Source organism: Streptomyces sp. NPDC021115, assembly GCF_044333065.1.
Lineage (GTDB): Bacteria > Actinomycetota > Actinomycetes > Streptomycetales > Streptomycetaceae > Streptomyces.
Genome location: NZ_JBIRQF010000002.1, coordinates 112,493 through 169,440, shown reverse-complemented (window position 1 = coordinate 169,440; position 56,948 = coordinate 112,493). Strand labels below are relative to the sequence as shown.

Sequence of the window (56,948 nt, the reverse complement as noted above, 5' to 3'; positions counted from 1 at the left end):
CTCCAGGAGGCTGGCCAGCACATGGCCCTGGCCGCCGCCGATGTCGGCGACCTCCTTGACGCCGTCGAGGTCGACGAAGGCCGCGACCTCGGCCGCCGACTGCCTGCTGGAGGTGGTCATCGCCCGGTCGAAGACCTCGGCCGACTCGGGGGCGTCCTCGTGCAGATAGGTGAAGAAGTCCTTGCCGTACAGCTCGTTGAAGACGATGTCGCCGGAGCGCACCGCCCGGTCGAGCCGCGGCCAGGCCTCCCAGGTCCACGGCTCGGTGCACCACAGCGAGATGTACCGCAGGCTGCGCGGGGCGTCCTCGCGCAGCAGCCGGGACATGGCGGTGTGGACGAAGCGGCCGTCGTCGGTCTCGGCGAAGATCCCGCAGCAGGCCAGGGCACGCAGCAGGCGGCACAGCGGATCGGGTTCGGCGTCCACGGTGGCGGCGAGTTCGCCGACGGAGGTGGGCTCCTCCCCCAGCGCGTCGGCGACGCGCAGCCGGGCGGCGGCGCGTACGGCGGCGGCCCGGGCGGCGCCGAAGGCGATCTCCCGCAGCTGCATGGCGGCCGCCTGGGACGCGGCGGCGCCTTCCGGCGCCGTACCGGGGGGCGGGGTGGCGGTGGTGGTCATGGCGTCCCCCTCAGCACCGGCCGGCGGGCACCGACAGCGTGCAGACGTTGCCGGTGAAGGTGTTGCCGGGACCCTTGTCCCGGTCGGCCACATCGGCGGGCTTGTTGCCGGTCAGCACATTGCGGCTGATGGCGTTCTTGCTGTTCGCGATGCCGACGACGCTCTTGAACAGCACGATCCCGCCGGACATGGGCGAGGTGCCGACGTTGTCGTGCACCTGATTGCCGGTCACCCGGGTGGTCTCGGCGCCGGTGAGCACGATGCCCGCGCCCTGGATGAACGGCAGCCGGGCGTTGGGCGCGCAGTAGGCGTTGTTGGCCTGGACGGCGTTGTGCGCCACCGTCAGGTCCCCGGCGCGGGGCTTGGACTCGTCGCCCACGACGAACACCCCGCCGCAGTTGCCGCTGACGATGTTCTGCTCGACGGTCAGGTTGCGCAGGCGGCGTACGACGACGCCGATGCGGTTGCCGGTCAGCCGGTTATCGGCGACCCGGGTGCCCTTGGTGTCGGTGGCGCCGCCCTCCTCGTCGACGGTATTGGCGAGGAAGATGCCCGATTCCTTGTTGTTGCGGGAGAGGTTGCGGACGAAGACCCCGCGGGTGGACAGCTGCTGCCCGATGCCCTGCTGCCCGTTCTTCTCGGCGAGGACGCCGCGTACCTCCATCCGGACGGTACGGGTGCCCCAGATGCCGTTCTTGGGGAAGCCGGTGACGGTCAGCGAGCGGATCCGGACATTGCTGACGGGGCGTTGGGCCGTACCGGTGACGCAGAGTCCGTGTCCGGCCTTGCCGCAGGCGTTGGCCGACGCCTTGGCGGGCGCGGTGAGGACCGTCGTCCGGCCCACGCCGCGCAGGGTGATCCCGCTCTTGGTGATCTGCACGTTCTCCTGGTAGACACCGGCCCGCAGCTGGATGGTGTCGCCCGGCCTGGCCGCCTTCACCGCGGCCTGGATGGACTGGCCGGGCTTGACGGTGTGCACGGTGGGGGCCGGAGCGGCGTGGGCGCCCGGCAGCTGGGTGAGTTCGATCGCGAGGGCGGCCGTGAGGCCCGCCAGGTAGCGAAGCTTTCGTGTGCGCATGAACAGGAAGTTATGAGCGACTTTCCCCACTCGCCACTTATGCCCCTCCTTGCCGCCTACGCCCCGTCAGCTACTCCAGCACCCGCGAACCGCCCACCGGCAGGTCCCACAGCTCCTCGCGGGGACGGCCCGTCGCCTCGAAGGCGGCACGGACCCGGTGCAGCGGCTCCAGCGGGGGTTCGGCGGAGAGCAGGAACGTCGACCAGTGCATGGGGACCAGCGCCCGAGCCCCGAGGTCCAGATACGCCCGTACGGCCTCCTCGGGGTCGATGTGCACCGGGTGGAGCATCCAGCGCGGGTCGTACGCGCCGATCGGCAGCAGCGCCAGATCGATGCCCGGGTAGCGGCGGCCGATCTCCCGGAACCAGTAGCCGTAGCCGGTGTCACCCGCGAAGTACACCCGCTGTCCTTCGGGCGCGGTGACGACCCATCCGCCCCACAGCGAGCGGCAGGTGTCGGTCAGGGTGCGCTTGCTCCAGTGGTGCGCGGGGACGAAGTCGAAGCGGACCGGGCCGCCCTCGCCCGGCAGTTCGGCCGCCTCCCACCAGTCCAGCTCGGTCACCCGGGTGAACCGGCGCGCCCGGAACCATCCGGCGAGACCGGCCGGGACGAACAGCGGCGTGGCCCGGGGCAGCCGCTTGAGGGTGGGGGCGTCGAGGTGGTCGTAGTGGTTGTGGCTGATGACCACCGCGTCGACCGGCGGCAGATCCTCCCAGCGCACCCCGGGCGGGGTGACCCGGGCCGGGGTGCCGAGGATGCGGCGGGCCCAGACCGGGTCGGTGAGCACGGTCAGCCCGCCGATCCGCAGCACCCAACTCGCGTGCCCCGCCCAGGTCAGCGCCGTCTGCGCGGGGCCGGTCGGCGGCAGCGGGCCGGGCGCGAAGGGCAGGTCAGGGATCTGGCGCAGCGTCTCCACCGGCGGCCGCAGCCGCCCCTCGCGGGCCAGCCGGGCGAGCGCGCGCACCCCGGGCAGCGGGTAGGTGAGCCGGTCGATGAACGACCGCGGCCAGACCCGGACCTCGCCGAGCGGCCGCGGGGCGGGCAGCGGCGGGGCCTCGGCGGACGGGGCCAACGCCTCCACGGACGGAGACGGGGACGACGGCGGCGGGGACGGCCACGGGGCGCGGGGCGAGCGCGGCGGGAGGGGCGACCGGGAGGTGCCGCGGCCCTCGCCCGCTTCGGTGGGTTCGGCCTGGTCGGTCATGGGGTGCGCTCCCTCCACGCTCGGCCGGTCATGGCGCCTCCGCCCGGACGAGGTCGCGGAAGGCCGCCTCGAAGGCGCCCAACTCCTCGGCCACATGCGGAAGTTCCAGCGGATCCGGGGCGGCCAGCGCGGCGAGCCGCAGCTCGTCCGACGCCCCCAGCAGTGGCAGCGTCGCCAGCCGGACCCGCAGGGTGTGCGGCGGGTCACCGAACCGGTGGCCACCGGCCACCGCCGGGCCGAGCCGCGCGGCCAGCTCGCGCTCCAGCTCCACCGAATCGGTGAGGGAGCGGGCGGCCAGCACCCCGCGCAGCTCGTCGAGGTCCGCGTACAGCTGGCGCCCGGCCTGCGGCGGGCGGCACAGCGCGCCGACGGCGGTCAGCGCCCGGTACGCCGCGGCCGCCACCGCCCCGTGCGCCCGGGCGGCGGCGGCCATCCGGCCGCGGACCGGCTCGGGCTCGGCGAGCGCGTACCCGGCGGCCACCGAGACGGGCGCGGACAGCCCGCCCCGTACGGCGGTGAGCGTGGACAGCACCCGGGCGCGCAGCTCGGCGCCGCGCTCGGTGGCCGGGAACCTGGCCATCGCGGCGGGCCAGCCGACCGGGGTGAGGGCGCCCGCGAGGTCGGTGAGCACGACGACGTGCTCGGGTGCCATCTCGGCGGGGCTCAGCAGCACCGTGCCGCGCGGATGGTGCACGGTGTCCCGCCAGGTCTCGTCGCTGACGATCAGCAGCCCCTCGGCCACCGCCGCCTCGCACACCTCGTGCAGCAGCTCGGGCGGGGCCACGGTGCCGGTCGGATCGTCGGCCACGGACAGCAGCAGGATGCGCGGCACCCCGCCCTCGGCCCGCACCCGGCGGACGGTCTCCAGCAGCGCGAACGGATCGGGCAGCCCGCCGCACTCGGCCGGGACCGGGGCGTGGTGGCCGCGCCGGTCCACCAGCCGCACCAGCGGCTCGTACCAGGCGGCGCAGGGGCGGGGCAGCAGGACGTCGCCGCCGGGGGCCGAGGCGAGCAGCCCGAGCAGCAGCGGCTCGGCGCCGGGGGCGGCCACGACGTGCGCGGGGTCGGTCCACAGCCCGCGCCGCGACCAGTAGCCGCAGGCGGCCGCGCGCAGCTCGGCGGAGCCGCCGACCGGCTCGGGGGCGATCCGGTCCGCGGCCGCCGCGAAGCACGCGGCCAGCTCCGGGAGGACCGGCAGCCCGCCGTCGTCCCGCTCGGCCGGGGCCGGTGCGGTCCACTGCCGTTGCATGCGTCCACACCCTTCGTGTGTGTGCCGACGCTGTCCACCTTCGCAGATCCGCGGTGGCGGCGGCGTGCGGCGACACCCGGCCGGCGGGCGCTGTCAGGAGGGGTCGTCCTGGTCCAGGGCGATCAGGCGGCGCTCCAGGCCGCGGCCGCGGGTCCGTACGACCGTCTCGGCCACGTTGACCAGCTTGCGGTTCGTCCGCTGCGAGGTGCGGCGCAGCAGCTCGAAGGCGCGGTCGGCGTCGCAGCCCAGCACGTACATCACGATCCCGCACGCCTGGTCCACCACCGGGCGCGACCGCAGCGCCGCGTCCAGCTGGTCCACCTGGACGAGGGCGGCGCGGTAGAGGCGGTCCCGGGCCAGCGACTCGGTGGTCAGGTCGCCCAGCAGCTCGGTGGCGTCCTGGGCCGCCTTCTCCAGGGGCCCGGGCCGCAGGCCGTAGACGGAGATCGTCACCGTCAGCCCGTCGCATTCGAACGGCAGCGTCGTACTGGACCGCACCCCCGCGTCCAGCGCCCGGGCCCGGTAGCGCGGCCAGCGCAGATCGTGCAGCAGATCGTCGGCGCCCGCCGGACGGCCGGTGTCCAGGGCGGCCAGGATCGGGCCCTCCCCCGACATCATCTGCACCGACACCAGCGCCGACAGATCGGGGTGGGTGGCGGCGATCGTCCGGTCGTCCTCCGCGTCGGCGGACGCGTCCTGGGGAAGGAGCGCCGTGGCGGTCGCCCCGCAGCTGGCCGGGGTGCACGAGGCGGCCTGTTCCGCCAGCTCCGCGAGCCCCCGGCCGAGCGAGGGGGTGTCGGGCTGGCACTGCGAGCGGCTGTACGGGCGTTCGGGCATCGCCGGCTCCGGTCCTTTCTTTCGGTAGAGGTCGCAGTGGTCCCTTTCGGTCGGCTTCCCGCTGCCTTGCGCGGAAAACAACACCGGGCGGGTGCTCCGCGGCCGGTCCCGCTACGGTGTGCGCATGTCCCAGGCGCAGGATTTCGGTGCGGAACTCACGGATTTCCGCAGACGCGTTGATGAACTGCGAACGGCGAGGGCGCTTCCCTCGCAGGAGCGGCGGTCCTTGCTGGACGCCGCTCTTTTCGAGCTCCAGCACGCGGTCGACGTGCTGTGGCCGCGGTACGAGGAGCTGGCCGCGGCGAGCCGCGTCCCCCCGGGGAGCCGGGGCGACTCCCAGGAGCAGCAGCTGCTGCGCGCCCTGTTCCAGCGCCTGCCGATTCCCGTCGTCCTGCTGGACCGGGAGTCCGTCGTCCGTCGCATGAACTTCGCCGCGACCCAGCTGTTCAACACCCGCGCCGGGTACGCCACCGGCCGCCCGCTGACGTCGTCGCTGCGCCGCGACGGGCAGGCCGCGCTGCGGTCGCAGGTCGCGGCGGTGGCGCGCGGCGAGGGCGGGCGGAGCCTGACCGTGCACCTGCCGCAGCCGGGTCCTGACGGCGCCCTGCGGGTGACGCTGGCGGCGCTGCGGCCGCCGGGCGAACCGCAGCCCGCGGTGCTGGCCGCCTTCCAGCCGGACCGCGGCACCCCGGTGGCCACCTCCTCCGCCACCCTCGCGGCGCCGAGGAGCGCCGGGGCCGGCGGAACCGCCGGGCGGGACGCGCTGGACGCGGCGGGGGCCGCCCAGCCGGACCTGGCCGAGGTGACGCGCAACGCCGAACTGCTGGACCTCGTCGACGACATGGCGACCGCGCTGTTACGGGTGACCCTCGCGGGCGGCGGCCCCGAGGAGGTGCTGGGGCGGGCGGCGGAGCTGCTGCACGGGCGGTTCGCCGACTGGGTGATCGCCGACCTGGCCGGGGACGACGCCGGGGACGGCACCGGGGGCGGCATCGGCGCACCGCGCCGGATGGTGGCGCTCGGCCCGCCGGAGGCGGCCGGGGAGCGGACGGCGTCGCTGGCCGGGCAGGACCCGGCCGGATGCCCGCTGGTGGCCGACGCGCTGGACGACGGGGTGTCGGCCCTGCGGGTGAGCCCGCCCGACGGATTCGCCTTCGGCCGGGACGCCACCGGCGCGCCCGTGCTCGTGCGGGAGGAGGTCACCTCGCTGCTCTGCATCCCGCTGCGGGTCTCGCCCACGGCCCCGGTCCTCGGCGCGCTCACCCTGTTCCGTACGGGCGGGCGGAGCGCCTTCGAGATGGCGGAGGCGGGGGCGGCGGACCGCGTCTCCCGCCACATCGCCCTGGCCCTCAGCCGCCCCCGGGTCCGGGGGGCCTGAGGCACCGGCGCTACGCCGCTTCCGCGTCGACTTCCTGGCCCAGGCGCTCGCAGGTTCGGCTGATCAGCCGGGAGACATGCATCTGGGAGATGCCCATCCGGTCGGCGATGCGGCCCTGTGTCTCATCGCAGAAGAACCGCAGGTACAGGATGCGCCGTTCGCGTTCGGGCAGGGCGGCGAGGCGCGGCTTGAGCGCCTCGCGCTGGACGACGCGGTCGTAGGAGGGCTCCGGTGCGCCGAGGGTGTCGACGAGCGCGTACCCGTCGTCGGCACCGCGCAGTTCGGCGTCCAGGGAGAGCGTGCTGTAGCTCTCCAGCGCCTCCATGCCCGCCCGGACGTCCTCCTCGCTCAGCCCGGTGTGCTCGGCGACATCGGCGACGGCGGGCGTGCGGCCGTCCGGGGTGCGGCTCAGCTCCTGGACCGCCGTACGGACCCGGTTGCGCAGCTCCTGGACCCGGCGCGGGACGTGGAGGCCCCACAGATGGTCCCGGAAGTGGCGCTTGACCTCGCCGACCACGGTCGGCACGGCGTAGCTCTCGAAGGCGGTGCCGCGCTCCGGGTCGTAGCGGTTGACGGCCTTGACCAGGCCGAGCATGGCGACCTGGCGAAGGTCCTCGGCGGACTCGCCGCGGTTGCGGAACTGCCCGGCCAGCCGTTCGGCCATCGGCATCCAGGCGCGGACGACGTCCTGGCGCAGGGATTCCTTGGCCGGACCGTCCGGCAGGGTGGCGATGCGGTGGAAGTCGGCGGTGGTGTCGGGGGCGTCGTCGTGCGGGTGCCGGGGCTGCCGGTGATGTGCCTGCTGGGGGTGGGTGTGCGGGGGGTGTGCTCGAACGGCCGTCATGCGGACGTGCCTCCCTTGGACTATGGTGAGTCACCGTGGGAGCAAACCGGACAAATGGTGCGACCGCTCAGGACACGCCTGTCGCAGTCTGGCTGCTCCTGTGGCGTGCCTCCGGTCCGAAGCACTAGGGAGCGCGTGCCCGTACGAGGCCCTGCCAAACAACGATCCTTCCGTGTTTTCTTCGCTGCGCGCCGGTTACCCGAGCCATCGCACTTCGCGCTCGAGGAGGGTCCGATGACCGAGTACGGCTACTTTCTGGCCGCCGAGGAACACGGCCCCGCCGAGCTGGTCGAGCAGGCACGGATGGCGGAACAGGCGGGATTCACCTCGCTGTGGATCTCCGACCACTACCACCCCTGGAACACGGCACAGGGCCAGAGTTCGTTCGTCTGGTCCGTGATCGGCGCCCTGGCCCAGGCCACCTCGCTGCCCGTGCAGACCGCCGTGACCTGCCCGACGTTCCGCATGCACCCCGCCGTCGTCGCCCACGCGGCGGCCACCAGCGCCGTCCTGCTGGAGGGCCGCTTCCGGCTGGGCGTGGGCAGCGGTGAGGCCCTGAACGAACACATACTGGGCGACCGCTGGCCCCCCGCCCCGCTCCGGCTGGAGATGCTGGAGGAGGCCGTGATGGTGATGCGCCAGCTGTTCGAGGGGCGCCGGGTCAACCACCACGGCAAGCACTACACGGTGGAGAACGCCCGGCTGTTCACGGTCCCCGACGAGCCCGTGCCCATCGACATCGCCGCGTCGGGGGAGGCCGCCTGCGCGCTGGCCGGACGGGTCGGCGACGGCTTCATCACGATGTCCCCCGACGCGGAGCTGGTGGAGCGGTTCCGGCGCGGCAGCGGCGCGAGCGGCAACCACAAGCCCGTACGCGGCGGCCTGAAGGTGTGCTGGGGCCCGGACGCCGACGAGGCGCTGCGCACCGCACACCGGCTGTGGGCGGTCGAGACGCTGCCCGGCCAGCTGCTGACGACGCTGCCCACCCCGGCCCACTTCGAGCAGGCCGCCGAACTCCTGCCGCCCGAGCGGACGGCGGACAAGGTGACCTGCGGCGACGACGTCGACGCCCATATCGGCGCGCTGTCCGCCTACGCCGAGGCCGGGTTCGACACCGTCTACGTCAACCAGATCGGCCCCGATCAGCGCGGCTTCTTCGACTTCTACCGCACCAAGGTGCTGCCGCAGCTGGCCGGTTGAGCGCGTCCGTCCGTCAGCGGTTCGTCCGTCAGCGATTCCGAGCACCCCACAGGAGTGAGTGACCGACATGACCATGAAAGTCGCCGACTACGTCCTCGCCCGGCTGCGCGAGTGGGGCGTCGAGCATGTCTACGGCTACCCGGGCGACGGCATCAACGGCTTGCTCGCCGCCTGGGGGCGGGCGGAGAACGAACCCCGGTTCATCCAGGCCCGGCACGAGGAGATGGCCGCGTTCGAGGCCGTCGGCTACGCCAAGTTCAGCGGGCGCCTCGGCGTCTGCGCGGCGACCTCGGGACCGGGCGCCATCCACCTGCTGAACGGGCTGTACGACGCCAAGCTGGACCACGTCCCGGTGGTCGCGCTTGTCGGCCAGACCCACCGCAGCGCGATGGGCGGCTCGTACCAGCAGGAAGTCGACCTGCACAGCCTCTACAAGGACGTCGCCTCCGACTTCCTGGAGACCGTGACCGTCCCCGAGCAGCTGCCGAACGTGCTGGACCGGGCCATCCGCACCGCCTACGCCCGGCGCGCCCCCACCGCCGTGATCATCCCGGCGGACGTGCAGGAGCTGGACTACACCCCGCCCACCCACGAGTTCAAGATGGTGCCCTCCAGTCTGGACCGCAGCGGCTGGTCCGCGGTGCCCTCCAGCAGCGCACTGGAGCGCGCCGCCGAGGTACTGAACGCGGGCGAGCGGGTCGCGATCCTGGTCGGCCAGGGCGCCGCCGGGGCGCGCGCCGAGGTGCGGCAGGTGGCCGACACGCTCGGCGCGGGCATCGCCAAGGCGCTCCTCGGTCTTGACGTGCTGAGCGACGACCTGCCGTACGTCACCGGGCCCATCGGGCTGCTGGGCACCCGCCCCTCGTACGAGCTGATGCGCGACTGCGACACCCTGCTGACGATCGGCTCCAGCTTCCCGTACACCCAGTTCCTGCCGGAGTTCGGCAAGGTCCGCGGGGTGCAGGTCGACCTCGATCCGCACATGATCGGGATGCGCTACCCGTACGAGGTGAACCTGGTGGGGGACGCGCGCGAGACGCTGCTGCGGCTGCTGCCGATGCTGCGCCGCAAGGAGTCCCGCGACTGGCAGGACGAGATCATGGCGGGCGTACGGCGCTGGGACGAGGTGATGGAGCAGCGGGCCGAGGTGTCCGCCGACCCCATCAACCCCGAGTACGTGGCCCACTGCCTCAACCCGCTGCTCCCCGACGACGCGATCCTCACCTGCGACTCCGGCTCCGTCGCCAACTGGTACGCCCGCCATGTGCGGATGCGCGGCCGGATGCGCGGCTCCCTGTCCGGCACCCTGGCCACCATGGGCAGCGGCGTGCCGTACGCGATCGGCGCCAAGTTCGCGCATCCGGAGCGGCCCGTGGTGGCGCTCGTCGGGGACGGCGCGATGCAGATGAACGGCCTGGCGGAGCTGATCACCGCGGCCAAGTACCGCCACGCGTGGGACGATCCGCGGCTGGTCATCGCCGTCTGGAACAACCAGGACCTCAACCAGGTGACCTGGGAGATGCGGGCGATGGGCGGCGCGCCGCAGTTCCTGCCCTCGCAGGAGCTCCCCGACGTGTCCTACGCGCGGTTCGCCGAATCGCTCGGTCTGAAGGGCATCCGGGTGGAGAAGCCGGGCGACGTCGAGCACGCGTGGCGCGAGGCGCTGAGCGCGGACGGCCCGGTGTGCGTCGAGTTCCTGACCGACCCGGCCGTGCCGCCGATCCCGCCGCACGCGACCTGGGAGCAGATGGAGGCCACGCTCGAATCGATGGTCAAGGGCGACCCGGACCGCACCGGCATGGTGCGCCAGGGGCTGAAGGCGAAGGTGCAGGAGTTCCTGCCGCACCGCTCGCACAAGAACCACGGCCAGGGCAAGAAGGCCGACGGCGACGCCACATGAGCCCGGATACGTCGTGAAGATCGAGCGGCTGGACGTCACGGCAGCGCGCTCGCGTTGTCGGGCAAACTGCCGGTTGTGCGTTGCGAGAACCAAGCACGTACGACGTGCTGAGCGAGAACCAAGCTGGCACGAGCACCTCCAAGCTTTGCCGTACCAACCCGGGCAGGTTCCGTCCCGGCTGGTGTTGATCGTGCAAAACCCGCTGGTCCGCCGGACCGGCAGGCAACGTGAGCCAGGAATCCCCCTTCATCTGGGGGAGGGTTCAACACGTACCACGACACCCGCGCCGCCCGCGCCCCGCCCGGGGCTCGGGGGCCAGGGCCTGGCCACCCAGCTGACCGGCTGGGTGCACGGCCAGGGCATCGAACGCGTCAAGATCAAGATCGGCGAGGCATGGGGGCCGGGCCCTCGGTCGCGACCTGGCCCGGGTGCGCCACGCGCGCGACGCGATCGGCCCGCACGCCGAGCTGTATGTCGACGCGGGCGGCGCCTACAACCGCAAGCAGGCGGTGCGCATGGGCCACGCCCTCGCCGAACAAGGGGTCGGCTGGTTCGAGGAGCCGGTCTCCTCCGACGACCTGGACGGCCTGCGGGTCGTGCGCGACCTGGTGGTCTGCGATGTCACGGCGGGCGAGTACGGCTACACGCTGCCGTACTTCGCGCGCCTGGCCCCCGTCGTGGACTGCCTCCAGGCCGACGTCACCCGCTGCGGCGGGCTCACCGTCTGGCTCCGCGCCGCAGCGCTCGCCGAGGCCATGGGTCTGGAGATCTCCGCGCACTGCCCCCCGCGCGCCCACGCGGCCGTGGCCGCGTGCGTACCGAATCTGCGCCACCTCGAATGGTTCCACGACCACGCGCGCATCGAGTCCACCCTCTTCACCGGCGCCCTCGACCCCACCGGCGGCTCGGTGCGGCCCGGTGCGAGCGGCGCGCCGGGGCACGGGATGTCTTTCCGCCATGAGACGGCGACGCCTTACCGGGTGCTGTGAACGGTTTCGACGCCGCCCTGCTGGCTACCCACCAGGCGGACGACGTCCGGAGAACACGCATGACATCAGAGAGGACGTGAACGCACATGATGGTCGCCTTCCTCGTCGCCCCCGAAGGCGTTGAGCAGATCGAACTCACCGATCCCTGGCAGGCGGTCCGCGACGCCGGCGGCACGCCCCGACTGGTGTCCACCACATCCGGCCGCATCCAGGCGTTCCACCACCTCGACAAGGCGGACACCTTCGAGGTCGACCAGACGGTGAAGGACGCGGCCGTCGAGGAGTACGACGGCCTGGTGCTGCCCGGCGGGGTCGCCAACCCCGACTTCCTGCGCCTGGACAAGCGGGCCGTCGCCTTCATCAAGGGCTTCTTCGACGCGGGCAAGCCGGTCGCCGCCATCTGCCACGCGCCCTGGACGCTGGTCGAGGCCGACGTCGTCCGCGGCCGCACCCTCACCTCGTGGCCCAGCCTGCGCACCGACATCACCAACGCGGGCGGTGTCTGGGTGGACGAGCAGGTCAAGATCTGCGACGGCGGGCCCAATGCCCTGATCACCAGCCGTAAGCCGGACGACCTCAAGGCGTTCAACGAGGCGTTCCTGGAGGAGTTCGCGAAGGGAGCGGCGCGATGACTGACCAGCCGGACCGCAAGGAGCGGCAGCGCGAGGCGCATCTTGCCGCCGACCCCGTCGAGGGGCCGCTGACCACCGACCAGGGGGTGGCGGTCGACCACACCGACGACTCGCTCTCGGCGAGCGAGCGCGGCCCCACGCTGATGGAGGACTTCCACTTCCGCGAGAAGCTCACCCACTTCGACCATGAGCGGATCCCGGAGCGGGTGGTGCACGCGCGCGGCGCGGGCGCGTACGGGTACTTCGAACCGTACGAGTCCTGCGCGGAGTTCACCAAGGCCGCCTTCCTCCAGGACCCCTCGGTCCGCACCCCCGTCTTCGTACGGTTCTCCACCGTGCAGGGGCCGCGCGGCTCGGCCGACACCGTGCGCGACGTCCGCGGCTTCGCCACGAAGTTCTACACCTCGGAGGGGAACTACGACCTGGTCGGCAACAACATGCCGGTCTTCTTCATCCAGGACGGCATCAAGTTCCCCGACTTCGTGCACGCGGTGAAGCCGGAGCCGCACAACGACATCCCCACCGGCGCCTCCGCGCACGACACCCTGTGGGACTTCGTCTCCCTCCAGCCCGAGACCCTGCACACCATCATGTGGCTGATGTCGGACCGGGCCATCCCGCGCAGCTACCGGATGATGCAGGGCTTCGGCGTGCACACCTTCCGCTTCGTCGACGCGCGCGGCAAGGGCACGTTCGTGAAGTTCCACTGGAAGCCCAAGCTCGGCGTCCACTCCCTGGTGTGGGACGAGGCCCAGGAGTGCCAGGGCCGGGACCCCGACTTCAACCGGCGCGACCTGTGGGACGCCATCGAGGCGGGCGAGTACCCGGAGTGGGAGCTGGGCGTCCAACTGGTCCCGGAGGAGGACGAGTTCAACTTCGACTTCGACCTGCTCGACGCCACGAAGCTCATCCCGGAGGAGCAGGTGCCGGTGCGGCCCATCGGCCGCATGGTCCTGGACCGCAACCCGCACAACTACTTCGCCGAGACCGAACAGGTCGCCTTCCACACCGCCAACGTCGTCCCCGGCATCGACTTCACCAACGACCCGCTGCTCCAGGCCCGCAACTTCTCCTACCTGGACACCCAGCTGATCCGGCTCGGCGGCCCCAACTTCGCCCACATCCCGGTCAACCAGCCCGTCGCCCCCGTCCGCACCAACCACCGCGACGGCTACCACCAGTCCACGATCCACACCGGCACCAACTACTCCCCCAACTCCCTCGGCGGCGGCTGCCCCGCCCTCGCCGGAGCGGACGGCTACGCCTACACCCACTACGCGGAACGCGTCGACGGCGACAAGATCCGCAAGCGCAGCCCCAGCTTCAAGGACTTCTACAGCCAGCCCGCCATGTTCTGGAACAGCATGAGCGACTGGGAGCGCGAGCACATCGTCGCCGCCTTCCGCTTCGAGCTGGGCAAGGTCGGCTCGGTGCGGGTGCGGGAGCGTACGGTCGAGGAGCTGGCCCACGTCGACTACGGGCTGGCCACCGCCGTCGCCGAGGGCATCGGCATCGCCAACCCCGCCCCGGGCCCCGACAACCACAAGCCCGTCGCGTCCCCCGCCCTCAGCCTGGACAACCTGCACGGCGACCACTCCATCCGCACCCGCACCGTCGCGGCGCTGGTCACGGACGGCGTGGACGCCGAACAGCTCACCCAGGCCCAGCGGGCCCTGACCGCCGAGGGCGCCGTCGTCGAGGCGCTCGCCGCCCACGACGGCAAGGTGCGCGGCAGCGACGGCAACGGCTACGCGGTCGACCGCGCCCTGCCGACCGTCGCGTCCGTCCTGTACGACGCCGTCCTGCTGCCCGGCGGCCCGCCCGGCACCCCCGACCTGTGCGCCGACGAGGCCGCCATGCGCTTCGTCCGCGACGCCTACCGGCACGGCAAGCCGATCGGCGCCCTCGGCTCCGGCGTCGGCCTCCTCACCGCCCTCGCCCCCGACGGCATCCACCTCTCGGCGGGCCACCACCAGGTCTGCTCCGACCGGGGCGTGGTCACCGATACGACGACGGGCGCGGCGAGCGAGGAGTTCACCCGGGCGTTCACCGAAGCCCTGTCCGCCCACCGCCACTGGACCCGCCCCCCGTCCCGCCCCTGACCGGCTGCGCACGCCGACCCCACACCCCGCGGCGGGGGTGTGGGGGCGACGTGTCCCTGGGCTACGGCTCGCGGCCCAGGAGGGCCAGGAGTTTGGTTTGGGCGGGGGCGTTCGGCGGGGGTTCGACCGGGGCCGCGAAGAGACCGCTCTTCTCCAGCTCGGCCGCGTACGGGGCCACCTCGCGCACCGAGAAGTCGACCAGCGGCTTCGGCAGCCGCTCGTCGGCGCCGATGGCGCGGGAGAGGTCCCACGCGTGGACCGTCGCGTCGGTGGTCATCTGCGCGCAGTACTCCGTGGCGGGGCTCGCCCCGTAGGAGAGGGCGACGGTGCGGTCCAGGGCGCCCGTCTCCCTGAAGGCCGTACGGGCGACGGCGGCGACCGCGTCCCACGTGGCGACGGGGTCGTCGCCGAGCTGGTCGCCGGACAGGACATCGGTCCCGCCACCCGCGCTCGCGCCCTCCCGCAGCAGCGCGGGCACCCACATCTGCTCGACCGCGAGGTGGTTCACCAGGTCCCGCACGGTCCACTCGGTGCAGGGCGTGGGGGCGTCCCACTGGTCGGACCGTACGGCGTGCACCCGCTCGGTGAACAGGTCCAGCGCCTCATCGTGTCTGGCCAGCAGCGGATTGTCCGCGGCCGGGTCCGGGTTCGCGGAGGTGTCAGTCATGCGCGCCGGGTACCCGCGCGCCACGCCGTTAAAAAACGCGCAGAGGCGCCGGGCACGAGCCCCTGATCTCCCGTGCCCGGCGCCACCCTCACTCCCTGCGGGCCGCTCGGCCACGCGACGGGTCCCCGGGCCGGAAGCCCTCAAACCTGCCGACGCGGACGTTGATGAATCCGTGTCGATGCCGTGGCGACGGGTACGCGGGAGGGACGAAACACCCGGACCGCCGGGAGGGAGTACATGCGACTCGGATTCCTGAATCCGCTGTTCGAACGTCCAGGGCCCTGGGCGACCGTTTACGTCGACACCTCGCACCCCGACCAGTCCGCCGCGGAGGAGCACGAGCGCTCCGCCCGTGAGGCGTGCCGTCGGCTGGAGCAGCAGGGCGCGGACCCGCGCACCTGCCGCGCGGTGTACGACGAGCTGACCGCGGTGACACCGGCGACCGAGCCGGTGGGCCGGGCCGTGTTCGCCTCGCACGGCGAGGTGGTGCTCGACCCGCCGCTGACGGCGCCGCCGCAGGGCGCACCCCACGCCTGCTGGTCGGCGCTGCCGCATGTGGGGCCGCTGATGGGGCTGGCGGGCGATGATCCGTCCTGCCTGGTGGCGTACATCGACCGCACGGGCGCCGACTTCGAGCTGCGCGGCGCGCGCGGCGACCGGCCCGTGGGGCAGGTGGCCGGGCAGCGGTGGCCGGTGCACCGCACCGCGACGGCCGACCCCTCGGAGCGCCACTTCCAGCTGCGGACGGAGAACACCTGGGAGCACAACGCGGGGCTGATCGCGGACGAGCTGCGGGCCCGCCAGGAGGAGACGCGGGCCGATCTGGTGCTGCTGGTGGGGGACGCGCGCGAGCGGCGCGCCGTACACGACCGGCTGCCGGAGCAGCTGCGCGAGCGGGCCGCGGAGACCGCGCACGGCGGCCGCGCCCCCGGCTCGGCCTCGCCAGGTACCCACGCGGCCCGGCTGCTGGACCGCGATGTGGACGAGGTGCGGGCCCGGCATCTGCACGACCGCACCGAGGAGGCGATGGAACGCTTCCGGGCGGGCCGCGTGCCCATGGAGGGCCGTGTGACGGCGGCGGAAGGCGTTCCGGCACTGGTCGACGCGGCGCGCGAGCACCGCATCGGCACCCTGCTGATCCGGCCGGACGGCACCGATCTGTACCGCGACGTATGGGCGGGGGCCGAGCCGGACCAGGTGGCGATGCGCCGCACCGACCTCCAGTACCTGGGCGATGCCCACCCCGCCGCGGCACGCGCCGACGACGCGCTGATCCGCTCGGCCGCGGCCACCGGCGCCGAGGTGCTGACGGTGCCGCCCGGCGGTGATGCGGAGGACACGAACGACGCCCCGGTCGGGGGACTGGGCGCACTGCTGCGCTGGCCGTACGAGGGCGGCGGCGGCGCGACGCGGTGAATCTCGGGGACATGACCATCCCACGAGCAACCACGGACCCATGAAGGAAGGGGACCGACATGCAGCGAGGCAGCAACCGGCTGAGCGTTCACCGGGACGACGAGATGAAGCAGGAGCTTCAGGGACTGATCCGTTCCGGCCATCCGACCCGGGTCGAGGAGTGGCACGACCCGGAGCCCGCCGCCGACGACGACCCGGAGGTGACGACCGGTCCGGTGCCCGCACCGGGGGCGATCGGCGAGGCGGAGACGCTCCGCTTCGAGTTCGCCCGCCATCTGGGCCGTACGACGTTCCCGGCGGAACGGAGCGCGGTGCTGCGCGTCCTGCACGAGCGGCACGCACCGGACCGGCTGATCGCCCTGGCCCAGGAGCTGCCCGCCCACGAGACGTTCCGTAACGTACAGGAGGTGGTCTCCGCGCTCGGCCTGCGCCCCGAGGCGTAAGGACCCGAGGCGCAGCGGGGTGCAAGACTCGTCCTGCACCCCGACCCATCCCAAGAAGGCGAGCGACATGCCTCAGTACGTGAAAGACGTCATGACGCCCACATTCACCTATGTGCGTCCTGATGCCTCGCTGGTGGAAGCGGCGCAGCTGATGCGCGCGAAGGACATCGGCGGGGTGTTCGTGGCGCTCGACGGTGAGCTGCTGGGCGTGCTCACCGACCGCGACATCACGCTGCGCGCGGTCGCGGACGGCGTCGATCCGCTGACGGTCAGCTGCCATCTGGTGTGCACCCCGGACCCGGTGACCATCGGCCCCGACGAGGAGATCGCGGAGGCGGCCGCGCTGATGCGAAGGCATGAGGTGCGGCGGCTGCCGGTGGTCCGGGCGGGGCGCCCGGTGGGTGTGGTGAGCATGCGCGATCTGGAGCAGGGGCGGGCGCCCGCCTGAGGGGTGCCACATGTCGCCAAGAGGGCGGCGGGGAACGGGAGATGACCGTTCCCCGCCGCCCTTCCTCATGCCCACCTTTGCCCACACTGCGAGACAACTCTTCTCGTCATGCGAGATGCGACGTACGGTGGCGATCGTTCCCGTACGCGGTCGACCAGACGCTCGATGAGGAGTTCCGTCATGCCGAACGACGCCGTCTACACCCACGGACACCACGAGTCGGTGCTGCGCTCGCACACCTGGCGCACGGCCGCCAACTCCGCGGCCTATCTCACCGGCCATCTGAAGCCCCACATGCGCGTCCTGGACATCGGCTGCGGACCCGGCACCATCACCGCCGACCTGGCCGAACTGGTGCCCCAGGGCGAGGTCGTCGGCGTCGACACGGAACCCGCCATTCTGGAACGGGCACGTTCGGTCGCCGAGGAGCGCGGGCTGACCAACACCCGCTTCACCGTCGCCGACGTCCACGACCTGGACTTCCCGGACGACTCCTTCTGCGTCGTCCACGCCCATCAGGTGCTCCAGCACGTCAGCGACCCGGTGCGGGCGCTGCGCGAGATGCGGCGGGTGTGCAAGCCGGGCGGCATCGTCGCGGCCCGCGACGGCGACTACGCCGCCATGACCTGGTATCCGCAGGTCCCCGGACTGGACGCCTGGCTGGACCTGTACCGACGCGTCGCGCGCGCCAACGGCGGCGAGCCGGACGCGGGACGCCGGTTGCGGTCCTGGGCCCTGGAGGCGGGCTTCGCCGAAACCGCCCTCACCTCGACCACCGGCACATGGTGCTACGCCACCCCCGAGGAGCGGGCGTGGTGGAGCGGGCTGTGGGCGGACCGCACGGTCGCGTCCTCGTACGCCCGGCGCGCGGTGGAGGGCGGCCATGCCACGGAGGCGGAGCTGCGGGACGTGGCGGACGCCTGGCGCGAATGGGGCCGCCGGGACGACGGCTGGTTCGGCGTCCTGCACGGTGAGGTGCTGTGCCGTGTCTGACGTGCGGTTGCGGTTCAACTAGGCTCGCCCGCATGGACATCATGGGGACTTCACTGCGGGTCTGCGTCGACGATCTGGACTCCGCCATCAGCGTCTACGAACGGCTCACCGGAGCCGAGGCGTCCCGCTTCCAGCGCGGCGGTGTCTCGGTCGCGGCGGTCGGCTGCTTCTTTCTGATGAGCGGTCCGGAGTCGGAGATGGAGATCCTCCGCAAGATCACGGCGACGATCGCGGTGAAGGACGTGGACGAGGCGATCAGCGATCTGACGGCGGTCGGCGCGCAGATCGTCGCGGGCCCGATCCCCGCCCCCACCGGCCGCATGCTGGTGGCCCGCCACCCGGACGGGTCGATCTTCGAGTACGTGGACCGCAACCCCGGCTGACTCCCCGTCCACCCCGCGGGCGCCCCGGCCGGCCGGGCGGGGGTGCCCGTACCTAATCCGACAGCATGTCGCTCGTGATGGCCCAGCGGTCGTGGTCGCGCCACGCGCCATCGATGTAGAGGAAGTCGGGCGAGAAGCCCTCGTGCCGGAAGCCGTGCCGCTTGACGAGCGCGGCCGACGCCTCGTTACCGGGCTGGATGTTGACCTCGATCCGGTGCAGCCCGAGCGGCCCGAAGGCATGCCGCAGCACCAGTCCCAGCCCCTCGGACATATGGCCGCGCCCTGCGGTGGGCGGAAAGGCGCCGTAGCCGATCGCGCCGCACTGGAACGCGCCGCGCACGATGTTGTTGATGTTGATGAATCCGGCGAGCGCGCCCGTCTCCCGTACGCAGACCAGGAAGCCGTGCCGGTCCTCCCGCTCCAGCTGCGTGATGAAGCCCTCGTACGCCTCGTCCGTCGTGGGCAGCGTCAGCCAGGGGTGATGGAAGGCGGCGCTCTCCCGCGCGAGCCGGACGAATTCGGCGCCGTCCGCACGCCGATGGGGCCGGATGGCGGTGCGGGTTCCCTCGGCGAGATACGCGTGATCAGGCATTCGCCAATCATGGTACGGAGGCCGTGCCTCCGCCACCGGCTTTCGCGGTAGCACACCCTTATGGTCATATCCATGAACGCCGCGCGCGACGGGCGCGACGCCCCCTCTTGATCCTTAAACCCCACGCGAAGACCTGAAGTCCTGGTCAGCGCTGCGGAATAAGTGCTTCACGGACCATTGACCGAGTACACACAGGACCGTATGGTCCCTCGCACCACCCGTTGACTGTTCACAGGGATGAACGTATCGCCAGGAGAGCACCATGGCACAGCAGGGACCCCCCGGCCAGGACGCGGCGCCCGCCCCGGAGCTGGTCGACCGGGCGGTGAGCAAGTTCTTGCGGCGCGTCATGCCGATGCTGGTGTTGATGCTGGTCGTCAATCAGATGGACCGCACCAACGTCGGTTTCGTCCAGGACGACCTCAGTGCCGACATCGGAGTCGGCGCCGCCGCGTACGGCCTGGGCGCGGGGCTGTTCTTCATCAGCTACGCCATCTTCGAAGTGCCGAGCAACATGCTCATGGAGCGCTTCGGCGCCCGCGTCTGGCTCACCCGCATCATGATCAGCTGGGGAGCGGTGACGCTCGCCATGTGCTTCATGCACGGCGCCACCTCCTTCTACGTGCTGCGCTTCCTGCTCGGGATCGCGGAGGCGGGGTTCTTCCCGGGCGTCATGTACTACATGACCACCTGGCTGCCGGACTCCTACCGGGGCAAGGCCAGTGCCATCTTCCTCGGCGGCTCCGCGACCGCGTACATCGTCACCGGCCCGATCAGCGGCGCGTTCCTCGAAATGCACGGCATCGGCGGCTTCGCGGGCTGGCGCTGGATGTTCGCCATGGAGGGCGCCATCTCGATCGCGGTGGGCCTCGTCGCCGCGTTCTTCCTCGTCTCCCGGATCGGCGACGCCCGCTGGCTCAGCGCCGACGAGCGTACGGCCCTCACCGCGGCGCTCGAACGCGACCGGGAAACCCGCAGCCGCGAGCCCAGGGTGTCCCGGTGGCGCCTGGTGCTCCACCCGCAGGTCGCGCTGCTCACCCTCGTCTTCTTCGCCATGGCGCTGACCGGCTACGCCATCACCTTCTGGCTGCCGAGCCTGGTCGACGACATCGGCGGTCTCTCGCCCTTCCAGATCGGGCTGCTCTCGGCCATCCCGTGGATCTGCGCGGTGATCGCCATGTACACCATGAGCCGCTACACCGACCGGATGCCGGACCGGCGCCCGTACCTCGCCATCGTGCTGGTGCTGTCGGCCGTCGGCACGTTCCTCGCCACGCTCGGCTCGCCGTGGTTCGGGCTCGTGGCCCTCACCCTGGCCGCCGTCGGCAGCAAGTGCGGCGCCAACCTCTTCTGGCCGCTGGCCCAGTCCAGCCTCGACGCCAAGGTCACCGCCTCCGGGCTCGCCGTGATCAACTCCCTGGGCAACCTGGGCGGGTTCGTCGCCCCGACGCTCTTCGGCTACCTGGAGGAGACCACGGGCAGCACCAACGGCGGGCTCTACTCGCTCTCCGCCGCCTCCCTGGTCGCCGTGATCGGCGTCTACCTGCTGCGCCGCCCGGCGGCCGGGACGGGGACCGGGGCCGGGGCGGACACCAAGGCCCCCGCCCCGGCGCCCGCACCCTCCGCGCCCTGATCCTTCGCGGGTGCCCCCTCGCGGGCACCCCCTCGCGGGCACCGGCCGGGCTATTCGGTCCGGCCGGGGCCGCCGCGCAGGGCCATGGCCGCCGCGTAACCGGACTCCACCGGTACGTCGAGCAGCACCCACGGCCCCACCGGCACCGGCTCCCGGCCGGTGCCGACGTAGTCCTTCGCCGGGTCCTGGGACAGCCCGGTGCCGATGCCCTTCAGATACGCCTCCTTGCGCGTCCAGCAGCGCCCGAAGGCGGCGGGCCGGTCGGCGGTCGGCAGCGCGTCCAGCTCGGCGCGCTCCCTGGGGTGCAGGCTCTGGGCCACCTGCTCCACCACGGAAGCGGGCTGGAGCTTCTCCACATCGACCCCGACCGGAGCCCCGGCGAACGCGAAGAGCACCAGGTCACCGGCGTGCGACATATTGAAGTGGAGCGGGGCGCCGACCACTGCGGGGCGGCCGTGCGGGCCACCGCAGCCGGGGCAGGACTCCCGGGTGAACGGAACGGCCGCCGGGTCCACGCCCAGATAGCCGCCGAGCAGCTGCCGCAGCCCCACATGGGCCGCCGCGTACCGCTCCCGGTCCTCGGCGCGCAGGAACCTCCCGGCCCGCTCCTGCTCCTCGGCGTCGAGGATCTTGCCGGGTGCGGCGGCGTCCAGGGCGGCGGTGAAGGCGGAGACGCTGAGCAGCCAGGTCTCGGGCTCGCCGCCCTGCGGCCACCCACCGGCCAGGGCGGTGGGCAGCGGCTCACGGCCGACGTGGCGCGGGGCCCGTGCGGGTGTCAACTGGTCCCTCCGATACGAATGATGGCGAAAGAGTTCGCATGTCGGGCCTTGATCGCATGTCGGATCTCGGCGCTGTCGCTCACGCTACCGCTCCCCCGCGGCCGATGCGGTGCGGGGCGCGGTCATGTGCGCAGCTCCAGCGGGGGCACCCCGGCCTCGGAGAGGCCGAAAACCCGGGCGTACAGGGACAGTTCGGCCTCCAGCGCGCGGACCATGGTGTCGGCGCGGCGGAAGCCGTGCCCCTCTCCCTCGAAGGTGAGATACGCGTGCGGCACCCCTCGCCCCGCCATCGCCGCCACGAACCGCTCGCACTGAACGGGCGGGCAGATCGTGTCGTCCAGCCCCTGGAGCAGCAGGAACGGCGCGGTGATCCGGTCGACCCGGTGCAGCGGCGAACGCTCCCGGTAGCGGTCCGGGACCTCGGCCACCGGGCCGATCAGCGACTCCGTGTACCGCGACTCGAAGTCATGGGTCTCGCCGCTGGCCCAGGCGGCGGGGTCGAGGATCGGGTAGATGACCGTGCCGCACGCGTACAGCCCGGTGGCGGTCAGCGACACGGCCGCCGTCCAGCCGCCCGCGCTGCCGCCGCGGATCGCCAGCCGGGCCCGGTCGGCGACGCCCTCGTCGGCGAGCGCCCCGGCGACGGCGGCGCAGTCCTCGACATCGGCCACGCCCCACCGCTCGCGCAGCCGGTCACGGTAGGCGCGGCCGTAGCCGGTGGACCCGCCGTAGTTGACCTCGGCGACACCGATGCCGCGCGAGGTGAAGTACGCGATCTCCAGATCGAGCACGAGCGGCGCCCGCCCGGTGGGCCCGCCGTGCGCCCACACCACGTAAGGCGGCAGCTCGCCGGGCGGCGCGGTGTGGCCGGGGTTGTGGGGCGGGTAGAGGTGCGCGTGGATCTCCCGGCCGTCCGCCCCGGTGAAGGTGCGGACCTGGGGCTCCGGGTAGTACGCGGGGTCGACGGGGTCGGTGTGGGCACTGCCGATGACGCGGGCGCGGCCGGTACGGGTGTCCAGCTCCACGACCTCGTGCCCGCTGCGCGGGCTGGCGGCGACGCCGATGACCCGGTCGCCGTCCACGGCGAGCGTCGGCTCCCACTCGGTCCACGGCCCGGCGACATCGGCCAGCTCACCGGTCCTGGGGTCGAGGATCCCGAGCGTCTGCGCGCCCCGCCCGTGCAGCACGGCGACGAGCCCACCGTCCATCGGCGCGAACCAACGGTGCCCGAGCTTCCACAACGGCCCCCCGAATTCCTCCTGCCGAGGACACAGCGTGCTGCTCGCGATGACGTCCCCGCCCGCCGCGTCGGCGTCGATCCGCTCCAGCTGCCACCAGCCTCCGAGGTCCGAGACGAACAGCAGCGAACCGTCATCCGCCCACTCGGCCTGCGCCACCGATTCATCGGTGTCTCCCACGAGCGGTCTCACCCCGGCGAACGGGCCGTCGTCCGTTACGTCGGCGACCATCACCACCGTGCCGTCCCACGGCATCTGGGGGTGGTCCCAGGCGATCCACGCCACGCGGCGGCCGTCGGCGGAGAGGCGGGGGCCGGTGACGAAGTCATGGCGGGCGTCGGTGAGTTCGCGCACGGCCGTGCGGTCCTCGGCGGCCGAGCCGTCGAGCGGTACGGCGGCGATCACCCGCCGTACGTCGGTCGGCCGCTCCCCCGTGAACTCCTCCAGCACGCACCACACCTCACCCCGCCCCGGAGGCAGCCGGAGGTCGGCCCAGCGCAGCCCCTCGCCCACCTCCGACACCGGGGTCAGCGGGCGCGGCGGGGTGCCCGCCGGGGCGTCCGGTTCGTACGCGTACAGCCGCTGGTCGGCGAAGTGGACGAACACCACCAGCGGGCCGCCGTGCGGGCGGGGGGCCGCGGCCCACGGGGTGCCGCCGTAGCCCATGACCGTGCTGCGCACGTTCCACGGCGGGGGCAGGACCGGCTCCTCGGTGCCGTCGGGCCGCAGCCGGATCAGCGCGCGGCGGCCGCCCTCGGCGGGGCGGGGCGCGGTCCACCACACCTCGGGCCCGACCGTGCCCACGTACTCGGGGTGGCCGTCGTGCGAGGCGGCGAGGGCGGCGTCGATCGGGGAGCGCCACGTCCCGTACGGGGCCGGGGCCGTCACTTCCTGCACCACCGGCTCACGCCCTCTGGAGGAAGTCGTCGAGCACCCGGACCCCGAAGTGCAGGGCGTCGACCGGCACCCGCTCGTCCACGCCGTGGTAGAGCGCCTGGTAGTCGAAGCCCTCGGGCAGCCGCAGCGGCGAGAAGCCGTAGCCGCGGATGCCGAGCCGGGAGAACTGCTTGGCGTCGGTGCCGCCCGACATGCAGTACGGCACGGCATGGCCGCCCGGGTCGAAGCGCTGGACGGCGGCACGCATCGCCTCGTACGTGGGCGCCTCGGGCCCGACCGGGGCCTGGAGGGGGACCTCGCGGTGGTGGAACTCCCAGTCGACATCGGGGCCGGTGAGCCGGTCGAGGGTGTCCCGGAACTCGTCCTCGCCGCCGGGCAGCATCCGCCCGTCGATGTAGGCGCTCGCGCTGCCGGGGATCACATTGATCTTGTAACCGGCCTCCAGGACCGTCGGGTTGGCGCTGTTGCGCACGGTCGGCTCGATGAGCGCGGCGGCAGGGCCCAGCTTGGCGAGCAGCTCGTCGACGTCGAAGTCGGGCGCGTCCACATCGGCCGGGATGTCCTGGAGGGCGGCGATCTCGGTGAGCGCCGCCTTGACGGTGGGCGTCAGCCGCACCGGCCAGCGGTGGTCGCCGATGCGGGCGACGGCGGCGGCCAGTCGGCTGACCGCGTTGGCCCGGTTGACCTTCGAGCCGTGCCCGGCCCGGCCGTGGGCGGTGAGCTTCAGCCAGGCCGTGCCGCGCTCCCCCGCCGCGATGGGGTAGAGCCGCAGCCCGGGCCCGGCGTGGAAGGTGAAGGCGCCGGATTCGCTGATGCCCTCGGTGCAGCCCTCGAACAGCTCCGGGTGCCGGTCGGCGAGATAGCCGGAGCCCCAGGCGGCGCTGTCCTCCTCGTCGGCGGTGAAGGCCAGCACGATGTCCCGGCGGGGCCGCACCCCGGCCCGGGCCCAGGCCCGGACGACGGCGAGGACCATCGCGTCCATGTTCTTCATGTCGATGGCGCCGCGGCCCCACACCACCCCGTCGCGCACCTCGCCGGAGAAGGGGTGCACGGTCCAGTCGGCGGGCTCGGCGGGCACCACGTCCAGATGTCCGTGGACGAGCAGCGCGGGCGCGGCACGGTCGGTGCCCTCGATGCGGGCGACCACGTTGGTGCGCCCCGGCGACCGCTCCAGCAGCGTGGGGTCGATGTCCACATCGCTCAGCATCTCCGCCACGTACTCGGCGGCCGGGCGCTCCGAGCACTCCCCTCCGCCGCGGTTGGTGGTGTCGATCGCGATCAGCTCGGAGGTGAACCGCACCACCTCCTCCAGCGCCTGAGCGTCAATCGTGTCAGCCATATTGCTCCTCCACCGCGGCCGATACGACGGTCGTGACCGCCTTGAAGCAGCGGATCCCCTCGTACATGGTCGGTGAGGTGTAGGCGACGCGACGCTCGCCGCTGTGCTCCACGCCCGGTACGACGCTCGCCGCCCCCACCAGATGCTCGGCGTCGAATTCCAGCTCGATCGTGAACGGGCCCCGGTGCGGGGGCTCGTGGCGGACCGCCAGCACGGTGGCCTCCCGCGCGGCCTCCCGGATGTCGGCCGCGGTGCGGGCGGGGGTGCGGCACACCGCCGCGTACCGCGAGACGTAGTCCTTGACGGCGACACACCGGGCGTCCGGCGCATAGCCCTTGGCGTCCTCGCAGGTCAGATCGTCGCCGGTGACCAGCACCACCGGCACGCCGTACTCGGCGACCACGAGCGCGTTGAGCAGCCCTTCGCTCGCCCGGGCGCCGTTCGCCCATACCCCGGTCACGGAGTTGGGGAGATAGGTGTGGGCGAGCACGCCCTCGGTGCCCGCGCCGGTGTGGTAGCCGATGAACGCCACCCCGTCCACATCACCGTGCTGCACGCCCTCGACCATGCTCAGCGTCTTGTGCCGACCGGTGACCATCTGCGCTCTCGGGTCCAGCTTCTCCAGCAGCAGATTGCGCATGGACCAGTGCGCCTCGTTGATGAGCACCTCGTCCGCACCGCCGTCGAAGAACCCCAGCACCGCCGCGTTCACATCCGAGGTGAACAGGGGTCGGCAGCGCTCCCACTGCGGGGTGCCGGGCAGCACGTCCCCCGGCCAGGTCACGCCGGTGGCACCCTCCATATCAGCGCTGATGAGGATCTTCATGGTTCGTTACGTTACGCGCTGTACCGGGACCGAACCACCCCTGTGGATAACCCCTCTAGCCCTCCTCCGCACGGGCCACCACGAACCACCGGGCCGGGAGCTCCACCCGTGAACCGTCGGCCCATTGCTCCGTCTGGGCCAGGGCCGTGGGGCCCTCGGCCAGAATCCTCAGACCCGCCGCCGCCAGCAGCTCCGGCACCTCGGTATCCCCCGCGTCGGCGGGCTTGAGGCCGTGGTCGAAGACGCGGCGGAGCTTCAGCGGCGGGCCGCCGGGGGTCTCGGCCAGCCGGGCCAGCGTCGTCTTGGACTCCTCCGTCAGCTCCGCGAGGAAGCCCCGGCCGCGGCGGCCGACCAGAGTGGCCACCGCCTCGGCGACCGGGCGGCGGTCGGGGGCATCACTCTGGTGGATGACAGCGCGCATATAGATGTTGACATCGCCGAGGCCGTCGCGCAGCGCCCGCACGGCCGCCGCGTCCGTGAGGCTCAGCTGCCGGAACTCGGCGCTCCGCGCCGTGTCCGCGCGCCGCGCGTGCGCGACCGCCGCATGGGACAGGTCGACGCCCACCGCACGGCCGAAGCGAGTGGCCAGATAGCGGGTCTGGGTGCCGTTTCCGCAGCCCAGATCGACGACAGGGAGGGAGAGGTCGGCGTGCGGGACCAGGCGGTCGACGTCCCGGGCGGCGCTCAGCGCCGGGTCGGCGTCCCAGATGGCCTCCCCCGGGGCGTCCGAGGTCTCCCGCCAGTAGCTCTCCCACGCTTCCCGGTAACGCTCCGACACGCTCATCGCCGCTCCCCGTCCGTCCGTCGTTCCGTCAGTCCGCACCGCGATGTGCGGGGCCCGTCAGCGCCTGCTCGAACCAGACGGTCTTGCCCTGCCGCGTCCGGCTCGTACCCCACTCCCTCGCCAGCTCACTGATCACCCGCAGCCCGCGCCCGTACTCGTCGTCCTGGCGGGCGTCCAGCAGCGCGGGCAGTTCGTGGTCGTCGTCCGCGACCTCGCACAGCAGCGCCTCGGTGCGGACCAGACGCAGCACCACATGGTGGGTGTGGGCGTGCCGCACCGCGTTGGTCACGGCCTCGCTGACGAGCAGTTCGGCGGTCTCCACGGCGTGCGGCAGGCCCCAGCGCAGCAGCCGCTCCCGGACCAGGCGGCGGGCCCGGCCCACCTCGGCCGGGTCGAGTGCCAGCCGCCACTGGGCGACGTCGTCGGAGGGGATGCCGTTCAGCCGGGCCATCAGCAGCGCCACATCGTCCTTGCGGCCGCCGCGTTGACCCAGCGCGCGGATGACGGTGTCGCACGCGTCGTCCATCGACGCAGCCGGATGGGCGGCGGACTCGCACAGCGCCGCGAGCCCGGCGCCGATGTCCTGACCGCGCACCTCCACCAGGCCGTCCGTGCACAGGATGAGCCGGTCGCCGGGCGCGACCCGCACCGTGGCCGTCTCGAAGGGCACCCCGCCCACGCCGATCGGCGCGCCGGTCGGCAGGTCCAGCAGCGCGCTGCCGCCGTCCTGGGCGCGCACCAGGACGGGCGGGATGTGGCCCGCGTTGGCCAGCAGCAGCTCGGAGCGGATCGGGTCGTAGACCGCGTACAGACAGGTGGCCAGATAGTGCTCGCCGAGCCGCTGCGCCAGGTCGTCCAGGTGGCGCAGCAGCTGCGCGGGCGGCAGATCGAGCGCGGCCATGGTCTGCACGGCGGTGCGCAACTGGCCCATCATCGCGGCCGAGTTCAGCCCGTGCCCCATCACATCGCCGACGACGAGCGCGGTGCGCGAACCGGACAGCTTGATGGCGTCGAACCAGTCGCCGCCGACCCGGCCCAGCCGGGTGCCCGGCAGATAGCGGGTGGCGGTGTCACAGCCCGCCATGCGCGGCGTCACCTGGGGCAGCATGCTGTCCTGGAGGGTCTCCGCCACGTTCTCCTGGTACGTGTACATCCGGGCGTTGTCGAGCACGAGCCCGGCGCGGGCGGCGAGTTCGGCACCGGTCGTACGGTCCATGTCGCCGAACACCTCACGGCCCGCGCGGCGCAGCAGCACCATGAAGCCGAGCACCACGTCGCGCGCCTTGAGGGGCACGATGAGGATCGACCGGCCGTTGATCAGCGGGCGCAGGTCCCGTTTCTCGAACTGTCCGGCGATCCGGTCGCCCAACTCGTCGCTGATGTACGGGATGAGCACGGGCTCGCCGGTGACCATGCACTGGAAGAACGGGGTGTGCTCGGGGAACGCGATGCTCTCCCCGACCGGCACCGTGTCGTCCCAGCGCCCCGGTTCGTCGTTGTGCTCGACCCAGACGCGGTGCCAGACGGTGGTGACGTCGGGCGGGCCATCGGGGAAGCCCTCGCCCGCGAGGACCTGGGCGCGCAGATGCGTACCGGCGAAGTCCGCGAAGCGCGGGACGGCGGCGCTGGTCACCTCGCGGATGGTGCGGGCCAGGTCGAGGGAGCTGCCGATGCGGCCGCTGACCTCGTTCAGGAACTCCAGGCGCTCGCGGACGGCGGCGTATTCGAGATCGTCTTCGAGGTCTTCTTCGAGATCGTCGGGGCCGTCGTCCCCGGGGACGGACGACGGCGGCCGCTCGGCGGCCACGCGGAGCCGGGCCGCGCGGCGGGCCTGGCGCTCGCGGTAGCGGGGCATGCCCCAGTCCGGCGTCACCGGGACCCGTGCGTGGTGGCTGATCTCCAGCACCGGATAGCCGAGTTCGAGAACCTGGGCGACGATGCGGCCGGCGGCGGCCGGGCCCATGTTGGGCAGGATGTCCGGCAGCCGCCCGGCCAGCAGCTCGGCGCCGGGGAACTCGGTGTGCAGCGCGAAACCCGGCGCGAAGCGCTCGTCGGGGGCGCCCGTGGTGAGCCCCGAGGCGTCCGCCGCCAGCACCAGCAGCCGCTCGGGGCCGGGTCCGGCGAGTGGGTACGCCCACCACACCACGTCGACCTGGGCGGCGTCGTCCGAGGGGGTCATCCGGGCGCGGCCCGCGGTGGGGTACCGCCCACCGCCGAAGGCGTCGTCCTGCGCGGGGCCCGGCGGCATCGTGCGTATGCGGTCCGCCTCGTGCACCTCGTACGCCTCGTACGGCCCACCCGCCGCGCCCGGCAGATCCGCGCCGCGCAGCGCTCCCGAAACCGGCATCAGATCGACGGCGGACGCGCCGAGAGCCTGCTCGCGGGTGCGTCCGAAGAGTCTGCGGGCGCCGGAACTCCAGTGCGTGACCAGCCCGTCGGCGTCGACCACGACCACGGCGAGCGGAATCCGGCCGGATACCTCCGTCCGCTGCGCCGGTACCCAGGGCGCGCCGCCCAGCCCGCCGTCACCGCGCGACGTGCCCTGCTCCATAGGCGGAAGACTCCTTCGCACGCAAGATCTGCGACACCTCTTCAACGGTACGGCGGGGCCGGGCCGGAGCGCGGGCCAATACCCGAATAGGTGCTGTCTGGTGCGAGGTTGCGGGCACGCGTGCGATGTCCCGCGCACAGTCTTCCGCCCCGGCCCCCGGCGGAAGGCGGGGGCCGGGGCGGGGCGGCCGGTGATCGGTGATCGGTAGCCGACCGGTGGTCAGTCCTCGTGGCCCAGGTGCAGATCGCGTTCCGTACGCCCGCCGCCCGCCACCTGGAGCACCGTCGCCACCGGGGGGTAGCCAGCGGCGATCACCGTGTACTCGCCCGCCGACAGGTCGATGAAGCGGAAGGCGCCGTCCGCGGCGGTCGTCGCCGTGTCGACCACGTTCCCTGCCGCGTCCAGCAGCGTGACCCGGGCGTCCTCCACGAGGCGGCCGCCACCGGCCCGTACGACGCCGCGCAGCACCGCGCCACCGGCCAGTTCGATGTCCTGGCGGGTCTCGCGGGCGGCCTGCACGGTGACGGGGAGGGCGGCGGGGCGGAACGCGGGCGCGCTGGAGGCCAGGGTGTACTCCCCTGCGACCAGCTCGGTCATGACATAGCCCCCTTCGCGTCCGCTGCGCGTGGAGGCCACCACCTCGCCGCGTACGTCGGTGAGGGTGACCGTGGCGTCCCGTACGGGCGTACCGTCCGCGGTGAGCACGGAACCGGCGAGGCGGCCCGCGCCGCCCAGCACCACGTCCAGCTCGACCGGGCGGTCGCCGACGGTGACGCTGACCGCCCGCGGCTGGTGGCCTCCGGCCGCCGCGATCAGGACGTACGCCCCGGTTCCCGGCGTGCTCAGCGCGTACCGCCCGTCCTCGCCGGTGGCGCCGCGCCCGATCTGACGGCCGCTGACGTCGATGAGGGTGAGCGCGGCCCGCGGGACCGAGGTGCCGTCGTGGTGCTGGACGGTGCCGCACACCGGGATGCCCGCGACGGGCGGTGGGGGCGGCGGGGCGGCGTGCCGGGGCACCGAGCGCGCCGCCGGTACGACGGGGTCCGGCTGGACGACGGGATCCGGCTGGACGCCGGGGTCTGGCTGGACGGCGAAGTCGGTGTGGGACACCAGAGGTTTCTCCTTCAGCAGGAAGGCGAGCAGGAAGCCCAGGACGAGCACCGGCACGAGATAGAGGAAGATCCGCGGTATGGCGTCCGCGTACGCCGTGATGTAGCCGTCGCGCAGGGCGCGCGGCATGGCGTGCACGATCTGCGGGGTGACGGAGTCGGGGTCGGGCAGCTCCGGGCCGCCGTCGGCCCGGCCGCCCGTGCCCTTGGGGAACTCGTCGGCGAGGCGGTCGGCGAGCCGATGGGCGAAGAGGGTGCCGAAGATGGCCGCGCCGACGCTGCCGCCGATCTGCCGGAAGTAGTTGTTGGCGCTGGTGGCGGAGCCGAGGTCGGCGGGCGACACGGAGTTCTGCACGGAGAGGATCAGCACCGGCAGCACCAGCCCGATGCCCAGCCCGAGGACGCCCATCCAGAGGCTGTAGTCCTGGCGGGAGGTGTCCTCCTCCAGCCGGGACAGCAGCCACATGCCGCCGATCGAGATGAGGCCGCCGACCACGGGGAAGACCTTGTAGCGGCCGGTGGCGCTGATGAGCTGACCGGCGGCGATCGACGCCAGCACCATGCCGCCCATCATGGGCACCATCAGCAGCCCCGACTCGGTGGCGGAGACGCCGTCGACCATCTGGAGGAAGGTGGGCAGATAGCTGGCGGCGCCGAACAGCGCGACGCCGACGACCGTGCCGATGAGCCCGGAGACGCAGAAGACCGAATCGCGGAACATGCGCATCGGCATGAGCGGTTCGGGGACGACGCACTCCACGACGACGAAGAGGATCGCCGAGCCCGCCGCGCCCAGGGCGAGCCCGAGGATGACGCGCGAGTGCCAGCTGTACTCCGTACCGCCCCAACTGGTCAGCAGGATGGTGCAGGTGGAGAACATGGTGAGGAACAGGGCGCCCAGGAAGTCGAAGCGCGGCCGCCGCAGCGGTTCGGGCACCTTGAGGACGGCGGCCACGACGGCGAGCGTGACCAGGCCGAAGGGGACGTTGGCGTAGAAGCACCAGCGCCAGGAGGCACGGTCGGTGAAGAAGCCGCCGATCAGCGGTCCGGCCACCGAGGCGAGGCCGAACGCGGCGCCGATGAGCCCCATGTAGCGGCCGCGCTCCCGTGGCGGCACGATGTCGGCGATGATCGCCTGGACGCCGATCATCAGCCCTCCGGCGCCCACGCCCTGCACCGCGCGGAAGACGATCAGCTCGTCCATCGTGCGCGACCATCCGGCGAGCGCGGAGCCCACGACGAAGACGACGATCGCGAAGATGAAGACGCTCTTGCGGCCGATGAGATCGCCGAGCTTGCCGTAGACGGGCAGCACGATGGTGACGGCGAGGAGGTAGGAGGTGACGGTCCAGGACATCTTGTCCAGGCCGTGCAGTTCGCCGACGATCTCGGGGAGGGCGGTGGCGACGATCGTCTGGTCGAGGGCGGCCAGCAGCAGGGCGAGCATCAGCCCGAGGAAGACCGTCCGCACCCGGGCCGGGCTGAGCCCGGCCCCGGCGGGGGCGTCGCCGGCTGCTCCTGTGGTGGTGCCGGGTCTGTCGCCGTCGCCCGGTCCGTCACCGGGCCCGGACGCGGTTCCGGACCCGGAGCCGGTTCCGGGCCCGGAGCCGGTTCCGCCGGAGGCGCGGGCGGGTGCGCCTGCCGACCGGTGGCCCTTCGCGAAGGTGGTCTCGGTGATCCCGCCCACGTCTGTCTCCCCTCGTCACGCCTGCGCCGCCGCCCTTTTCTCGCATTACGCGACAACTGGGGGCAAGCGCGACGAATCGATAAAGAGACGGGTCCGGGCGGCTTTACCGCAAGTGGGAGCGGGTGCGCCTGTCGAGCGCACCGCGGAGAAAACCACCCGAACCGGTGACCATGGCTACTGGGCGCTCTGGGCGGGGAGTTCGGCCGCGAGCTTCTCCAGCACGCCGTCGTAGATGCGGGCGAGACCCTTGGGCGCGAAGGTGCGCTCGAAGAAGCCGCCGATGCCGCCCGCGCCGTTCCACACCGAGGTCACGACGACCCGCGCCTTGCCCTCCCCGGCCGGGGTGACGGTCCAGGTGGTGACCATGGAGGAGTTGCGGTCCTTCTCCACGAGCTGACCGTCGGTCGGCTCGGAGACCTCCAGCAGGCAGTCACGCACCCGCTTGCTGGTGGCCTGGAGCCGCCAGTGCACCAAGGTGCCCTCTCCGTCGCCGCCCTCGCGGACCTCGTACTCGCTGAACTGCTCGGTGAGCAGTTTGGGGCGGACCTCGCGGTAGTCGGCGAGCGCGTCGAACACGTCCTCGGGCTTGCCCGTGACGATGCGCTCCGTGGTGGCCTCGACCTGGCCCATTGCTCTTGCCTCCGATGGTTGCGTTGCCATGCGCTGCGCTGGCAAGCCAACCACCTGCGGGTCACCCGCCCAAATTCGGGGTTGACGGAAACGAAGGGAACATGTGTTCTATTGTGGTAGTGAGCGAGACCCCGGAGGTGCGTGCCATGCGCTGGGACAACCTGACAGGCGGCGGCGAGGCGGCCACCCCGGCCCTCTTCGCCGCCGACGCGGTGATCTCTCGGACGTTCGACACCCCCGAGTTCCGCGGCATCACCTTTCACGAGATCCGCGCACGTTCGATCGTCAACCGGGTGCCAGGGGCGTCCCGGATGCCGTTCGAATGGACAGTGAACCCGTACCGCGGCTGCACCCACGCCTGCGTCTACTGCTTCGCGCGCAAGACCCACAGCTATCTCGACCTCGACACCGGGTACGACTTCGACACCCAGGTCGTCGTCAAGGTCAACGCCCCGGAGCTGCTGCGGCGCGAGCTGGCCGCCCCGCGCTGGCGCGGCGAGCACATCGCCATGGGCACCAACGTGGACTGCTACCAGCGCGCCGAAGGCCGCTACCAGCTCATGCCCGGCATCCTCGGCGCGCTCGTCGAGCGCGCCAACCCCTTCTCCATTCTCACCAAGGGCACGCTCATCCTGCGCGACCTGGAGCTGCTGCGCCGCGCCGCCCGCGTCACCGACGTCGGCGTCTCGGTCTCCGTCGGCTTCACCGACCGCGCGCTGTGGCGCAGCGTCGAACCGGGCACCCCCTCCCCCGAGCGGCGCCTCGACGCCGTACGGACCCTCTCCGAGCACGGCGTCCCCTGCGGGGTGCTGATGGCCCCCGTGATCCCCTTCCTCAGCGACTCCCCCGAGCAGCTGCGCGCGACCGTCCGCGCGGTCGCCGAAGCCGGCGCGACCTCCGTGACCCCACTGGTGCTGCATCTGCGCCCCGGCGCCCGCGAATGGTTCACGGCCTGGCTCACCCGGCACCATCCGCGGCTGCTGAAGCGCTACGACGCGCTGTACGAGGGCGGTTCGTACGCACCGAAGTGGTACCAGCGGCGGATCACCGGGATCGTGCACGACCTCGCCGCCGAGTACGGCATCGGCCCGTACGAACCCGGCGCGCACCGGGCCGTCCCCGAGCCGCCCGCCCCCGCCGGACCCCCGGGTCCGGCGCAGTTGTCACTCCTGTGAGCGATGATCTCCCCATGACCCCGCGGCGGTGCGGGGGCTATGCGGAGTTCGAGGAGGACGCATGTCCCAGCTCAGCCATGTGGCCGCGCCCGACGGGGTCGCGCCGGGGAACGGGTACAGCCATGTCGTCTGGGGCACCGGGCGCTTCGTCGCGGTCTCCGGGCAGATCGCCCTGGACGAGACCGGGGCACTGGTCGGCGAGGGCGACCCGGCCGCGCAGGCCCGCCAGGTGTTCGAGAATCTGCGGCGCTGCCTGGCCGAGGCCGGGGCGACGTTCGCCGATGTGGTGAAGCTGACCTATTTCGTCACCGATGTCGCCCATCTGCCCGCGATCCGCCTGGCGCGGGACGAGGTCATCGACACCGCACGCCCACCGGCCAGCTCGGCGGTGCAGGTCGCGGCGCTGTTCCGGTCGGATCTGCTGCTGGAGATCGAGGCGTTCGCGATCATCGGGGACGGCACCGCCGGCTAGGGGGACTTGGCCCGCGCGAGGGCCGTCGCCAGGCGGTCGCGGACCTCGGTCTGGGCGGCGATCCGGGCGTCCAGGACGGCGAGCCGGGCCTCCGCGATGCGCAGCCCCTCCCCGGCCGGGGGCGCCGTCGCCATGTCGCCGTCCAGGCAGGGGAGGAAGCAGCGCACGTCGTCCAGGGTGAGGCCCACCGCGAGCAGATGGCGGATGTTGCGGACGCGGACGGCGGCCCGGTCGTCGTACTCGCGGTAGCCGTTGTGGGCCCGTACGGAGGTGATCAGGCCCGCCTGCTCGTAGTGGCGCAGCGCGCGCGGTGTCGTGCCAGTCGCCCGCGCCAGTTCCCCGATCCGCACCGGTCCCCACCTCCGGTGCCGTTCTATCAGCCGACGACCGCCCCGCCGTCCACGGGCAGGACCACGCCGGTGATGAACGAGGCGCCGGGCGAGGCGAGTCGGCTGATCGCCCACGCCACCTCCTCGGGCCGCCCGATCCGCCCCAGCGGGGTGTGCGCGAGCTGCCAGGCGCGCACCTCGGCCCGCCGCTCGGGCGACAGCCCCGAGTGGTCCGCGATCGGCGTCTCGATCGCCCCCGGCGCCACGGCCACCACCCGCACCCCGCGCGGCGCCAGCTCCACCGCCCAGCTGCGGGTCAGCGTCTCCAGCGCGGCCTTCGTCGCGGCGTAGCCGGAGTTGCCCGGCCAGCCGCGCTGACCGACGGCGGTGGACACGTTGACGATCACTCCGCCGGTCGCCTCCAGGGGGCCGAGGGCGGCCCGCGCGAGCAGGGTCGGCGCGACGAGGTTGGTGTCGAGCTGAGCGGTGATCAGTTCGAGGGTGGTGTCCGCCAGGGGCGCGGAGCGGACGATCGCCGCGTTGTTCACCAGGACGTCGAGCCGTCCGTACGTCTCGACGACATGACCGACGATGTCCTCGGCGGCGCCGGGCGCGGTGATGTCCGCCGCGTACGGATGGACGCGGCCATGGCCGCGCGCCGTCTCCGCCAGCGGCTCCGCCCGCCGCCCGACGGCCACGACCCGCGCGCCGTCCGCGGCGAGCGCGCGGGCGGTGGCCCGGCCGATGCCGGTACCGGCGCCGGTGACGAGGGCTACGGGCTCTGTGCGTGAGGAATTCTCCATGGCCAAGATCGTGCGACCCTGCCACCGGCGTCAAGGTCAAGCCGCCTACGGTGGAGGCATATGAACGGGGCGCGGGTACGGGTCAGGGAGATGGCCGAGGCCGACATCGACGCCGTGGCGGCGGTGCGGGTACGGGGGTGGCAGAAGGCGTACACGGGGCTCATGCCGCAGACGTATCTGGACGGCCTGAGCGTCGAGCAGGACGCCGAGCGGCGGCGGGAGTTCTTCTCCCGCGGACTCGGCGACGTGGTCAACCTGGTGGCGGAGGACGCCTCCGGCGAGGTCGTCGGCTGGTCCTGCTTCGGTCCCTACCGCGACCGCGACCTGCCGCCCGGCGACGCCGAGCTGTACGCCCTCTACGCGCACCCCGCGCTCCTGGGCACCGGCATCGGCCACGCCCTCCTCACCGAAACCCGCCACCGCACCGCCGAACGGCGCTTCCCGCACTTGCGGCTGTGGGTGCTGGAGCGGAACCACCGGGCCCGGCGCTTCTACGAGCGGGCGGGCTTCGTGACGGATGGGGGCGCGGTGACGTACAAGGTGGAGGGCGCGGCCGTACCGGAGGTGCGCTACGCCCTCCGCCTGCCCGCGGGTTGATCCCCCCGGGGCCCCAGCCCCAGCCCCGGCCCCGGTCCCGGGACGTCGCCGAGCCCGGCGCGGGGCCGGGCCAGACGGTCAGCGGACGGTGGCTCGGCCCTTGCCGGGGCGGGGTGGGGGTGGGGTGGGGTCCAGGTGGCCGCCGCCGCTGATGCGGGCCAGGGCGGCGGCGGCCGCGGCGCTGAGCCGTATGTGCTCGGCCGCCGCCTTCAGGGCGGGGATGGCACGTTCGTCGCCGATCGCGCCCAGCCCCTCCACGCAGGCGCGCGCGATGGCCCAGTGCCGGTCGCGGGCGGCCAACTGCCGTTCCAGGGCGGCGACCAGGGCGGGTACGGACTCGGGGGCGCGGAGTTCGACGAGGAGCCGGATGGGGTGCAGGGAGTACGCGGTGCGCAGCGGATTGGTGGCCAGGGCGGCGGCGGCCCGGGCGGTGCGCGGGTCGTCGAGCCGGGCCAGCACCCGCGCCGCGGTCGCGCAGCGCGCGGGCTCGCGGTAGTTGAGGAGCAGGACGAGCGTTTCGAAGGCGCGCCGGTCGCCCGCGCTGCCGAGTACGAAGGCGGCGGTCTCGCGGGCCCACAGCGGCTGCTCCGGCGCGACCAGGATGCGGGCGAGCTGTTCCCGCGCGGCAGGGGTGCCCTGCCGTACGAGCGCGAGCAGCGAGGCGTGGGCCGCCGTCTCCTGCTGCGTTGTGAGCGAGGCCCGTACCCGCTCCGTCAGCGTCCGGAATTCGTCGTCCATGTCGAGGTCTCCCCTCCCCGGTGATCCGCGCCATCGCGCAGGACTCACAGTCGGCTCTGGCGTCTTGGTTACCCGCGAGTTAATATGGCGACACGAGCAGCACCCCTGCTCGGGCGGCCTGGTGACGCAGCCGCCTTGTGTGACGTCGGTTCGGCAGTTTCAGCAGCAGTTCGGCATGGCCCCGGGACAGGGCCCGCCGTATGTCTCCCACGGGCAGTTTCCTCCGTGCGGCGCTGTCCGCCAGGGAGCGCGCAAGCCCTTCCGTCGGAGTTTTCAACACGGCCGGAGGAGATCCCGCAAGCGACACCGGACATCCGTCCGGTATGCGGTGTCCGTCCTCCGCTCATCGTCGGAAGCTCCCCTCAAGTCGTCACTTCATCCCCGTCTTCCGGGGAACACCCTCTGGAGTCCGCGATGGACCGTCTCCCACAGACCGGCGTCAGCACCACGTCCTCCTCTGATCTCTCCCCCTCCCGGGCCCCGCTCACTACTGTTGCGGTCGTCGGGCTCGGCACGATGGGCACCGGCATCGCCGAGATCCTGGCCCGTGCGGGGCGTCAGGTGATCGGCGTCGACATCGACGCCGGGGCCTGCCGCCGGGCCGTCACCGCGCTGGAGGTGGCCACCGCCCGGGCGGTGGGCCGCGGGCGGCTCACCGAGCGTGAGCGGACGGCCGCGCTCGACCGCTTCCGCATCGCGACCGATCTGTCCGCCGTGGCGGAGGCGGATCTGGTGATCGAGGTGGTGCCGGAGGACTACGGCATCAAGCACGAGGTGTTCGCCGCGCTGGACGCCGTCGTCCGCCCCGAGACCATCCTGGCGACCGGCACGAACGCCCTGTCGGTGACCCGGCTGGCGGCCGAGTCCGCCCGCCCCGAGCGCGTGCTGGGGCTGCACTTCTTCAATCCGGCGCCCGCCATGAAGCTCGTGGAGATCGTCTCCAGCGTGCTGACGGCGCCCACCGCCGTCGAGGCGGTCACGGCGCTCGCCCGCGACCTCGGCAAGGAGCCGGTCGCGCTCGGCGACCGGCCGGGCTTCATCGCCGACGGGCTGCTGTTCGGCTACCTCAACCAGGCCGCGGCGATGTACGAGTCGCGGTACGCGGCGCGCGAGGACATCGACGCCGCGATGCGGCTCGGCTGCGGGCTGCCGATGGGCCCGCTGGCCCTGCTGGACCTGATCGGGATCGATACGGCCCGTACCGTCCTGGAGGCGATGTACGCGGCCTCCGGCGACCGGCTGCACGCGCCCGCGCCGGTCCTGGGCCAGCTGGCCGAGGCCGGGCTCACCGGCCGTAAGGCGGGCCGCGGCTTCTATACGTACGAGGCGCCCGGCAGCGGCACCGTCGTCCCGGACGGCGCGGCGCCCGAGGCGCCGTCCCCGGATCTGGGCCGTCCGGTGCGGGTGGTCGGCGTCGCGGGCTCGGGCACGATGGCCAGCGGCATCGCCGAGGTGTTCGCCAAGGCGGGCCACGAGGTGGTGCTGGCGGCCCGTACCCGGGAGAAGGCGGAGACGGCCAAGGCCCGGGTCGCGAAGTCGCTGGCGCGGTCGGTGGCCAAGGGGCGGATGACGGACAAGGTGCGGGAGCGGGCGCTGGCCCGGATCACCCCGGCCGACGCCCTCGACGCGTTCGCGGCCGCGGACCTGGTGGTGGAGGCGGTGGCCGAGGACCTGGCGGTCAAGCAGGAGCTGTTCACCGTGCTGGACAAGGTGTGCAAGCCGGGCGCGGTGCTCGCCACCACCACGTCCTCGCTGCCGGTGGTCGCCTGCGCCCGCGCCACGTCGCGCCCGCAGGACGTGATCGGCATGCACTTCTTCAACCCGGCCCCCGCGATGAAGCTGGTCGAGGTGGTGCGCACGGTGCTGACCTCGGAGGAGGTGCGGGCCACCGCGCACACCGTGTGCCGGGAGGTCGGCAAGCACCCGGTGGACTGCGGCGACCGGGCCGGGTTCATCGTCAACGCCCTGCTGTTCCCGTATCTGAACAACGCGGTGAAGATGGTCCAGGAGCACTACGCGTCGCCCGATGACATCGACGCCGCGATGAAGCTCGGCGGCGGCTATCCGATGGGCCCCTTCGAGCTGCTGGACGTCGTCGGTCTCGACGTCTCGCTCGCCATCGAGAAGGTGCTCCACCGGGCGTTCCGCGATCCGGGCCTGGCGCCCGCGCCGCTGCTGGAACACCTCGTCGCGGCGGGCTGCCTGGGCCGCAAGACGGGGCGCGGCTTCCGCGAGTATGCGAAGGCCTGAGAATCCGCTGGGCTGGGGCGGACTGCTGGAGCCCTCCTTCGGTCCGCCCCCGCACCGGCACTCACAAGCGTGTTACGTTCCCCACATGTCCCAGCCCGTAAAGGCCCCTCGTACGCAGCGTAACCGCTCGAAACCCTCCGACGGCGGGGAGAGCGCCGGCAGCCGCCGCGCCGCCGCCCAGCGCCTCACCATGCGCCGCAAACTCGCGGCGGCCGCCATGGAGTTGTTCGCGACGCAGGGGTACGAGGCGACGACGGTCGACGAGATCGCGGCCAGAGCGGGCGTGGCCCGACGCACGTTTTTCCGCCATTTCCGGTCCAAGGAAGAGGCGATCTTCCCGGACCACGACGACACGCTCGTGCGGGCCGCCGCGGTGCTGGACGCGGCACCGGCCCATGAGAACCCGCTGGACACCGTGTGCCGCGGCATCAAGGAGGTCATGCGCATGTACGCGGCCTCCCCGGCGGTCTCCGTCGAGCGCTACCAGCTGACCCGCGAGGTCCCCGCCCTGCGCGAGCGCGAGATCGCCTCGGTGGCCCGCTACGAGCGGCTGTTCACCCGCTACCTCCTGGGCCACTTCGACGAGGGCGCCCACCACGACGGCGACGACGACCCCCTGCTCGCCGAGGTCGCCGCGTCCGCCGTGGTCACGGCCCACAACCACGTCCTGCGCCGCTGGCTGCGGGCGCGCGGCGAGGGCGACGTCGAGGCCCAGCTGGACCACGCGTTCGCCATCGTCCGCGAAACCTTCGGCACCGGCATCGGCGCGGGCCGCCCCGCCCCGGGCCGCCCCGCGGTGAGCGTGTCCGCGCCGGGCGAGGAGGAGGACGTGGTGGTCATGGTGGCCCGCACGGACGCCCCGCTGGGCGAGGTCATGCGAACGATCGAACGCGCCCTGAAGCGCTAGCTTCAGCGAGTCCCCGACCCCGGAGCGGAGCCCCGGGGTCGGGGAGGGGCGGGGTGGGGAACGAAGCCCCCTAGTCCGCCGGGGTGAGGCGGGCGGCGTAGCCGCCGTTCTTCGGGACGGTCACCGAGAGGCGGGAGGCCGCCGTCACCTCGCGGGTTTCCGTGACGAGCTTGCCGTCCGGGCCGTCCTCGTACAGCTCCAGCCGCCACTTCCCGCCGCCCAGAAAGCTCAGCGGTTCGGACAGCGTGCGCGCCTCACCGGAGGTGATCGCGCCCAGGTACCAGTCGTCGCCGGAGCGGCGGGCGATGACGGCCCGGTCGCCCGGGTCGCCGTCGACGAGCCGGGTGTCGTCCCACACCGTGGGGACCTGGTCCAGGAACTTCAGGGCGGCCGGGTGGGCGTCGTACGACTCGACGCTGTCGGCGAAGTGCTGCACCCCGGACTCGTACACCACGGACAGCGCCAGCTCGGCGGCGTCGCTCGTGGGGCGCACCCCGGTGAAGGTCACGGGGGTGAAGTCCATGGGGCCGATGAGGTTCCGGGTGAAGGGCAGCGTCGTGTAGTGGGCGGCGGGGAAGGGCTCGCGGCCGGGCTTGGGACGGGTGCCCTCGGCGCCCTTGACCGCCTCGACGCTCATCATCTGCGGCCAGGTCCGCTCCTGGCCGCGCGGGATCGTCGCGCCGTGGAAGTTCAGCATGAGCCGGTGCTTCGCGCTGTCCTTGAACACGGCGTCGTACCACCGCATCCGGTCCTGGCCGTCGGACTCCAGGAAGTCGATCTTGAGCCCGACGATGCCCCAGGACTTGTACTGCGCGAAGAGCCGGTCCCGTTCGCTCTGCTGGTCGATGGTCTGCCAGCGCACCCAGGCCCAGATGCCGACGCCCTTCTCCTTGGCGTAGGCGGTCAGTTGGGGCATCCAGTCGTTGCTCCAGCCGGAGTCGACCAGGACGTACTCCCAGCCCTCCCGCGCCGCGAAGTCGACGAACTTCTTCTGCGCGGCGAGGGAGGTCGGGCTGTTGCCGTCCGACCACCACGACCAGGCCGCCTTGCCCGGCTTGATCCATGAGGTGTCGGCGACCTTCGACGGAGCGGCCAGATCCGTCGGCAGGTCGCTTTCGGTGACGGTGGCGAGGTCGCCGATGACCATGGTGCGCCATGGGGTGGTGAGGCCCGGACTGCTGACCTCGGCGGGGTCGGGGAGGGTGAGGTGGAAGCGGTCGGTGGCGGCGTCGAGGGTGAGCCGGGAGCCGCCGTAGGAGCTGTTGAGGTCGGCCTCCTCGACCAGCATCCAGCTTTTGCCGATGTGGAAGAGCGACGGATAGCCGTAGTCGCCCGCCTTCGCGTCGGCGACGCTGCCGCGGTCGTGGGCGGACTCGTAGTCGGAGCGCCCGTTGTCGTACGGCAGCAAGTAGGAGTCGGCGGACGGCGGCACGGCGAACTCGGAGGTCTCGCCGAGCACGGTGACCGTGTCCTTGCCCGGCAGGGCGTAGCGGTACGCAAGCCCGTCCGCCGAGACCCGGACGATCACCTTCAGCGTCTGCCCGTCCTTGCGGAAGGCGAAGGTCGACTCGGAGGCATCGGAGGTGTGCAGGGTCCGGCGGCCGGTGGTGGTCGTGTAGGTCTCGTGGACGGCGCGGTCGCTGCGCCCGGCGAAGCGCAGCCCCTTGCCGAAGTCGGTGCCGGCGGTGCGGATGCCGAGCGCGGAGGGGCGCAGGACGGTGGTGGAGCCGTGCCGGGCGGTGAGGGTGAGGCCACCGTCGCTGGTGAGGCTGAGCTGCCCGCTGACCTGCCCCTTCCCGCTCAGCCGCCAACTGCGGGCGTCGGAAGGGCCGTTCGAGGGACCCGCGGCTTCGGCCTGGAGCGGTACGAGGGCCGCCGCCGCGCAGGCGGCGACCGCCACGGCTGTGGTGACCCTGGATCGTGCGACGCGCATCGTTCCCTCCCACGGGAGCTGAGGCGAAACATCAGGGGGCGATACATCAGAGCGAGCGATACATCAGATCTATCCGGCGCCTTGACGCATCATTAGCCGCTTCCTACGCTCCCGTCTAGCCAAATCATCGGATCAATCTCTCTCAGTTCGGACGGAGCTGATCGACGATGGCAGTCAGCAGACGCGGCTTCCTGGGCCGGGTGGCCGCCGGCGCGGCCGCGGGGTCGACGGCGGGGGTGGCCCTCCCCGCCCCCGAGGCGGAAGCGGCCGGACACGCACGTTCCGTGGTCCTGACCGGCATGCGGACGGACACCGAGTGGCAGCGCTTCCTGGCCGGGCAGGACCTGGTCTGGAAGCGGCTGCCGCGCACCTGGTACGAGGGCCCGTTCCTGGGCAACGGCCTGCTCGGCTCGATGGTCTACCAGGAGCCCGGCGAGAACGCCCTGCGCTTCACCGTCCACCACAGCGAGGTCCAGGACCACCGCCCCACCGAGGGCGGCAGCGACTGGGGCGTGGCGCGGCTGCCGGTGGGCAATCTGCTGCTGCGCCCGGTCGGAAAGATCACCGGCGTGGACCTGCGACTGCACCTGTGGGACGCCGAGTTACGCGGCACGATCACCACCGACAAGGGCCGTCTCACCCTCAGCGCGCTGGTCCACAACGACCGCACCATGCTGCTGGCGACCGTCGAGGCGAGCGCGGGCGAGGAGGGGTTCCGCTGGGAGTACCGGCCCTCCCCCGCCGTCAGCCCGCGCATCGTCCGCGAGGACCCGCCGAAGGGGTTCGAGCCCAACCCGAAGCCGGTCAGCCGCACCGAGGACGGGCTCGGCATCACCGTGCAGTCGATGGTCGCGGGCGGCCAGACGGTGACCGCCCACAAGGAGCGCGGCAAGGGCCGGGAGCGCACGTACTACCTGTGCGTGGCGCATTCGTACCCCGGCACGGACGCCGAGGGCCGGGCCCGTACCACGGTCCGCAAGGCGTCCGCACTGCCCGTCTCCAGCCTGCTGCGCACCCACCGCGACTGGTGGCACCGCTTCTACCGCAAGAGCTTCCTGTCGGTCCCGGACGGGATGCTCCAGAGCTTCTACTGGATCCAGCTCTACAAGCTCGCGTGCGCGGCCCGGGAGCACGCCCCCGTGATGGCCACCACCGGCCCCTGGGTGGAGCCGACGCCCTGGCCCGGGGTGTGGTGGAACCTCAATGTGCAGCTGGAGTACTGGGCGGTGCTGGGCTCCAACCACCTGGAGCTGGACGCGATCCCCCGCACCCTCGCCGAGAACACCGACGTCCTGATCGGCGCCCTCAAACCGGAGTACCGCGCCGACTCCGCCGGGGTGCGCCGCTCCACCGACGCCCAGTGCGAGGACAACGGCTCGATGCCGGTCCCGGGCGTCGGTGACACCCCGGAGGTCGGCAACCTCCCGTGGGCGCTGCACAACGTATGGCTGCACTACCGGCACTCCATGGACCGCGGCCTGCTGGAGGACGTGCTCTATCCGCTGCTGCGCCGCTCCACCAACTACTACCTGCACTTCCTGACCGAGCAGGCGGACGGCCGGCTGCACCTGCCGAAGACCTTCTCGCCCGAGTACGGCGCGGCCCCGGACTGCAACTACGACCTGGCGCTGCTGCGCTGGTCGTGTCAGACGCTGCTGGAGTCGGCCGAGCTGCTGGGCAAGGACGATCCGCTGGCGCCCAAGTGGCACGAGGTGCTGGACAAGCTGGTCCCGTACCCGGTGGACGAGAACGGCTTCATGGTCGGCACCGGCGTCCCGTTCGCCAAATCGCACCGCCACTACTCGCACATGCTCTCCGTCTACCCGCTCCACCTGGTCAACTGGGACCAGAAGGAGAACCGCGACCTGATCACCCGCTCGCTGGAGCACTGGATCGGCTTCGAGGGCGCGCTGCGCGGCTACAGCTTCTCCGGCGCGGCCTCGATCTCGACCCAGATGGGCCGGGGCAACGACGCGCTGAAGTATCTGCGCGAGCTGGTGGCGCGCTTCATCCAGCCCAATACCCACTACTACGAGGCGGGTCCGGTCATCGAGACCCCGCTGTCGGGCGCGCAGGCGATCCACGACATGCTCTGCCAGAGCTGGGGCGGGACCATCCGCTTCTTCCCCGGGGTGCCGGACGAGTGGCGGGACGTGGCGCTGCACGACTTCCGCACCCAGGGCGCGTTCCTGGTCAGCGGGGTCCGCAAGGGCGGCGGGACGGCCTGGGTGCGGGTGCGGAGCCTGGCCGGGGAGCCATGCCGGGTGCGGCACTCGCTGACCGGCCGGATCAAGGTCGCTGGGGTGCGCGGACCGGCCCCGAAGTGGCGTGACCTCGGGGACGGCGTGATCGAGCTGGAGCTGGACCGGGACGAGGAGGCGGTGATCCACCCGGCCGCGGGCCCGCTCCCGGACTTCCGGATCGCCCCGGTGAAGGTGACGGAGCCCGCCGACCGCTGGGGCCTGCCGGAGCTGCCGCAGACGGGCCAGGTCACCCAGGTCGACCTGACGGGCGCGTTCGACAACGACGCCATCACCACCGAGATGTACTACGGCGACGGGGACTTCGACGGTACGGGGCGCACGTACCCGATGGCGCAGCTGCCGCAGACCGGGCAGACCGAGGACGACGGGGTCACCTTCGCGTTCACCAACGGCAGCGAGGGATCGGACAACAACGTGATCGCGGCGGGCCAGAATGTCGCGGTCCCGGCGGGGAGCTACGCCCGGCTCCATGTGCTGGGCGCGGGCGACACCGCGAACGTGACGATCCCGGCCGTGGCCTCGTACGCGGACGGCTCGACCGCGAAGCTGTCCATCCAGCTGACCGCGTGGCTGTCGGGACCGGCGTACGGGGAGACCGAGGCGGTGCGGACCAGCCAGATCCACGCCCGGAGCGGTCCGGTGGGCACCAAGGCGGCGATCTTCCACCAGGTGGTGGCCCTGGACCCGGCCAAGGAGCTGGCCTCGGTCACTCTGGCCGCCCCGGCGTCGGGCACCGCCCGGGCGCATGTCTTCGCGCTCTCCCTGGAAAAGCAGAGCTGACCGCGGCGCCTGATTCACCAAGGGCACACAACCGAACACCTCCCGCAACGGCCGCCCCTCCCGGGGCGGCCGTTCTTGCTCATGCGTGCAGCCGAGATGACAACTGAGAGAATTTGTTGGCACTCAGTGTCTTGCGAGGTGGCACACCGTGCCATACGGTGAAGGTGTCCGGGCGGTCGGCGCGCTGCACACCTCGCGCGTCGGCTGTCCCCGCAAGCCGCCTTGCGCGCCCGGACACCGCCTGCGTCACCAGGCGGGCCCACGGCGCTCACCCGCGCCCGCGGCGACGAACCTCCGCCGAACCGACGGCACAGCAGCCAGCCAGCAGCTTTCACCCCCGTCACGAGCCCAGCGTTCCCTCAGGCGTCCCCGCGCGGACGCCTCGCCGGAGGCACCGATGAACGAGATACTTGACGCGATCCTGGCGTCGGACACCAGCCCCCAGGACTTCGCGGCCCTGCGCGTCCCCGAGTCGTACCGCGCGGTGACCGTGCGCAAGGACGAGGCCGAGATGTTCGCCGGTCTCACCACCAAGGAGAAGGACCCCCGCAAGTCGCTGCACGTGGACGAGGTTCCGCTGCCCGAACTCGGCCCCGGCGAGGCCCTGGTGGCCGTGATGGCCAGCTCGGTCAACTACAACTCCGTGTGGACCTCGATCTTCGAGCCGCTGCCCACCTTCGGCTTCCTGGAGCGGTACGGCAAGCTCTCCCCGCTCGCCAAGCGGCACGACCTGCCGTACCACATCATCGGCTCCGACCTCGCGGGCGTCGTGCTGCGCACCGGGCCCGGTGTGAACGCCTGGAAGCCGGGCGCCGAGGTCGTCGCGCACTGCCTGTCGGTCGAGCTGGAGAGCGCCGACGGCCACGACGACACCATGCTCGACCCCGAGCAGCGCATCTGGGGCTTCGAGACCAACTTCGGCGGCCTCGCCGAGATCGCCCTCGTCAAGTCCAACCAGCTCATGCCCAAGCCCGCCCATCTGAGCTGGGAGGAGGCGGCCGCGCCCGGCCTGGTCAACTCGACCGCGTACCGGCAGCTCGTCTCCCGCAACGGCGCCGGGATGAAGCAGGGCGACAACGTCCTGATCTGGGGCGCGAGCGGCGGACTCGGCAGCTACGCCACCCAGTTCGCACTGGCGGGCGGGGCGAACCCGATCTGCGTCGTCTCCTCCCCGCAGAAGGCCGAGATCTGCCGGAAGATGGGCGCCCAGGCGATCATCGACCGCACCGCCGAGGACTACCGCTTCTGGAAGGACGAGCGCACCCAGGACCAGCGCGAGTGGAAGCGGTTCGGCAAGAAGATCCGCGAACTGACCGGCGGCGAGGACGTGGACATCGTCTTCGAGCACCCGGGCCGGGAGACCTTCGGCGCGAGCGTCTACGTCACCCGCAAGGGCGGCACGATCGTCACCTGCGCCTCGACCTCCGGCTACACCCACGAGTACGACAACCGCTATCTGTGGATGTCACTGAAGCGGATCGTCGGCTCGCACTTCGCCAACTACCGCGAGGCGTGGGAGGCCAACCGCCTCATCGCCAAGGGCAAGATCCACCCGACGCTGTCCAAGACGTACCGCATGGACGAGACCGGCCAGGCCGCGTACGACGTGCACCGCAACCTCCACCAGGGCAAGGTCGGCGTGCTGTGCCTGGCCCCCGAGGAGGGCATGGGCGTGCGCGACCAGGCGATGCGCGACCAGCACATCGAGGCCATCAACCTGTTCCGTGACGACTTGTCGGAGCGGACCATCGAGCACAGCCGGGACGTGTGATGAGTGGCGAACCCCGCCCCAAGGACCGCCCGTGGCTCATGCGGACGTACGCGGGGCACTCCACCGCCGAGGCGTCCAACGAGCTGTACCGGCGCAATCTGGCCAAGGGCCAGACCGGTCTGTCGGTCGCCTTCGACCTGCCCACCCAGACCGGCTACGACCCCGACCACATCCTCGCCCGCGGCGAGGTGGGCCGGGTCGGGGTCCCGGTCTCCCATCTGGGTGACATGCGGAGGCTGTTCCAGGAGATCCCGCTGGAGCAGATGAACACCTCCATGACCATCAACGCCACCGCCATGTGGCTGCTGGCGCTGTATCAGGTGGTCGCGGAGGAGCACGGCGCCGATCCGGCAAAGCTCCAGGGGACGACGCAGAACGACATCGTCAAGGAGTACCTGTCGCGCGGGACGCATGTCTTCCCGCCGGGGCCGAGCCTGCGGCTGACCACCGACATGATCGCGTACACGGTCCACCACATCCCCAAGTGGAACCCGATCAACATCTGCAGCTACCACCTCCAGGAGGCCGGGGCCACCCCGGTCCAGGAGATCGCGTACGCCATGTCGACGGCGATCGCGGTGCTGGACGCGGTGTTCGACTCCGGGCAGGTGCCCGAGGAGCGCAAGGGCGATGTGGTGGCCCGGATCTCCTTCTTCGTGAACGCGGGCGTCCGGTTCATCGAGGAGATGTGCAAGATGCGCGCCTTCGGCCGCATCTGGGACCGCATCACCCGCGAGCGGTACGGCATCGAGAACCCCAAGCACCGCCGCTTCCGCTACGGCGTCCAGGTCAACTCGCTCGGGCTGACGGAGGCCCAGCCGGAGAACAACGTCCAGCGCATCGTGCTGGAGATGCTCGCCGTCACCCTCTCCAAGGACGCCCGCGCCCGCGCCGTCCAGCTCCCGGCCTGGAACGAGGCGCTGGGGCTGCCCCGGCCCTGGGACCAGCAGTGGTCGCTGCGCATCCAGCAGGTGCTGGCGCAGGAGAGCGATCTGCTGGAGTACGACGACATCTTCGCGGGCAGCCGCGTCATCGAGGCCAAGGTCAGCGAGCTGACCGGGGAGGCCGAGGCCGAGATCGAGCGCATCCAGGAGATGGGCGGCGCGATGGCCGCCGTCGAGTCCGGCTACCTCAAGGCGCAGCTGGTCGCCTCCCACGCGGCCCGGCGGGCCCGGATCGAGGCGGGCGAGGAGAAGATCGTCGGGGTCAACTGCTACGAGTCCACCGAGCCCAATCCGCTCACCGCCGACCTGGACACCGCGATCATGACGGTGGACCCGGCGAACGAGGCCCGGGTGGTCTCCGCCCTGCACACCTGGCGCGAGCAGCGCGACGCGCACCGCGTCGACAGCACGCTCACGGCGCTCCGCAAGGCCGCCATGGGCACCGACAACCTGATGGCCGCGACGGTGGAGTGCGCCCGTGCCGGGGTGACCACCGGCGAGTGGGCATGGGCGCTGCGCGATGTGTTCGGCGAGTTCCGGGCGCCCACCGGGGTCGGCGGGGCGCCGCTGGCCGTCACCGCGGAGGCGGGCAGCCAGCTCGCCGTCGTACGGGAGAAGGTCGAGAAGACCGCGGCCGAGCTGGGCGGCGGGCGGCTGCGGCTGCTGGTCGGCAAGCCCGGTCTCGACGGGCACAGCAACGGCGCCGAGCAGATCGCCGTACGGGCCAGGGACGCCGGGTTCGAGGTGATCTACCAGGGGATCCGGCTCACCCCGGAGCAGATCGTCGCGGCGGCCGTCGCCGAGGACGTGCACTGCGTCGGCCTGTCGATCCTCTCCGGCTCGCACGCCGAGCTGGTGCCCGACGTCCTGGAGCGGCTGCGGCAGGCCGGTGCGCAGGACATGCCCGTCATCGTCGGCGGCATCATCCCGGCCGCGGACGCCGCAGCGCTGCGCGCGGCGGGTGTCGCCGCCGTCTTCACCCCCAAGGACTTCGGTATCACGGAGATCATCGGCCGTATCGTCGACGAGATCCGTTCCGCGAACACGCTTCCCGCACTGGAGGTTCCCGTATGACCGCCCCCGAGGGCTCCGCGCCCAACCGGCTGCGTCCGCGCCGCTCCTGCCTGGCCGTGCCCGGGTCCAACCCGCGCTTCCTGGAGAAGGCGCAGGGGCTTGCCGCCGACCAGGTCTTCCTGGACCTGGAGGACGCGTGCGCGCCGCTGGCCAAGCCCGAGGCGCGGCACACGATCGTGAAGTTCCTCAACGAGGGCGATTGGGCCGGCAAGACGCGGGTCGTGCGCGTCAACGACTGGACGACCGAGTGGACGTACCGCGACGTCGTCACCGTCGTCGAGGGCGCGGGGCCGAACCTCGACTGCATCATGCTGCCGAAGGTGCAGGACGCGCAGCAGGTGGTGGCGCTGGACCTGCTGCTGACCCAGATCGAGAAGACGATGGGCTTCGAGGTCGGGCGGATCGGCATCGAGGCGCAGATCGAGAACGCGCAGGGCCTGAACAACGTCAACGAGATCGCACAGGCTTCCCCGCGGGTGGAGACGATCATCTTCGGCCCGGCCGACTTCATGGCGTCCATCAATATGAAGTCGCTGGTCGTGGGCGAGCAGCCGCCCGGCTACCCGGCGGACGCGTACCACTACATCCTGATGAAGATCCTGATGGCCGCGCGTGCCAACAACCTCCAGGCCATCGACGGCCCCTACCTCCAGATCAAGAACGTCGACGGCTTCCGCGAAGTGGCCGGGCGCGCGGCGGCGCTCGGCTTCGACGGCAAATGGGTGCTGCACCCGGGCCAGGTCGAGGCGGCGAACGAGGTCTTCTCGCCGTCGCAGGAGGACTACGACCACGCCGAGCTGATCCTGGACGCGTACGAGTACTGCACGTCCGAGGCGGGCGGCAAGAAGGGCTCGGCGATGCTGGGCGACGAGATGATCGACGAGGCCAGCCGCAAGATGGCGCTGGTCATCGCGGGCAAGGGCCGTGCGGCCGGGATGACCCGTACGTCCACCTTCGAGCCCCCGGAGGCGTGAGCACGATGCAGTTCGGCCGCACTTACGAAGAGTTCACGGTGGGCGATGTCTACCGGCATTGGCCGGGGAAGACGGTCACCGAGTACGACGACCATCTCTTCTGTCTGCTCACCATGAATCATCACCCGCTGCACATGGACAGCAACTATGCCGAGAAGACGACCGATTTCGGCAAGAACGTGGTGGTCGGGAACTACATCTACTCCCTGCTGCTCGGCATGTCGGTGCCGGATGTCTCCGGAAAGGCCATCGCCAACCTGGAGATCGAGTCGCTGAAGCACGTCGCGCCGACGTTCCACGGCGACACCCTCTACGGCGAGACCGAGGTACTGGACAAGACTCCGTCCAAGTCCAAGAACGACCGCGGAATCGTGTATGTGGAGACGAAGGGCTACAAGCAGGACGGCACGCTCGTGTGCGTCTTCCGGCGCAAGGTGATGGTGCCGACCGCCGCGTACATCAAGGAGCGGGGCGGCGAGCAGCCGGGCCGCCCGGAGCTGGGAGGGCAGTGATATGGGCCGTCTGGCGCAGACCGAGGGGCTGACCGACATCCAGCGGGAGATCCTCGCCACGGTCAGGGAGTTTGTCGACAAGGAGATCCTGCCGGTCGCCACCGAACTGGAGCACCGCGACGAATATCCGACCCGGATCGTCGAGGGCCTGAAGGAGCTGGGCCTCTTCGGGCTGATGATCCCCGAGGAATACGGCGGCCTCGGCGAGTCACTGCTCACTTACGCACTGTGCGTGGAGGAGATCGCCCGCGGCTGGATGAGCGTGTCCGGCATCATCAACACGCACTTCATCGTGGCGTACATGCTGAAGCAGCACGGCACCCAGGAGCAGAAGGACTATTTCCTGCCCAAGATGGCGCTCGGGGAGATCCGCGGCGCCTTCTCGATGTCCGAGCCGGCCCTTGGCTCGGATGTGTCGGCGATCACCAGCAAGGCGGTGCCGGACGGCGACGAGTACGTGCTGACCGGCCAGAAGATGTGGCTGACCAACGGCGGCTCGTCCACCCTGGTGGCGGTCCTGTGCCGGACCGGTGAACAGCGGGAGGGTGTTCCTCCGCACAAGTCCATGACGACCTTCCTGGTCGAGAAGGAGCCCGGCTTCGGCGAGGTCCGGCCCGGGCTGACCATTCCCGGCAAGATCGAGAAGATGGGCTACAAGGGGGTCGACACCACCGAGCTCATCATGGACGGACTGCGCATTCCGGCCGATCGGGTGCTCGGCGGAGAGACCAACCGAGGTTTTTACCAAATGATGGACGGAGTGGAGGTCGGCCGGGTCAATGTGGCCGCCCGCGGCTGTGGCGTCGCACAGCGCGCATTCGAGCTGGGCGTTGCGTACGCACAGCAGCGGCACACCTTCGGGAAGCCGATCGCCCAGCACCAGGCCATCCAGTTCAAACTGGCCGAAATGGGAACAAAGGTCGAGGCGGCTCATGCGATGATGGTCAATGCGGCCCGCAAGAAGGACGCGGGTGCGCGCAACGACCTCGAAGCGGGAATGGCGAAGTACCTGGCGTCCGAGTACTGCAAAGAGGTCGTGGAGGACGCCTTCCGCATCCACGGCGGGTACGGCTTCTCCAAGGAATACGAGATCGAGCGCCTCTACCGTGAGGCACCGATGCTTCTCATCGGCGAAGGTACCGCTGAGATTCAGAAAATGATTATTGGACGACGACTGCTGGAGGATTACCGAACCCAAGGCTGATGTCCCATTTGGGGTGGTATCCGAGAGAAGAAGGTCACACCGCGCCATGGGTCTTCGGCCACTGACAAGCCACCGACAGGCCCTGGCGCTTGCCCAGTTACCGCTCGCAACCGATACCATCCCCGGAAAGCCGCCGTCCCCAGTCTTGCGTCGCGGCATCCTCCGCTACGAAGGTCATCCATGCCCCACAGCCAATCCTCTGCACAACGCGGCCGCGTCCGCCTCGCGCGCGGAGCGTCGCCGTGGCTCCTCCCGACCGTCGCCACGGCGGCGGTCAGCCTCACCCGCGCCCGTCGCTCCGGACGGTGGGCGGCAGTCGCCGTGCCCGCCACCGCGCTCGCGGCGGGCATGCTGTGGTTCTTCCGCGACCCCGAGAGAGAGATCACTCAGGGCCGTGTCATCTCCCCGGCCGACGGTGTGGTGCAGAGCATCATGCCGTGGAAGGACGGGCGCACCCGCGTCGCGATCTTCATGAGCCCGCTCAACGTCCACGTGAACCGGGCCCCGCTGTCCGGCACCGTGACCTCCGTCGAGCACATCCCCGGCGGCTTCGTTCCCGCGTTCAACAAGGAGAGCGAGAACAACGAGCGGGTCGTCTGGCACTTCGACACCGAGCTGGGCGACATCGAGATGGTCCAGATCGCGGGCGCGGTCGCCCGCCGAATCGTTCCGTACGTGCCGCAGGGCACCAAGGTCGAACAGGGTGAGCGGATCGGTCTCATCCGCTTCGGCTCGCGCGTGGACGTCTACCTCCCCGAGGGCGTCGATGTCGCGGTCGAGGTCGGCCAGGCCACCACCGCGGGGGTGACTCGACTTGACCGTGATTGATCCCGACACACCCTGGGTCCCAGAAGCCGAGATGGACACCGCCGACGAGACGGACGACATGCCGCTGTCGACGCGGCTGTCGATAGCGGACACCCTGACCCTCGGCAACGCCACCTGTGGCTTCCTGGCGGTCTACTTCACCACCACCGGCGTCCTCATCCCGCACCTCACGGGCAGCGAGGACGGCGGCATGACCCGCCACAGCGCCGCCTCGGCGGTCATGCTGATGCTGCTGGCGTCCGTCTTCGACCTCTTCGACGGCCTCGTCGCGCGGAAGCTGCGCAGCTCGGCCATGGGCGCGGAGCTGGACAACCTCTCCGACCTGGTCAGCTTCGGGCTCGCCCCGGCGTACTTCGTCCTCGTCTGGGGCATGGTCGCCGACGACGCCTACCAGCGGGTCTCGGTGGTGGGCGCCATCGTGGTGCTCCTCGCGGTCGTGCTGCGGCTGGCCAGATTCTCCTGCGTCACCCTGCGCGACGGCGTCTTCCAGGGCATGCCGAGCCCCTTCGGGGCGCTCACGGTCGTCTCGGTCGTCCTGCTGGGCCTGCCCTTCGTGCCGACCCTGCTGGCGATCATCGGCATCGCCTGGCTCATGGTGAGCCGCGTCGAGTACCCCAAGCCGCGCGGCCGCCTCGCCGTGGCCATGCTCGGCTGGATCGTCACCAGCATGGCGCTGCTGTCCGCCTGGGCCTTCCAGGCCCCCGGCGGCGAGCTGCTCCTCCAGTCGGCCTGCGCGCTCCAGGTCGTCATGGGCGCGGTGATCCCGCTCTTCGCCACCGCCCGCCGCGTCAACGCGTTCCGCGACAACCGCCGCGAGGCCCGCGCAGCGCAGCTGCCGTAGCGGCCGCCAGGCCGTCCGCCCGAATGGGGTGGGCCCGAGCTCCACGCTCGGGCCCACCCCATTCGGTTGTGCGCCGAGCCGACCCCGCTCCCCAGCTGGCAGCCGCGAACGACCGGTACCCGGAAGCCCCCCCGCTGCGGTGCCCGGCGGCCTGCCCCCGGATTCGGGAAGGGGCGGGACCGGAGAACAGCCCACCGGCGGGACCCAGGGGCGGAGCCCCGGCGGGGAGCCGGGGCGCAGCCCCGGCGGAGGCCGGGGGCGCAGCCCCCCTGGGGGGCCGGGGGCCTGCCCCCGGTTCGGGAAGGGGCGGGGTGGGGAGCAGGCCCGCGGCGGCGTTCCGGCGCGGGAACAGGCTCCCGGCGGGGGCCTGGGGTCAGGCGAGGAAGTCCGCCGCCAGGCGCTCCGCCGTGCGCTCCAGCAGGGGCCCCGCTCCGGCGATGCAGCGGGCCGGGTCCGGCTCCAGGTCCGTCAGGGCGTACGCGCGGCGGATACCCGCGCCGCCGAGGGCCGCCGGGCTCAGGGCGAGGCGGCCGCAGACCGCCACCACGTCGATCCCCCGCGCCCGCGCCGCCGCCGCGACGCCCGCCGGGGCCTTGCCGTGCAGGGTCTGCTCGTCCAGCGAGCCCTCCCCCGTGATCACCAGGTCGGCCCCTTCCAGCGCGGCCGCGAAGCCCAGGACGTCCAGCATGACGTCGATCCCGGGGCGGAACACCGCGCCGAGGCCCAGCAGGGCGCCGAAGCCGATGCCGCCCGCGGCGCCCGCGCCCGGCGCGGCGGCGTACTCGGCGGCGCGGGCGCCCACGGCCCGCTCCAGGACGCGTACGTACTCCCCGAGGGCGGCGTCCAGGGCCGTCACATCGGCCTCGGACGCGCCCTTCTGCGGGCCGTAGACCGCCGCCGCGCCCTTCGGCCCGGTCAGCGGGTTGTCGACGTCGCTGGCCAGCACGATCTCCGTGGCCGCGAGCCGCGGGTCGAGGCCGGAGAGGTCCGCGGTGGCCAGTTCGCCCAGCGGGCCGCCGCCGGGCGCGACGGGCGTGCCGTCGGCGCGCAGGAAGCGCGCGCCGAGGGCGCTCAGCATTCCGGCGCCGCCGTCGGTCGTGGCGCTGCCGCCGACGCCGAAGACGATCGTGCGGGCGCCCGCGTCGAGCGCGGCCCGCAGCAGCTCGCCGCTGCCGTACGTGGTGGCGGTGAGCGGCGCGAAGACGCCGTCCGGGAGGTGCCGCAGCCCGGACGCCTCGGCCATCTCGACCACGGCGGTCCCGTCGCGCAGCGCGTACGTCGCCGTGACCGGAGTGCCCAGCGGGCCGGTCACGGACACCTCGCGCCGCTCGAACCCGGACGCGACGGCCGCGTCCACCGTGCCGTCGCCGCCGTCGGCGACCGGCAGCGCGTCGACGCGCAGCAGATCGTCCGCGCCGGACCAGCCGCGCCGCAGCCCCGCCGTCACCCGTTCGGCGACCTCGACGGCCGTGAGCGAGCCCTTGAACTTGTCGGCGGCGATCAGCACCCGCGTCGGAGGCGTCGCCTGCCCCTGCGCCCACGTCTTCACTTCTGCCGCCGCCTCGGCCTTCGCAGCGTCCGTCACCCTGGTACCCCTTGCTTTTCGCTCAGGCAGTCGAAGCCGCCCCGACCCTATCCGCTGGAACGGCTACCCGGTACACCCACATCATCCGGGTACACCTGACACATGGGCCACAGCGAGAAGGCACTCGCGGACCAGATCCTCGGCGGCTGGCTCGGCCGCGTCGCCGGGAACATGCTCGGCAAGCCCATCGAACGCGGCGACGTCTGGACCCGCGACCGCATCGACCGCTATCTGCGCCGCGCCGACGCCCTCCCGCTCACCGGCTATCTGCCCGCCCTGGAGCCGCCACCGGACCCGGTGGAGTTCGAGCTGCGCCCGGAGTGGCAGGAGTGCGTACGCGGCCGGATCCACGGCAGCGCGCGCGACGACGACATCGACTACACCGTCCTCGGCCTGCACCTGCTGGAGACCCACGGCTTCGGCTTCACCACCGAGCAGGTGGGCGAGCTGTGGCTGCTGAGGCTGCCGTACCTCCAGACGTTCACCGCCGAGCGGGCCGCGTACCGCAATCTGGCGGCGGGGGTGCGGCCGCCGCTCACCGCCACCGTCGACAACCCCTACCAGGAGTGGATCGGCGCCCTGATCCGCGCCGACATCCATGGCTGGGTCAACCCCGGCGATCCGCCCCGCGCCGCCGCCATGGCCCGCCGCGACGCGGTGCTGTCCCATACCGGCAACGGGGTGTACGGGGCGATGTGGGCGGCCGCGCTGATCGCCGCCGCGTTCACGGCCGACGGCCCGCGTACGGCGGTCGAGGCCGCCCTCGACCGCATCCCGCCGCGCTGCCGCCTGGCCCGTACGGTGCGCCGCGCCGCGTCCCTGTACGACGCGGGCGTGACCTGGCAGGACGCGCTGGACCAGCTGGAGCGCGAGACGAGCGGGCTGCCGTGGATCCACACCGTCCCGAACGCCGCCGTGCTCACCACCGGGCTCCTCTACGGCTCGGGCGACTTCACCGCCACGATCACCCTGACCGTGCGCGGCGGCCTGGACACCGACTCCAACGGCGCCACCGCCGGGTCCGTCGCGGGCGTCCTGTGCGGCGCGGCGGCGATCCCGCCGCAGTGGACCGAGCCGCTGGAGGACCGTATCCGCAGCGCCGTCTACGGCTTCGACGCCGCCCGCATCAGCGACCTCGCGGCCCGGACGCACCGTCTGGCGCTGCGGGCATAGTGTCCTGCGCCGGGGCGGCGGCGAGGGAGGCCAGGAGGGCGAGGCGTTCGGCGGAGGGGGTGCCGGGCTCGGCGTGGTAGATGACCAGCATCTGGCGGTCGGTGTCGGGCAGCGGCAGCTTCTCATGGCTCAGCTCCAGCGCGCCGACCTGCGGATTCATGATCGTACTGGCGCCGCTGCGCTTGGGGCGGACGTCGTGCCGGGCCCAGAGCTGCCGGAAGCGTTCGCTGCGTACGGACAGCTCGCCGACGAGTTCGTTCAGCGCGGGGTCGTCGACATCGGGCCCGACGAGCGCGCGCAGAGCGGCGACCGAGCCTTCGGTGCTGGCCTCCCAGCGGCCATGGGCGGCGCCGGAGGCGGGGTCGAGGAACAGGGCGCGGATCATGTTGGTGCCCGGGGTGAAGAGCGGGGAGAGGGCCTGGGCGAGCGGGTTGGCGTCGAGGACGTCCAGCAGGCGCCCCTGGACGAAGGCGGGCGTGTGCGGCCAGGTCGCGATGAGCTGCCGGATGCCCTGCGGAACGCGTTCGGTACGGCGGGCGGGCGAGCGGCGGCGGGGACGGTCCGGCACGGCGAGGCGGTGCAGATGGGCGGTGGCGTCGTCGTCGAGGCGCAGGGCGCGGGCCAGGGCGTCGAGGACCTGCGCGGACGGGTGCCGGTCGCGCCCCTGTTCGAGCCGCAGGTAGTAGTCGGCGCTGATCCCGGCCAGCAGGGCCAGCTCCTCCCGCCGCAGCCCCGGTACGCGGCGCCGCCCGGCGGCGGGCAGGCCCACGTCCTCCGGGCGGATCAGCTCGCGGCGGGCCCGCAGATATGCGCCGAGCGCGGTGTCCGCTCGATGGTCGCTCCCCATGCCGCCCACGGTAAGGCCGCCGGGCGGCGCCGAGCCTGGTCCTGTCACTCCCAGGACAGGCGGGACTCTGGGTACGGGGCGGTCGCAGGACCACCGTTGACGGCATGACACGCATCACGACACCGTTCGGGCCCCGCTCCACCGCCACCGAGGTCGCCGCCGACGCCGATCTGTCAGGGAAGCGGGCGATCGTCACCGGGGCGTCCTCCGGAATCGGCACCGAGACCGCCCGCGCCCTGGCGGCCGCCGGGGCCGAGGTCACCCTCGCGGTCCGCGACCTGGCGGCGGGCGCCGCGGTGGCCGCCGCCATCACCGAGGCCACGGGCAACAAGGAGGTGCGCGTGGCCCCGCTGGAGCTGGCCGACCCGTCGTCCGTCGCGGCCTTCGTCGCCGCCTGGGACGGGCCGCTCCACGTCCTGGTCGACAACGCCGGGGTGATGGCCCTGCCGGACCTCCAGCTCACGCCCCACGGCTGGGAGACCCAGTTCGCCGTCAACCACC

At 72.2% G+C, this 56,948-nt stretch carries 48 protein-coding genes and 1 pseudogene (2 of these 49 running past the window's edge); 27 read left to right on the top strand and 22 right to left on the bottom strand.

Features of this window, described 5'->3' with window-relative positions:
* The 5 genes from ACH4TL_RS06415 to ACH4TL_RS06395 form a co-directional block, all read right to left on the bottom strand.
* Positions 1-618, bottom strand: the 5' portion of a protein-coding gene (locus ACH4TL_RS06415; RefSeq protein WP_398311042.1) for a methyltransferase. 444 nt of this gene lie to the left of the window's left edge; only the first 618 of its 1,062 coding nucleotides appear in the window; its start codon is at positions 616-618; its stop codon lies off the left edge, out of view.
* Between the two features lie 10 nt (positions 619-628).
* On the bottom strand, positions 629-1,696 hold the full coding sequence (locus ACH4TL_RS06410) for a nitrous oxide reductase family maturation protein NosD (protein WP_398311045.1): 1,068 nt from the start codon (positions 1,694-1,696) through the stop codon (positions 629-631).
* Between the two features lie 70 nt (positions 1,697-1,766).
* On the bottom strand, positions 1,767-2,900 hold the full coding sequence (locus ACH4TL_RS06405; protein WP_398311048.1) for an MBL fold metallo-hydrolase: 1,134 nt from the start codon (positions 2,898-2,900) through the stop codon (positions 1,767-1,769).
* A gap of 28 nt (positions 2,901-2,928) precedes the next feature.
* Positions 2,929-4,149, bottom strand: a complete 1,221-nt coding sequence (locus ACH4TL_RS06400) for an aminotransferase class I/II-fold pyridoxal phosphate-dependent enzyme (RefSeq protein WP_398311051.1) — start codon at positions 4,147-4,149, stop codon at positions 2,929-2,931.
* Between the two features lie 93 nt (positions 4,150-4,242).
* On the bottom strand, positions 4,243-4,986 hold the full coding sequence (locus ACH4TL_RS06395; RefSeq protein ID WP_398311054.1) for an ANTAR domain-containing protein: 744 nt from the start codon (positions 4,984-4,986) through the stop codon (positions 4,243-4,245).
* A gap of 124 nt (positions 4,987-5,110) precedes the next feature.
* On the opposite strand from ACH4TL_RS06395, the gene ACH4TL_RS06390 reads away from it, so the two are divergent.
* On the top strand, positions 5,111-6,364 hold the full coding sequence (locus ACH4TL_RS06390; RefSeq protein WP_398311057.1) for a PAS domain-containing protein: 1,254 nt from the start codon (positions 5,111-5,113) through the stop codon (positions 6,362-6,364).
* Positions 6,365-6,374: 10 nt separating this feature from the next.
* Here ACH4TL_RS06390 and ACH4TL_RS06385 read toward each other — a convergent pair whose 3' ends face one another.
* Entirely contained in the window at positions 6,375-7,208 is an 834-nt protein-coding gene (locus ACH4TL_RS06385) for a SigB/SigF/SigG family RNA polymerase sigma factor (protein WP_398311061.1), read from the bottom strand.
* Positions 7,209-7,442: 234 nt separating this feature from the next.
* On the opposite strand from ACH4TL_RS06385, the gene ACH4TL_RS06380 reads away from it, so the two are divergent.
* From ACH4TL_RS06380 to ACH4TL_RS06360, 5 genes and pseudogenes are all read left to right on the top strand, one after another.
* Positions 7,443-8,408 carry a TIGR03557 family F420-dependent LLM class oxidoreductase gene (locus tag ACH4TL_RS06380; protein ID WP_398311064.1) on the top strand — a complete coding sequence of 322 codons (966 nt, stop codon included), beginning with the start codon at positions 7,443-7,445 and terminating at the stop codon, positions 8,406-8,408.
* Between the two features lie 67 nt (positions 8,409-8,475).
* On the top strand, positions 8,476-10,308 hold the full coding sequence (locus tag ACH4TL_RS06375; protein WP_398311067.1) for a thiamine pyrophosphate-requiring protein: 1,833 nt from the start codon (positions 8,476-8,478) through the stop codon (positions 10,306-10,308).
* Between the two features lie 240 nt (positions 10,309-10,548).
* Positions 10,549-11,297, top strand: a pseudogene (locus ACH4TL_RS06370) (enolase C-terminal domain-like protein); the annotation flags it as partial.
* A gap of 86 nt (positions 11,298-11,383) precedes the next feature.
* Positions 11,384-11,929: a type 1 glutamine amidotransferase domain-containing protein gene (locus ACH4TL_RS06365; RefSeq protein WP_398311070.1), complete on the top strand. Its 546-nt coding sequence runs from the start codon at positions 11,384-11,386 to the stop codon at positions 11,927-11,929.
* The gene (locus ACH4TL_RS06360) at positions 11,926-14,031 is read left to right on the top strand and encodes a catalase (RefSeq protein WP_398311073.1); all 2,106 of its coding nucleotides are present in this window, start codon (positions 11,926-11,928) and stop codon (positions 14,029-14,031) included. The genes ACH4TL_RS06365 and ACH4TL_RS06360 overlap by 4 nt, the downstream gene beginning before the upstream one ends.
* A gap of 61 nt (positions 14,032-14,092) precedes the next feature.
* On the opposite strand, the gene ACH4TL_RS06355 is transcribed toward ACH4TL_RS06360, so the two are convergent.
* Positions 14,093-14,698: a TIGR03086 family metal-binding protein gene (locus tag ACH4TL_RS06355; RefSeq protein ID WP_398311076.1), complete on the bottom strand. Its 606-nt coding sequence runs from the start codon at positions 14,696-14,698 to the stop codon at positions 14,093-14,095.
* A gap of 237 nt (positions 14,699-14,935) precedes the next feature.
* On the opposite strand from ACH4TL_RS06355, the gene ACH4TL_RS06350 reads away from it, so the two are divergent.
* The 5 genes from ACH4TL_RS06350 (at position 14,936) to ACH4TL_RS06330 (ending at position 18,381) form a co-directional block, all read left to right on the top strand.
* The gene (locus ACH4TL_RS06350) at positions 14,936-16,114 is read left to right on the top strand and encodes a Vms1/Ankzf1 family peptidyl-tRNA hydrolase (protein ID WP_398311079.1); all 1,179 of its coding nucleotides are present in this window, start codon (positions 14,936-14,938) and stop codon (positions 16,112-16,114) included.
* A gap of 59 nt (positions 16,115-16,173) precedes the next feature.
* Entirely contained in the window at positions 16,174-16,557 is a 384-nt protein-coding gene (locus tag ACH4TL_RS06345) for a DUF2795 domain-containing protein (RefSeq protein ID WP_398311082.1), read from the top strand.
* A 67-nt stretch (positions 16,558-16,624) separates the two neighbouring features.
* On the top strand, positions 16,625-17,005 hold the full coding sequence (locus tag ACH4TL_RS06340; RefSeq protein ID WP_398311085.1) for a CBS domain-containing protein: 381 nt from the start codon (positions 16,625-16,627) through the stop codon (positions 17,003-17,005).
* 180 nt (positions 17,006-17,185) lie between these two features.
* Entirely contained in the window at positions 17,186-17,998 is an 813-nt protein-coding gene (locus ACH4TL_RS06335) for a class I SAM-dependent methyltransferase (RefSeq protein WP_398311088.1), read from the top strand.
* 32 nt (positions 17,999-18,030) lie between these two features.
* Positions 18,031-18,381: a VOC family protein gene (locus ACH4TL_RS06330; RefSeq protein WP_398311091.1), complete on the top strand. Its 351-nt coding sequence runs from the start codon at positions 18,031-18,033 to the stop codon at positions 18,379-18,381.
* A 52-nt stretch (positions 18,382-18,433) separates the two neighbouring features.
* On the opposite strand, the gene ACH4TL_RS06325 is transcribed toward ACH4TL_RS06330, so the two are convergent.
* Positions 18,434-18,973: a GNAT family N-acetyltransferase gene (locus ACH4TL_RS06325; protein ID WP_398311094.1), complete on the bottom strand. Its 540-nt coding sequence runs from the start codon at positions 18,971-18,973 to the stop codon at positions 18,434-18,436.
* A 262-nt stretch (positions 18,974-19,235) separates the two neighbouring features.
* Here ACH4TL_RS06325 and ACH4TL_RS06320 point away from each other — a divergent pair, with 262 nt between their 5' ends.
* Positions 19,236-20,606 (top strand): MFS transporter, encoded by a 1,371-nt coding sequence (locus tag ACH4TL_RS06320; protein WP_398311097.1) that lies wholly within the window; start codon positions 19,236-19,238, stop codon positions 20,604-20,606.
* 50 nt (positions 20,607-20,656) lie between these two features.
* Here the strand turns inward: ACH4TL_RS06320 and ACH4TL_RS06315 are convergent, their stop codons facing one another.
* The 8 genes from ACH4TL_RS06315 to ACH4TL_RS06280 form a co-directional block, all read right to left on the bottom strand.
* The gene (locus tag ACH4TL_RS06315) at positions 20,657-21,385 is read right to left on the bottom strand and encodes a 4'-phosphopantetheinyl transferase family protein (protein WP_398311100.1); all 729 of its coding nucleotides are present in this window, start codon (positions 21,383-21,385) and stop codon (positions 20,657-20,659) included.
* 122 nt (positions 21,386-21,507) lie between these two features.
* On the bottom strand, positions 21,508-23,511 hold the full coding sequence (locus ACH4TL_RS06310; RefSeq protein WP_398311625.1) for a prolyl oligopeptidase family serine peptidase: 2,004 nt from the start codon (positions 23,509-23,511) through the stop codon (positions 21,508-21,510).
* A 16-nt stretch (positions 23,512-23,527) separates the two neighbouring features.
* Entirely contained in the window at positions 23,528-24,859 is a 1,332-nt protein-coding gene (locus ACH4TL_RS06305) for a M20/M25/M40 family metallo-hydrolase (RefSeq protein ID WP_398311103.1), read from the bottom strand.
* Entirely contained in the window at positions 24,852-25,685 is an 834-nt protein-coding gene (locus tag ACH4TL_RS06300; protein ID WP_398311106.1) for a M55 family metallopeptidase, read from the bottom strand. Before ACH4TL_RS06300 ends, ACH4TL_RS06305 begins: the two co-directional genes overlap by 8 nt.
* Positions 25,686-25,740: 55 nt before the next feature.
* A complete protein-coding gene (locus ACH4TL_RS06295) occupies positions 25,741-26,469 on the bottom strand; it encodes a methyltransferase domain-containing protein (RefSeq protein ID WP_398311109.1) in 729 nt (242 codons plus the stop codon).
* Between the two features lie 28 nt (positions 26,470-26,497).
* On the bottom strand, positions 26,498-29,020 hold the full coding sequence (locus tag ACH4TL_RS06290; protein ID WP_398311112.1) for a SpoIIE family protein phosphatase: 2,523 nt from the start codon (positions 29,018-29,020) through the stop codon (positions 26,498-26,500).
* Positions 29,021-29,239: 219 nt separating this feature from the next.
* Entirely contained in the window at positions 29,240-31,816 is a 2,577-nt protein-coding gene (locus ACH4TL_RS06285; protein ID WP_398311115.1) for an MFS transporter, read from the bottom strand.
* Between the two features lie 174 nt (positions 31,817-31,990).
* Entirely contained in the window at positions 31,991-32,446 is a 456-nt protein-coding gene (locus tag ACH4TL_RS06280) for an SRPBCC family protein (protein ID WP_398311118.1), read from the bottom strand.
* Between the two features lie 146 nt (positions 32,447-32,592).
* Here ACH4TL_RS06280 and ACH4TL_RS06275 point away from each other — a divergent pair, with 146 nt between their 5' ends.
* Both ACH4TL_RS06275 and ACH4TL_RS06270 read left to right on the top strand, forming a co-directional pair.
* Positions 32,593-33,621 carry an Rv2578c family radical SAM protein gene (locus tag ACH4TL_RS06275; RefSeq protein ID WP_398311628.1) on the top strand — a complete coding sequence of 343 codons (1,029 nt, stop codon included), beginning with the start codon at positions 32,593-32,595 and terminating at the stop codon, positions 33,619-33,621.
* 61 nt (positions 33,622-33,682) lie between these two features.
* Positions 33,683-34,093, top strand: a complete 411-nt coding sequence (locus ACH4TL_RS06270; RefSeq protein WP_398311121.1) for a RidA family protein — start codon at positions 33,683-33,685, stop codon at positions 34,091-34,093.
* Here the strand turns inward: ACH4TL_RS06270 and ACH4TL_RS06265 are convergent.
* Positions 34,090-34,443 carry a MerR family transcriptional regulator gene (locus ACH4TL_RS06265; protein WP_398311124.1) on the bottom strand — a complete coding sequence of 118 codons (354 nt, stop codon included), beginning with the start codon at positions 34,441-34,443 and terminating at the stop codon, positions 34,090-34,092. The two genes, ACH4TL_RS06270 and ACH4TL_RS06265, sit on opposite strands and share 4 nt — an antisense overlap.
* Before the next feature lie 26 nt (positions 34,444-34,469).
* A complete protein-coding gene (locus ACH4TL_RS06260; RefSeq protein ID WP_398311127.1) occupies positions 34,470-35,225 on the bottom strand; it encodes an SDR family NAD(P)-dependent oxidoreductase in 756 nt (251 codons plus the stop codon).
* A gap of 60 nt (positions 35,226-35,285) precedes the next feature.
* Here ACH4TL_RS06260 and ACH4TL_RS06255 point away from each other — a divergent pair, with 60 nt between their 5' ends.
* A complete protein-coding gene (locus tag ACH4TL_RS06255) occupies positions 35,286-35,822 on the top strand; it encodes a GNAT family N-acetyltransferase (RefSeq protein WP_398311130.1) in 537 nt (178 codons plus the stop codon).
* Between the two features lie 78 nt (positions 35,823-35,900).
* On the opposite strand, the gene ACH4TL_RS06250 is transcribed toward ACH4TL_RS06255, so the two are convergent.
* The gene (locus tag ACH4TL_RS06250; protein ID WP_398311133.1) at positions 35,901-36,560 is read right to left on the bottom strand and encodes a HEAT repeat domain-containing protein; all 660 of its coding nucleotides are present in this window, start codon (positions 36,558-36,560) and stop codon (positions 35,901-35,903) included.
* Positions 36,561-36,974: 414 nt separating this feature from the next.
* Here ACH4TL_RS06250 and ACH4TL_RS06245 point away from each other — a divergent pair, with 414 nt between their 5' ends.
* Entirely contained in the window at positions 36,975-38,810 is a 1,836-nt protein-coding gene (locus tag ACH4TL_RS06245) for a 3-hydroxyacyl-CoA dehydrogenase family protein (protein WP_398311136.1), read from the top strand.
* An 85-nt stretch (positions 38,811-38,895) separates the two neighbouring features.
* Positions 38,896-39,717 carry a TetR family transcriptional regulator gene (locus tag ACH4TL_RS06240; RefSeq protein WP_398311139.1) on the top strand — a complete coding sequence of 274 codons (822 nt, stop codon included), beginning with the start codon at positions 38,896-38,898 and terminating at the stop codon, positions 39,715-39,717.
* Positions 39,718-39,787: 70 nt separating this feature from the next.
* Here the strand turns inward: ACH4TL_RS06240 and ACH4TL_RS06235 are convergent, their stop codons facing one another.
* Positions 39,788-41,650: a glycoside hydrolase family 97 catalytic domain-containing protein gene (locus tag ACH4TL_RS06235; protein WP_398311142.1), complete on the bottom strand. Its 1,863-nt coding sequence runs from the start codon at positions 41,648-41,650 to the stop codon at positions 39,788-39,790.
* Between the two features lie 167 nt (positions 41,651-41,817).
* Between ACH4TL_RS06235 and ACH4TL_RS06230 the strand changes: the two genes are divergently transcribed.
* The 8 genes from ACH4TL_RS06230 (at position 41,818) to pssA (ending at position 52,842) form a co-directional block, all read left to right on the top strand.
* Positions 41,818-44,694 carry a glycosyl hydrolase family 95 catalytic domain-containing protein gene (locus tag ACH4TL_RS06230; protein ID WP_398311145.1) on the top strand — a complete coding sequence of 959 codons (2,877 nt, stop codon included), beginning with the start codon at positions 41,818-41,820 and terminating at the stop codon, positions 44,692-44,694.
* A 397-nt stretch (positions 44,695-45,091) separates the two neighbouring features.
* Complete coding sequence (gene ccrA / locus ACH4TL_RS06225; RefSeq protein WP_398311149.1) at positions 45,092-46,465, top strand: crotonyl-CoA carboxylase/reductase; 1,374 nt, start codon at positions 45,092-45,094, stop codon at positions 46,463-46,465.
* Positions 46,465-48,483, top strand: a complete 2,019-nt coding sequence (locus tag ACH4TL_RS06220) for a protein meaA (RefSeq protein WP_398311152.1) — start codon at positions 46,465-46,467, stop codon at positions 48,481-48,483. Before ccrA ends, ACH4TL_RS06220 begins: the two co-directional genes overlap by 1 nt.
* Complete coding sequence (locus tag ACH4TL_RS06215) at positions 48,480-49,457, top strand: HpcH/HpaI aldolase/citrate lyase family protein (protein WP_398311155.1); 978 nt, start codon at positions 48,480-48,482, stop codon at positions 49,455-49,457. The genes ACH4TL_RS06220 and ACH4TL_RS06215 overlap by 4 nt, the downstream gene beginning before the upstream one ends.
* Before the next feature lie 5 nt (positions 49,458-49,462).
* A complete protein-coding gene (locus ACH4TL_RS06210) occupies positions 49,463-49,969 on the top strand; it encodes a MaoC family dehydratase (protein WP_398311631.1) in 507 nt (168 codons plus the stop codon).
* 1 nt (position 49,970) lies between these two features.
* Positions 49,971-51,173 (top strand): acyl-CoA dehydrogenase family protein, encoded by a 1,203-nt coding sequence (locus tag ACH4TL_RS06205; protein WP_398311158.1) that lies wholly within the window; start codon positions 49,971-49,973, stop codon positions 51,171-51,173.
* Between the two features lie 180 nt (positions 51,174-51,353).
* Positions 51,354-52,001, top strand: a complete 648-nt coding sequence (locus ACH4TL_RS06200; protein ID WP_398311161.1) for a phosphatidylserine decarboxylase — start codon at positions 51,354-51,356, stop codon at positions 51,999-52,001.
* Positions 51,988-52,842 (top strand): CDP-diacylglycerol--serine O-phosphatidyltransferase, encoded by an 855-nt coding sequence (gene pssA, locus ACH4TL_RS06195; protein ID WP_398311164.1) that lies wholly within the window; start codon positions 51,988-51,990, stop codon positions 52,840-52,842. The genes ACH4TL_RS06200 and pssA overlap by 14 nt, the downstream gene beginning before the upstream one ends.
* Positions 52,843-53,215: 373 nt before the next feature.
* Here pssA and ACH4TL_RS06190 read toward each other — a convergent pair whose 3' ends face one another.
* Positions 53,216-54,349: a glycerate kinase gene (locus ACH4TL_RS06190; protein WP_398311634.1), complete on the bottom strand. Its 1,134-nt coding sequence runs from the start codon at positions 54,347-54,349 to the stop codon at positions 53,216-53,218.
* Between the two features lie 180 nt (positions 54,350-54,529).
* Here ACH4TL_RS06190 and ACH4TL_RS06185 point away from each other — a divergent pair, with 180 nt between their 5' ends.
* Entirely contained in the window at positions 54,530-55,600 is a 1,071-nt protein-coding gene (locus ACH4TL_RS06185) for an ADP-ribosylglycohydrolase family protein (protein ID WP_398311166.1), read from the top strand.
* Here the strand turns inward: ACH4TL_RS06185 and ACH4TL_RS06180 are convergent.
* Entirely contained in the window at positions 55,554-56,447 is an 894-nt protein-coding gene (locus ACH4TL_RS06180; RefSeq protein WP_398311169.1) for a helix-turn-helix transcriptional regulator, read from the bottom strand. The two genes, ACH4TL_RS06185 and ACH4TL_RS06180, sit on opposite strands and share 47 nt — an antisense overlap.
* Before the next feature lie 104 nt (positions 56,448-56,551).
* Here ACH4TL_RS06180 and ACH4TL_RS06175 point away from each other — a divergent pair, with 104 nt between their 5' ends.
* Positions 56,552-56,948, top strand: partial view of an SDR family NAD(P)-dependent oxidoreductase gene (locus tag ACH4TL_RS06175; protein ID WP_398311172.1) — the 5' end (the start) only. Its footprint extends 551 nt past the window's final position; the window shows 397 of its 948 coding nt (coding positions 1-397); its start codon is at positions 56,552-56,554; its stop codon lies beyond the right edge, outside the window.

Coding starts and splice junctions, on each gene's coding strand:
- ACH4TL_RS06240 (WP_398311139.1), top strand. CDS start 38,896: ATGTCCCAGCCCGTAAAGGCCCCTCGTACGCAGCGTAACCGCTCGAAA.
- ACH4TL_RS06320 (WP_398311097.1), top strand. CDS start 19,236: ATGGCACAGCAGGGACCCCCCGGCCAGGACGCGGCGCCCGCCCCGGAG.
- ACH4TL_RS06325 (WP_398311094.1), bottom strand. CDS start 18,973: ATGCCTGATCACGCGTATCTCGCCGAGGGAACCCGCACCGCCATCCGG.
- ACH4TL_RS06185 (WP_398311166.1), top strand. CDS start 54,530: ATGGGCCACAGCGAGAAGGCACTCGCGGACCAGATCCTCGGCGGCTGG.
- ACH4TL_RS06340 (WP_398311085.1), top strand. CDS start 16,625: ATGCCTCAGTACGTGAAAGACGTCATGACGCCCACATTCACCTATGTG.
- ACH4TL_RS06180 (WP_398311169.1), bottom strand. CDS start 56,447: ATGGGGAGCGACCATCGAGCGGACACCGCGCTCGGCGCATATCTGCGG.
- ACH4TL_RS06330 (WP_398311091.1), top strand. CDS start 18,031: ATGGACATCATGGGGACTTCACTGCGGGTCTGCGTCGACGATCTGGAC.
- ACH4TL_RS06295 (WP_398311109.1), bottom strand. CDS start 26,469: ATGAGCGTGTCGGAGCGTTACCGGGAAGCGTGGGAGAGCTACTGGCGG.
- ACH4TL_RS06220 (WP_398311152.1), top strand. CDS start 46,465: ATGAGTGGCGAACCCCGCCCCAAGGACCGCCCGTGGCTCATGCGGACG.
- ACH4TL_RS06300 (WP_398311106.1), bottom strand. CDS start 25,685: ATGAAGATCCTCATCAGCGCTGATATGGAGGGTGCCACCGGCGTGACC.
- ACH4TL_RS06405 (WP_398311048.1), bottom strand. CDS start 2,900: ATGACCGACCAGGCCGAACCCACCGAAGCGGGCGAGGGCCGCGGCACC.
- ACH4TL_RS06375 (WP_398311067.1), top strand. CDS start 8,476: ATGACCATGAAAGTCGCCGACTACGTCCTCGCCCGGCTGCGCGAGTGG.
- ACH4TL_RS06400 (WP_398311051.1), bottom strand. CDS start 4,149: ATGCAACGGCAGTGGACCGCACCGGCCCCGGCCGAGCGGGACGACGGC.
- ACH4TL_RS06305 (WP_398311103.1), bottom strand. CDS start 24,859: ATGGCTGACACGATTGACGCTCAGGCGCTGGAGGAGGTGGTGCGGTTC.
- ACH4TL_RS06390 (WP_398311057.1), top strand. CDS start 5,111: ATGTCCCAGGCGCAGGATTTCGGTGCGGAACTCACGGATTTCCGCAGA.
- ACH4TL_RS06345 (WP_398311082.1), top strand. CDS start 16,174: ATGCAGCGAGGCAGCAACCGGCTGAGCGTTCACCGGGACGACGAGATG.
- ACH4TL_RS06200 (WP_398311161.1), top strand. CDS start 51,354: ATGCCCCACAGCCAATCCTCTGCACAACGCGGCCGCGTCCGCCTCGCG.
- ACH4TL_RS06275 (WP_398311628.1), top strand. CDS start 32,593: ATGCGCTGGGACAACCTGACAGGCGGCGGCGAGGCGGCCACCCCGGCC.
- ACH4TL_RS06290 (WP_398311112.1), bottom strand. CDS start 29,020: ATGGAGCAGGGCACGTCGCGCGGTGACGGCGGGCTGGGCGGCGCGCCC.
- ACH4TL_RS06230 (WP_398311145.1), top strand. CDS start 41,818: ATGGCAGTCAGCAGACGCGGCTTCCTGGGCCGGGTGGCCGCCGGCGCG.
- ACH4TL_RS06410 (WP_398311045.1), bottom strand. CDS start 1,696: ATGCGCACACGAAAGCTTCGCTACCTGGCGGGCCTCACGGCCGCCCTC.
- ACH4TL_RS06250 (WP_398311133.1), bottom strand. CDS start 36,560: ATGGACGACGAATTCCGGACGCTGACGGAGCGGGTACGGGCCTCGCTC.
- ACH4TL_RS06205 (WP_398311158.1), top strand. CDS start 49,971: ATGGGCCGTCTGGCGCAGACCGAGGGGCTGACCGACATCCAGCGGGAG.
- ACH4TL_RS06360 (WP_398311073.1), top strand. CDS start 11,926: ATGACTGACCAGCCGGACCGCAAGGAGCGGCAGCGCGAGGCGCATCTT.
- ACH4TL_RS06380 (WP_398311064.1), top strand. CDS start 7,443: ATGACCGAGTACGGCTACTTTCTGGCCGCCGAGGAACACGGCCCCGCC.
- ACH4TL_RS06210 (WP_398311631.1), top strand. CDS start 49,463: ATGCAGTTCGGCCGCACTTACGAAGAGTTCACGGTGGGCGATGTCTAC.
- ACH4TL_RS06395 (WP_398311054.1), bottom strand. CDS start 4,986: ATGCCCGAACGCCCGTACAGCCGCTCGCAGTGCCAGCCCGACACCCCC.
- ACH4TL_RS06280 (WP_398311118.1), bottom strand. CDS start 32,446: ATGGGCCAGGTCGAGGCCACCACGGAGCGCATCGTCACGGGCAAGCCC.
- ACH4TL_RS06385 (WP_398311061.1), bottom strand. CDS start 7,208: ATGACGGCCGTTCGAGCACACCCCCCGCACACCCACCCCCAGCAGGCA.
- ACH4TL_RS06350 (WP_398311079.1), top strand. CDS start 14,936: ATGCGACTCGGATTCCTGAATCCGCTGTTCGAACGTCCAGGGCCCTGG.
- ACH4TL_RS06335 (WP_398311088.1), top strand. CDS start 17,186: ATGCCGAACGACGCCGTCTACACCCACGGACACCACGAGTCGGTGCTG.
- ACH4TL_RS06355 (WP_398311076.1), bottom strand. CDS start 14,698: ATGACTGACACCTCCGCGAACCCGGACCCGGCCGCGGACAATCCGCTG.
- ACH4TL_RS06245 (WP_398311136.1), top strand. CDS start 36,975: ATGGACCGTCTCCCACAGACCGGCGTCAGCACCACGTCCTCCTCTGAT.
- ACH4TL_RS06365 (WP_398311070.1), top strand. CDS start 11,384: ATGATGGTCGCCTTCCTCGTCGCCCCCGAAGGCGTTGAGCAGATCGAA.
- ACH4TL_RS06215 (WP_398311155.1), top strand. CDS start 48,480: ATGACCGCCCCCGAGGGCTCCGCGCCCAACCGGCTGCGTCCGCGCCGC.
- ACH4TL_RS06235 (WP_398311142.1), bottom strand. CDS start 41,650: ATGCGCGTCGCACGATCCAGGGTCACCACAGCCGTGGCGGTCGCCGCC.
- ccrA (WP_398311149.1), top strand. CDS start 45,092: ATGAACGAGATACTTGACGCGATCCTGGCGTCGGACACCAGCCCCCAG.
- ACH4TL_RS06255 (WP_398311130.1), top strand. CDS start 35,286: ATGAACGGGGCGCGGGTACGGGTCAGGGAGATGGCCGAGGCCGACATC.
- ACH4TL_RS06270 (WP_398311121.1), top strand. CDS start 33,683: ATGTCCCAGCTCAGCCATGTGGCCGCGCCCGACGGGGTCGCGCCGGGG.
- ACH4TL_RS06260 (WP_398311127.1), bottom strand. CDS start 35,225: ATGGAGAATTCCTCACGCACAGAGCCCGTAGCCCTCGTCACCGGCGCC.